Origin of the sequence: Oceanobacillus sp. FSL W7-1309, from assembly GCF_038002145.1 — a bacterium.
Taxonomy (GTDB): Bacteria; Bacillota; Bacilli; order Bacillales; family Amphibacillaceae; genus Oceanobacillus; species Oceanobacillus profundus.
Genome location: NZ_JBBOBX010000001.1, coordinates 749,230 through 806,900 on the forward strand (window position 1 = coordinate 749,230; position 57,671 = coordinate 806,900).

Annotated in this window: 43 protein-coding genes (1 of these 43 running past the window's edge); 9 read left to right on the top strand and 34 right to left on the bottom strand. The window is 35.9% G+C overall.

The features are described from left to right. From NST46_RS03420 to galU, 21 genes are all read right to left on the bottom strand, one after another. Positions 1 to 922 carry the 5' portion of a nucleotide sugar dehydrogenase gene (locus NST46_RS03420; RefSeq protein ID WP_341136780.1) on the bottom strand. It extends 356 nt beyond the left edge of the window, so only the first 922 of its 1,278 coding nucleotides appear in the window; it begins with the start codon at positions 920 to 922; the stop codon falls past the left edge of the window. A 28-nt stretch (positions 923 to 950) separates the two neighbouring features. Continuing rightward, entirely contained in the window at positions 951 to 3,656 is a 2,706-nt protein-coding gene (locus tag NST46_RS03425) for a glycosyltransferase (RefSeq protein WP_341136781.1), read from the bottom strand. After that, entirely contained in the window at positions 3,637 to 5,022 is a 1,386-nt protein-coding gene (locus tag NST46_RS03430) for a methyltransferase domain-containing protein (protein ID WP_341136782.1), read from the bottom strand. The genes NST46_RS03425 and NST46_RS03430 overlap by 20 nt, the downstream gene beginning before the upstream one ends. A gap of 23 nt (positions 5,023 to 5,045) precedes the next feature. After that, complete coding sequence (locus tag NST46_RS03435; protein ID WP_341136783.1) at positions 5,046 to 6,329, bottom strand: glycosyltransferase; 1,284 nt, start codon at positions 6,327 to 6,329, stop codon at positions 5,046 to 5,048. A 14-nt stretch (positions 6,330 to 6,343) separates the two neighbouring features. Beyond that, on the bottom strand, positions 6,344 to 7,546 hold the full coding sequence (locus NST46_RS03440; RefSeq protein ID WP_341136784.1) for a glycosyltransferase family 4 protein: 1,203 nt from the start codon (positions 7,544 to 7,546) through the stop codon (positions 6,344 to 6,346). 238 nt (positions 7,547 to 7,784) lie between these two features. Then, positions 7,785 to 10,763, bottom strand: a complete 2,979-nt coding sequence (locus NST46_RS03445) for an N-acetylmuramoyl-L-alanine amidase (protein ID WP_341136785.1) — start codon at positions 10,761 to 10,763, stop codon at positions 7,785 to 7,787. Between the two features lie 233 nt (positions 10,764 to 10,996). Then, a complete protein-coding gene (locus NST46_RS03450; protein WP_095307908.1) occupies positions 10,997 to 12,043 on the bottom strand; it encodes a YheC/YheD family protein in 1,047 nt (348 codons plus the stop codon). Positions 12,044 to 12,523: 480 nt separating this feature from the next. Then, a complete protein-coding gene (locus tag NST46_RS03455; protein WP_341136786.1) occupies positions 12,524 to 13,990 on the bottom strand; it encodes an acylphosphatase in 1,467 nt (488 codons plus the stop codon). A gap of 275 nt (positions 13,991 to 14,265) precedes the next feature. Further along, positions 14,266 to 15,687 carry an ATP-binding protein gene (locus NST46_RS03460; RefSeq protein WP_095307904.1) on the bottom strand — a complete coding sequence of 474 codons (1,422 nt, stop codon included), beginning with the start codon at positions 15,685 to 15,687 and terminating at the stop codon, positions 14,266 to 14,268. Between the two features lie 67 nt (positions 15,688 to 15,754). Next, the gene (locus NST46_RS03465; protein ID WP_341136787.1) at positions 15,755 to 17,413 is read right to left on the bottom strand and encodes an acylphosphatase; all 1,659 of its coding nucleotides are present in this window, start codon (positions 17,411 to 17,413) and stop codon (positions 15,755 to 15,757) included. A 64-nt stretch (positions 17,414 to 17,477) separates the two neighbouring features. Beyond that, on the bottom strand, positions 17,478 to 19,124 hold the full coding sequence (locus NST46_RS03470) for an acylphosphatase (RefSeq protein ID WP_095307900.1): 1,647 nt from the start codon (positions 19,122 to 19,124) through the stop codon (positions 17,478 to 17,480). A gap of 27 nt (positions 19,125 to 19,151) precedes the next feature. Beyond that, the gene (locus NST46_RS03475) at positions 19,152 to 20,774 is read right to left on the bottom strand and encodes an acylphosphatase (protein ID WP_095307898.1); all 1,623 of its coding nucleotides are present in this window, start codon (positions 20,772 to 20,774) and stop codon (positions 19,152 to 19,154) included. A gap of 26 nt (positions 20,775 to 20,800) precedes the next feature. Beyond that, positions 20,801 to 22,219: an ATP-grasp fold amidoligase family protein gene (locus NST46_RS03480; protein WP_303451199.1), complete on the bottom strand. Its 1,419-nt coding sequence runs from the start codon at positions 22,217 to 22,219 to the stop codon at positions 20,801 to 20,803. 19 nt (positions 22,220 to 22,238) lie between these two features. Continuing rightward, on the bottom strand, positions 22,239 to 24,398 hold the full coding sequence (locus NST46_RS03485) for a glycosyltransferase family 2 protein (RefSeq protein WP_341136788.1): 2,160 nt from the start codon (positions 24,396 to 24,398) through the stop codon (positions 22,239 to 22,241). Further along, positions 24,382 to 26,337, bottom strand: a complete 1,956-nt coding sequence (locus NST46_RS03490; protein WP_341136789.1) for a glycosyltransferase family 2 protein — start codon at positions 26,335 to 26,337, stop codon at positions 24,382 to 24,384. Before NST46_RS03490 ends, NST46_RS03485 begins: the two co-directional genes overlap by 17 nt. Positions 26,338 to 26,374: 37 nt before the next feature. Continuing rightward, positions 26,375 to 27,976: an ABC transporter ATP-binding protein gene (locus NST46_RS03495; protein WP_095307892.1), complete on the bottom strand. Its 1,602-nt coding sequence runs from the start codon at positions 27,974 to 27,976 to the stop codon at positions 26,375 to 26,377. Between the two features lie 33 nt (positions 27,977 to 28,009). Continuing rightward, on the bottom strand, positions 28,010 to 28,810 hold the full coding sequence (locus NST46_RS03500) for an ABC transporter permease (protein ID WP_341136790.1): 801 nt from the start codon (positions 28,808 to 28,810) through the stop codon (positions 28,010 to 28,012). Positions 28,811 to 28,914: 104 nt separating this feature from the next. Next, positions 28,915 to 29,688, bottom strand: coding sequence for a glycosyltransferase family 2 protein (locus NST46_RS03505; RefSeq protein WP_095307888.1), 774 nt, complete (start codon positions 29,686 to 29,688; stop codon positions 28,915 to 28,917). Further along, positions 29,689 to 30,849 (bottom strand): glycosyltransferase, encoded by a 1,161-nt coding sequence (locus tag NST46_RS03510; protein ID WP_341136791.1) that lies wholly within the window; start codon positions 30,847 to 30,849, stop codon positions 29,689 to 29,691. Between the two features lie 24 nt (positions 30,850 to 30,873). Next, complete coding sequence (locus tag NST46_RS03515) at positions 30,874 to 31,998, bottom strand: glycosyltransferase (protein WP_251661620.1); 1,125 nt, start codon at positions 31,996 to 31,998, stop codon at positions 30,874 to 30,876. Between the two features lie 343 nt (positions 31,999 to 32,341). Continuing rightward, positions 32,342 to 33,226, bottom strand: a complete 885-nt coding sequence (gene galU / locus NST46_RS03520) for a UTP--glucose-1-phosphate uridylyltransferase GalU (RefSeq protein ID WP_251661622.1) — start codon at positions 33,224 to 33,226, stop codon at positions 32,342 to 32,344. 327 nt (positions 33,227 to 33,553) lie between these two features. On the opposite strand from galU, the gene NST46_RS03525 reads away from it, so the two are divergent. Beyond that, a complete protein-coding gene (locus NST46_RS03525; RefSeq protein ID WP_303451220.1) occupies positions 33,554 to 34,867 on the top strand; it encodes a nucleotide sugar dehydrogenase in 1,314 nt (437 codons plus the stop codon). A 70-nt stretch (positions 34,868 to 34,937) separates the two neighbouring features. Here the strand turns inward: NST46_RS03525 and NST46_RS03530 are convergent, their stop codons facing one another. Beyond that, entirely contained in the window at positions 34,938 to 36,395 is a 1,458-nt protein-coding gene (locus NST46_RS03530) for an APC family permease (protein WP_118888520.1), read from the bottom strand. Positions 36,396 to 36,924: 529 nt separating this feature from the next. Here NST46_RS03530 and NST46_RS03535 point away from each other — a divergent pair. Then, a complete protein-coding gene (locus NST46_RS03535) occupies positions 36,925 to 42,543 on the top strand; it encodes a S8 family serine peptidase (RefSeq protein WP_341136792.1) in 5,619 nt (1,872 codons plus the stop codon). A 45-nt stretch (positions 42,544 to 42,588) separates the two neighbouring features. Here NST46_RS03535 and NST46_RS03540 read toward each other — a convergent pair whose 3' ends face one another. Then, positions 42,589 to 43,665: a glycosyltransferase family 4 protein gene (locus NST46_RS03540; RefSeq protein WP_095307871.1), complete on the bottom strand. Its 1,077-nt coding sequence runs from the start codon at positions 43,663 to 43,665 to the stop codon at positions 42,589 to 42,591. Between the two features lie 258 nt (positions 43,666 to 43,923). Between NST46_RS03540 and NST46_RS03545 the strand changes: the two genes are divergently transcribed. From NST46_RS03545 to zwf, 4 genes are all read left to right on the top strand, one after another. Further along, positions 43,924 to 44,325 carry a hypothetical protein gene (locus tag NST46_RS03545; protein WP_095307870.1) on the top strand — a complete coding sequence of 134 codons (402 nt, stop codon included), beginning with the start codon at positions 43,924 to 43,926 and terminating at the stop codon, positions 44,323 to 44,325. Between the two features lie 91 nt (positions 44,326 to 44,416). Next, positions 44,417 to 45,160 carry a threonine/serine exporter family protein gene (locus NST46_RS03550; RefSeq protein WP_095307928.1) on the top strand — a complete coding sequence of 248 codons (744 nt, stop codon included), beginning with the start codon at positions 44,417 to 44,419 and terminating at the stop codon, positions 45,158 to 45,160. 29 nt (positions 45,161 to 45,189) lie between these two features. Further along, on the top strand, positions 45,190 to 45,630 hold the full coding sequence (locus NST46_RS03555; protein ID WP_095307869.1) for a threonine/serine exporter family protein: 441 nt from the start codon (positions 45,190 to 45,192) through the stop codon (positions 45,628 to 45,630). Between the two features lie 112 nt (positions 45,631 to 45,742). After that, a complete protein-coding gene (gene zwf, locus NST46_RS03560; RefSeq protein ID WP_118888518.1) occupies positions 45,743 to 47,218 on the top strand; it encodes a glucose-6-phosphate dehydrogenase in 1,476 nt (491 codons plus the stop codon). A 137-nt stretch (positions 47,219 to 47,355) separates the two neighbouring features. On the opposite strand, the gene NST46_RS03565 is transcribed toward zwf, so the two are convergent. Beyond that, the gene (locus NST46_RS03565) at positions 47,356 to 47,658 is read right to left on the bottom strand and encodes a hypothetical protein (protein ID WP_095307867.1); all 303 of its coding nucleotides are present in this window, start codon (positions 47,656 to 47,658) and stop codon (positions 47,356 to 47,358) included. Positions 47,659 to 47,881: 223 nt separating this feature from the next. Beyond that, entirely contained in the window at positions 47,882 to 48,358 is a 477-nt protein-coding gene (locus NST46_RS03570; RefSeq protein WP_095307866.1) for a competence protein ComK, read from the bottom strand. A 203-nt stretch (positions 48,359 to 48,561) separates the two neighbouring features. Here NST46_RS03570 and NST46_RS03575 point away from each other — a divergent pair, with 203 nt between their 5' ends. Beyond that, entirely contained in the window at positions 48,562 to 48,693 is a 132-nt protein-coding gene (locus NST46_RS03575; protein WP_262366375.1) for a hypothetical protein, read from the top strand. A 92-nt stretch (positions 48,694 to 48,785) separates the two neighbouring features. Further along, positions 48,786 to 48,968: a YjfB family protein gene (locus tag NST46_RS03580; RefSeq protein WP_095307865.1), complete on the top strand. Its 183-nt coding sequence runs from the start codon at positions 48,786 to 48,788 to the stop codon at positions 48,966 to 48,968. 259 nt (positions 48,969 to 49,227) lie between these two features. Here NST46_RS03580 and NST46_RS03585 read toward each other — a convergent pair whose 3' ends face one another. Together NST46_RS03585 and fabZ are read right to left on the bottom strand one after the other, a co-directional pair. Further along, complete coding sequence (locus NST46_RS03585) at positions 49,228 to 49,470, bottom strand: hypothetical protein (protein WP_095307864.1); 243 nt, start codon at positions 49,468 to 49,470, stop codon at positions 49,228 to 49,230. 173 nt (positions 49,471 to 49,643) lie between these two features. Continuing rightward, positions 49,644 to 50,066: a 3-hydroxyacyl-ACP dehydratase FabZ gene (fabZ, locus tag NST46_RS03590; RefSeq protein ID WP_095307863.1), complete on the bottom strand. Its 423-nt coding sequence runs from the start codon at positions 50,064 to 50,066 to the stop codon at positions 49,644 to 49,646. A 137-nt stretch (positions 50,067 to 50,203) separates the two neighbouring features. Here fabZ and NST46_RS03595 point away from each other — a divergent pair, with 137 nt between their 5' ends. After that, positions 50,204 to 50,350, top strand: a complete 147-nt coding sequence (locus NST46_RS03595; protein WP_118888516.1) for a lmo0937 family membrane protein — start codon at positions 50,204 to 50,206, stop codon at positions 50,348 to 50,350. A gap of 69 nt (positions 50,351 to 50,419) precedes the next feature. Here NST46_RS03595 and NST46_RS03600 read toward each other — a convergent pair whose 3' ends face one another. From NST46_RS03600 to NST46_RS03630, 7 genes are all read right to left on the bottom strand, one after another. Next, a complete protein-coding gene (locus NST46_RS03600) occupies positions 50,420 to 50,773 on the bottom strand; it encodes a DNA-directed RNA polymerase subunit beta (protein WP_118888515.1) in 354 nt (117 codons plus the stop codon). 240 nt (positions 50,774 to 51,013) lie between these two features. Then, entirely contained in the window at positions 51,014 to 51,847 is an 834-nt protein-coding gene (locus tag NST46_RS03605; RefSeq protein WP_341136793.1) for a flagellar hook-basal body protein, read from the bottom strand. Positions 51,848 to 51,866: 19 nt separating this feature from the next. Beyond that, positions 51,867 to 52,676 carry a flagellar hook-basal body protein gene (locus NST46_RS03610; RefSeq protein WP_118888514.1) on the bottom strand — a complete coding sequence of 270 codons (810 nt, stop codon included), beginning with the start codon at positions 52,674 to 52,676 and terminating at the stop codon, positions 51,867 to 51,869. 162 nt (positions 52,677 to 52,838) lie between these two features. Next, positions 52,839 to 53,840: a rod shape-determining protein gene (locus NST46_RS03615; RefSeq protein WP_095307859.1), complete on the bottom strand. Its 1,002-nt coding sequence runs from the start codon at positions 53,838 to 53,840 to the stop codon at positions 52,839 to 52,841. Positions 53,841 to 54,165: 325 nt separating this feature from the next. Beyond that, positions 54,166 to 54,447, bottom strand: a complete 282-nt coding sequence (spoIIID, locus tag NST46_RS03620) for a sporulation transcriptional regulator SpoIIID (protein WP_095307858.1) — start codon at positions 54,445 to 54,447, stop codon at positions 54,166 to 54,168. 492 nt (positions 54,448 to 54,939) lie between these two features. Then, positions 54,940 to 55,956: an AimR family lysis-lysogeny pheromone receptor gene (locus tag NST46_RS03625; RefSeq protein WP_095307857.1), complete on the bottom strand. Its 1,017-nt coding sequence runs from the start codon at positions 55,954 to 55,956 to the stop codon at positions 54,940 to 54,942. 214 nt (positions 55,957 to 56,170) lie between these two features. After that, positions 56,171 to 57,079 carry a peptidoglycan DD-metalloendopeptidase family protein gene (locus NST46_RS03630; RefSeq protein WP_341136794.1) on the bottom strand — a complete coding sequence of 303 codons (909 nt, stop codon included), beginning with the start codon at positions 57,077 to 57,079 and terminating at the stop codon, positions 56,171 to 56,173. Positions 57,080 to 57,671: the final 592 nt, after the last annotated feature.

Sequence of the window (57,671 nt, forward strand, 5' to 3'; positions counted from 1 at the left end):
TAATAGTCTTACCATTTACCTGTTCCATAAGTGTATTAATGTTTTCAAGCACATAACGTGGCATGGAAACATTAATAGATCTGGAGAGATTAATGAGTTTTGCTGTTTCTGGTGCTTTAGAAACAATAAAATATGGATCAACTGCTAGGCAATGCCCACCTACACCTGGTCCCGGAGTATGAAGGTTTACTCTAGGATGCTTGTTTGCCATTTCAATTACATCTAATGCATTAATGTCTAATTCGTTACTTACTTTAGTTAATTCATTTGCTAAAGCAATATTAACGTCTCTATACGTATTTTCCATTAGTTTAGACATTTCGGCAGTCTTTGCGTTTGTTTTAATTAATTCTCCTTGAACAAAGGTGCCATAAACTTTAACACCTGCTTCTGTACATGCTGATGTAACTCCACCAATTATGCGATTATTATAGATCAATTCGTGCATAATTTGACCTGGTAGAACACGTTCTGGACAATGTACAAGATAAATATCTTGTCCAATAGTAAATCCTGCTCCTTCTAAGACAGGCTGTACAATATCTTCTGTCGTTCTAGGAGATATTGTAGACTCCACAATAACGACATTTCCCTTTTCAAGATAAGGTATAACAGAGTTAACAGCATTTAACACATAAGTAGGATCCATTGATTTATATTCATCATTATGATTTGGTGTTGGAACAGAAATAATAAAAGCATCCGCTTTTTCAGGAGTTAATGATGCTCTAAATGTTCCTTTTTTAATAACTTCTTCCAATGCTACCTGTAATCCTGGCTCTTCAATATGAATTTTTCCTGAATTAAGGGAATCGATTACTTCTGGCTTTACATCAACTCCAACAACTTCTACATCATGTTTAGCAAACATAATTGAAGTTGGCAATCCTATATACCCTAATCCCATCGTAGTAATTTTCATTATAATTTCCTCCTAAGATTGGTAGTAACTATTTAAATGCTTCTACCATTTTATTATAGTTTTTGTTGTTATATAGATTTTCAAACAAAACTAGATCATCATCTTGTACTTTAATATAATCTTTATATAGTTCATAAATTTTATATAGTATATCGATTGAAGCTTCAAAATCACTTTCTTCAATCTTGCTCATACGTTTTAAATACCAATTTTTATAGTAAGTAAAGAATTTCCCATTCATATATCCATCTAGTAAACCATGATTCTTTAAAAATTGGATTCTTTCTTTTTCTAATAATAGATATCTATCAAAAAACTTCTTCGTAATGACATTTGTAACCGATCCAGATACAGCAGCATAATATACATGAATATCTAAATCAATTGCTTTCACTTGTTTCGAATTCATCAGCAGTTCCTGGAAGAATAATGTATCTTGTCCTATAGCTCCCTCAACCATTCTGAGATTATTTTTGGTTACTAACTCCTTTTTCATAACAAGTGCCTGGATACTCATTGCTTTAAAAGATGTATCTAGCATATATTGCTTAACATTCTTTTTCTGTATGACATCACCTTTATTAAACTGCATTGCTGTCTTATAATAATTAAAGTTTAATACCTTGTCTGAAACCTTAAGCATATTACCAACTACGAAATCATATTTACCAGTGGACATTTCGTCTAATAGATGATGATAGCCGTTGTTTATAGCTTCATTATCCGGATCCAGATATGTTATATAAGGAGAAGTGGCTATTTCAATCCCTTTATTTCTTGGCCTTGAAGCACTACCGCTTCCACCATCATTATAGAAGAAAGATTTAATATTTGGATATCGATCAGATAAGTTATTTATTACTGATGGAGTATAGTTATCCGTAGATCCATCATCAACAATGACGAGTTCCATTTGGTCAAATATATTACTGCGTTTTAAACTGTTGAAACATTTATTTAGCAAATGATCTCCATTATTATAGGTTGGAATAATAACAGACAGCTTATAATCTCGAAGTTCTTCTACTTTTTCTCTACGAGTATTATTGAATTCAAAATGATCGATGCTATATCCATTTGTATTTCTCATGGAACTTTCATTACCTAGGAGTTCCTCAACAGTAAATGCATCACTCCAGAAAACAGTTCTTGTTTTATCGTCAATTACATTAACGTAATCATGCTCTATACCTGTTATCAGTTTGTCTCCATCAAAATAAGCATTCTTTGTTATATAATCACTATCTGTATATTTAAAGCCATTGATCATATCTTCTAGATAAAATTCTCTATACTCTTTATTCTCATCAAAGAATGTTACCATGTCATATTTTTCTTTCAACGCTTCATTAAAATCTTCTATCAATATCAGCTCTTTATGTGGATATGTTTGCTTATTAAACATACGCTGAACAATTTCAGATTTATTGTTAACTAATACAGCAATTGATTTAAATCCCTTTTCATATGAAGTATTTGTCATTTCTAAAATGTCAATTATTCGATTATGAGTTGTTTCATGAGACATTACTCTACGTATACCATAAACTTGATGCTGGTATCTTTCCTCTTCTGTAAACCCATTTAAAATATCCTTTACTTCACTTCGATTGTTTATTAAGAATACATTCGGGAATTTGTTATTTACTCCCAGACTATAATTGGAGAGTAAAATATTCCCCAGTGCCTGGAGTTCATAGATTCGATTAGCAAACATGGTATTACTGTACTTAACGGAATTTAAGTTAATTGCCCAATCATACAGTTTGTGTAATTTTTGTAAAGTATTATGATCCACTGCTGGTGATACATACTTCACATATTTTTTAGGGAAGAAATGTCTTTCCAATTTTAATTCATAGTTACGGTCAATTATTTTTAAATCATCATTGTTATCTATAACACCATCAAATATTCTTTGTGTATCATCTATTCGATGAGGATATTTAACATACCATGAACCGGAGAACAAGATTTCTTTTTTCTTTTCAAATTTCTTGAATCCTATTGGGTTATGATACATAGGGTTTATTCCAAAGTTTAAAACAGAAACATTTTCATTTTTACAATCACGTTTATAATTATCAATCACTTCTTCGGCCGTAGTGAAAACATACTCACATTTTTTAGCAAGTTCTATAAAAATATCGTAGTTTACAGGATCTTCTTTTGAATAGAAGACCGTTTTTATTCCGTTTTTTTGATAATGAGAAATGATGTCAAACATATCTTTTCTATGTTTTCTAATATTCGGATTACCAAGACCTTTCCATTCCATGTTTAACCCTTTCCAGGTGGTAACCAATAGAAAGATATCCAGCTTATCCGTGTACTCCTTATAATTATCCCTTGTAATATAGTGGAAGTTTGCTACTCCATCAAATGAATTATAAAGAAACTCATCAGCTACAATACCAATGTTTACATCGAGTTTCTTATAAAATCTACTTCCATTACTGTCCGGAATCTGATCGATCAACGGCTTTATTTTAGAAATATAATTTACATCTGCATGCTTATCCCTGTAGGCTAAGTATTCACGTTTTTTCTCAATGTCGCCTTTTTGTACTTCTTCACCTTTTACAGATCTACTAATAAGTTCAGTTGGCAAACCTTTCTTTAATTCGCTCTGTTTCTTATTGATATATTTAATATCTGCATCGATACTTTCTCCTAGCTTAGCCTTTAATTGATTTAGGGTTTTAAGTCGTTGATTAATTGCTTTTTGATCCACTCGTTTTACCTCCAAACCGCTTTTTACGCCATTTCCAATAGCCGATTGTCAAGCTGCCTAATTTAGAAGTTTTTAGCGCCTCATACCGTTTTAATAGTTGTGAGTGAGTTTTAAGTAGCCGCTCTTCTTTGCTGTAGGCCTCCAATAGTAATTCATCCGATTTTACTTTCTTTTTCTTTTCGTTTAATACCTCTTGCTGTAGTCTGATTAATTGTTTTTGAACTTGTTTTTTATTTTGTTTTTGTAGTTTCTCCATATCAGCTTGTTGCTTTTTATCTTTTTGTCTGAGCTCAGTAAGTTTTTTTTCTAGAAACATAATTCTTTTATTTTTCGTTGATAGCTCTTCAGATGAATCTCGGTAGTAATTATTAAACTCATTAGTTAGATCAATTATTTTTTGGTCCAAACCTACTTTTTCTTTTTGCAAAAGTTCATTCTGCTTTTCTAATTTTTCCAGTTTATCACTTAGATCTCTTATCGAGATTTCCTGTTCTTTTAATTCAACACTTCTATTATTATTTTCAGTTTCCGTTTTACTGAGCGAAAGCTTTAAGTTTTTATTTACTTCTTCAATATGTGAATTGGTGTTATCCAGCTTCTCAATAGTTGTTTTTACTTCTACTAGCTCAGCTGTTGTATTTTTTAATTTCATTTCAATATCATTATTGGATTTCTTTAATTTTTCATGTTGGTTTTTTAAAGTTGATATTTGATTAACTAGATCTCTTTCAATATCATAAAAACCTTGTTCCAGTCTGTTTAGTAGGAGCGTATCAAAAGTAGTGTTACTTATACTTTCGTTGTCTTTAACCAAAACAACTCCTATCCATTTACCAAACATTTCCACTGACTTGATAATCAATTGATCATCTTGCAAGTCCAATAATCCTTTTAAGTAATATGTCTTTTTATGATCAAAATAATCATTAATCCCAAATGGAACAGTTACTATTATCCGCCCATCATCTGTTAACAACTTAGCAGCTTTCTTTATAAAACGTTCCGGATCAGTAATATGCTCTAGGACTTCACCAAAAATAATACTATCAAACTTTTGACCTTCAAAATCATAGTCAATAAAATTAGCAGTTTTGAAATCAACATAATTCTTAGTTACTTCAGCCTCATTACCTAGCATCTCATTCGCATAATCAATTGATTCCTGCAATAAATCCATTCCTAGCACTTGCTTACTTTCTCTTCCTAATAGAATTGAAGTAATCCCTTGTGAACACCCAACATCAAGAATTTTTTCACCTTTTGCCTGTTCACAAACCCAATGAATTCTTTTTCTTACTTTATCACCAAATTTTAAACCCATTTGATCATAATAAGCTTCTGTTACCCGGTCTAATGGTTTTTTCACTACAAACACCTCTTATTAACAATTTAAATAGCTTCATATACAGCTAAAAAATTTCTCTTTTCTTCGTCCCAGTTATATTTATCTTTCGCTATATAGCAATTAGAAACCATTTGCTCTCTAATATCCGGATTTTCCAGCAAGTAGTTAACACCATCTGCTATTGATTTCGGATCATGTGAGTCTACACAAACACCCACTTCTTCACCTTCTACTACTTTCTTAATCTCAGGGAAACTACAAGCAACGACGGGCACACCGCTCATGATATATTCGAATAACTTATTGGAGGAAGCTGAATAATGATTATAATTTATATTATTTAAGACCTGAAAGCCTAAATATCCATTTCTTGTATAAGCTGGAAGCTCTTCTACTGGAACCTTCGAAAGAAATTTAACCTTCTTATGCAAGTTCATTTCATCAACCATTTTCTCTAAGTCAGGCTTAATTCGTCCGTCCCCGATTAGCACCAATGTCCCTGATTTAAATAATGGCACAGCCTGAATCAGCTTATCCAATCCTCTTCCCGCTTGTATTCCACCTTGATATAATAGAATTTTTTCATCAGAAGTGATATTAAGCATTTCTCTAAGAAGCACTTTACTTTCAGGTTTGCTCTTTTGTTTAAAAGGGTAATTATAGACAACATTGGGGTAAAAACCGTAAAGATCTTCATTGTATTTTGCTCTAGTATGATTTTCTACAATCATGGAGTCTATTTTATTAATAAAGAATTGCTCAGACTTGTTATAATACTGGCTATCATAACCAGTACGACTTGTCTGAACTTCATGCGAATCATAGATTAACTTCTTTTTCTTAAACCTAAGCTTCGAGCAAATATATCCTTGTGGCAATGTATTTAAATCATTAGAATGATAGATGTCATATTCTTTTTGCCGTCCTCTGGCAATCATTCGAAAAATTATACTTCCTCGAACCCATACGGTTTTCAATCTTGTTTTAAGTAAAATAAGTGCAAATACTGTAATAATACCTACTAAAATTGGACTTAGAAACATTAGGGTAATCCAAAGAATAAAAATAAGTAATCCAATTAATTTATTTTGTAAACTAACTCTATAAACCTTTTGCATAAATTGTAATAAAGGAGGATATCTTCTTACTCGATATACAGTAAAATTATCATTCCGTTCTTCATACGTAGGCAAGCCTTTCTCATTCGGATCATGAATGCAAATCAAATCAACGTTATATCCACTTTCAGATAATGCTGTACATTCCCGTAATACTCTTGCATCGTTCGTAAAATGATTCCATACAAACATACAAACATTTTTTTTCATTTTTATGTCCAACCTTATATGTTATTATTCATTACTTTAACTAGCGACTCGATATTTGATTCCCACAGAAACCTTTCTTTTACGTAGGTGAGCGCATTATTACCAATTTCATCACGCAACTCCGGGTTTTGATAGAATATATCTATATATTTTAAAAGTTCCGATGCATTATTTTCTTCAGAAACAAAACCAGCATTTTCTTCCATGATCACTTTTTTAGCAAAGCCCGACACAGAAGCTACAATCGGGATACCACAACTCATATAATCTATAATTTTACCGGGGAGAACTGTTTTGAACACATCTTTTTCGGCTAGCGTTACAACGCCAACATGATGTTCAGCTATAATTTGAAGGCATTCTTTGCGACTCAATGGTTTTAAGAATGTTACATTTTGTAAGTTTTCTTTATGAATATAATCTTGCAGACCTTGTCTTCGAATCCCGTACCCAATAATCGTAAATTCTATGTTTTTCTTATTTAATTCTTTGGCTAGCTGCATTAAAATTTCATCGTCCTGTGCTAATCCAATATTTCCAGCATATATCACTTTAAAAGGACCAACACTTTCATTGTTCATAGAAAGTTCATGTATCCTTGCTCCATTAGGAATATACGTTATCTTGTCTTCAAATTGATCTGACTGTTTTTTAATATAATCTATGAAACCCTCACTGTTAACAACAATGGAATCCGCCTTTTTATATAATAGATTTTCTATTTCTTTAAAAACTTTCAATATAATCGGCTTATCAAATACACCTACACCTTTTAAAGATTCCGGCCATAGGTCACGAATTTCTAATATTAACCGTGATTTGTATTTTATTTTGGCAATTAATCCGACAATCGCTATAAAAATTGCAGGTGATGTTGTATATACTATATCATATTTTTTCCTGCTTTTTACGACAGAAAAAAACATTTTTATAGCCATTTCTAAATAATACATAAGACGTTTTAGAATACTTCTAGAATACTTTTTATTTTTCATTTTTACTCGTTCTATATGTAGGGCATCATTGTTCAATCCATCATGATCCCAAAACTGACTATCATCGTATATTTTTTTTGTGGGATACGTTGGATCGGTTGTTAATACATCTACATCAAAACCTTTATCCTGTAACAGTAAATAAATATTTTTCATCCTATTTCCTGCACTACCAATTTCAGGATAGAAATTTTGTGTAATGATTAAAACCCTTTTTGACATGACTATCTCTCATTTCTCTATAATTCTTATGATAGGTCTTATTACCCTTGCGTATAACAACAAAAAGTCCAAATATCACTTTGGACAACAATAGATAAAATACAACAAACTCTGACAAATACTTCTAACCTTTATAAACTATAACATATCGATTGGAAACTTTCACTATGAATTTAGGAACTACTTTTCAATAAAAAGAAGATAAGTCACCCTTTATATAGTAACCTATCTCCAATAATTATTTCCTTTTCAGTCCAAAAGAACTAGCGATCGCATCTGCAGTCATTTCACCAAGTTTGTTTCGGAAACTTTTCGTTTTTAACAACGCATTCTCTGCAAAATTATCAATAAACAAATACTCTATCAAAATAGAAGGCATATTTGTTTCACGTAAGACATGAAAATTAGCGGATTTCTGTCCTCGATCATTTGAACTAATTCTGCTAGCTAGATAATTGTGTATATCCTGTTGTCTGTCTTTTGTTTCATTGGATACATTGCCATTATAGATAAAGCTTTCAAATCCATTAGCAGATCCATTAAATGCATTGTTATGAATACTTACGAAATAATCCGCTCCCCAATCATTTGCCATCTTAGCTCGATCAGCGAGTTCAATAAATTTATCTGTTGTCCGCGACAGGTTTACTTCTACACCTAAATATTTACTTGTTAATACATCTGCTACTTTCAAAGCAATGTCTAACACTACATTTTTTTCTTGCAAACCATAACCTGAAGCACCTGGGTCGTGACCTCCATGTCCTGGGTCAAGGAAAATTTTGACGACATTTTGATTTTGTATAGCTTTATTCAGTTCCTTTAATGTCACAGAATCAGCTATTCCATTTACTTTTAATCCATGGTCTTTCTGGAATTTCTTTACCTGCTGTTCAGTAAAAGAACCGTACAGTGTAGTTACTGAAATCTTACCGTAACCTAGTTGATTCAGTTTTTCTTTTAACTGTATCGTTTCTTTATGGCGTTTTCCTAATTGAAATGGACTATTGTAAACTTCATCGAGTTTTTTAATTGTATTTTCACTTAAGCTTCCATTCACCGATAAACCATAGTATTTCTGAAATTGCTTCACTCGATTTTCTGTGAAATCTCCATAATAAGCTGTCTCTGAAATCCCACTAAAACCAACGTGATTAAGTTTTTTCTTTAAGCTCGGAATGTCATCATGTCTGTCGCCCTGTATAAACTCATAATTTTTCACATCTGTTTTTCTTATATAGCCGACACGATCTAAATAGACTATTCGCCACCAAGTGCCATAATCTGTTGCTATATGATAGACTCCATTTTTATCGATTGTTCCCATTTTAACAAGACTTCCCGATGTGTTGTCATATACAATTGTGTTTTTTAACGGGATAATTCTTTTAGACGAGTTTAAGTATCTTGTATTCTCATTCTCTATCTCGTTTCCAGTTGCGTATCCAGTATCCGACTTCTTCACATAGCCATAAAAATCACTGAATTGAACACGCCACCAATTGCCATAATCACTGACAATCTCAAAAACTTCATTTTTTTGCAGGGAACCTACTTTTTTTAGTGGGCCAGTCTGACGATTATCATAAATTGGCAAATCATTTTTATGTACACGGAAGTATTTATCACCTTTTTGGAATTCAGCTTGTACTTCTGCTTTACGTACATAACCAACTCGGTCATTCAGTATAATTCTCCACCAGTTGCCATAATCTGCTGCAATGGGAAAGACCGTATTTTCATCTAATTTACCGAATGGAACTAACTTACCTGATGCGTTATCATAAACCGTCACATTTTGCAATGTTTGAAAATCTCGTGATGATTGTTTATAGCTTGTATTCTTGTTTTTAATACTACTACCATTATCTGGAGTCGTGTCAAACTTCTTAACATAACCATAAATATCACCAAATTGGATTCGATGCCAGTTACCATAATCATTTACAATTTCATATGCTTGCCCTTCCGTAACTTCTCCAACTTTTTTCAACGGACCTGAACCACGGTTGTCATAAATTGCAGTATCTCTGTCCGCTTTAAAGTAGTTGTTGAAACTCGCATGTTGAAGCTCGCCTTCACTTTTACGAACATAACCGACACGATCTAAGAAAATCAGTCTCCACCAGTTACCATAATCTGTCGCTATCGTGAATAATTGATTTTTGTTTATTTCCCCAAATGCTACTAGGCTACCTGAGGTGTTGTCATAGACGGTTACATTTTTATTGGCTTTATACTTATGAGCAGAATTTTTGTGACTTTTATTTTCATTGTTAATTTCTGATTTGCTGCCAGGTATTGTATCTGACTTTCTCACATAACCATAAATATCACCAAATTGCACGCGCCACCAGTTACCATAGTCACTGACGATTGAATAGACCTGATCTTTCTTCAGTTTTCCAACAGGTTTTAATGGACCATCCCCGCGGTTATCGTAAACCGTTAAGTTGTCAGTCGTAACTTTAAAGTAATCGGCTTTTGCACCGCTCCATGGGTCAGAAGCCTTTGCTAAGGAAGTGGTTGATAATGTGCTAACTGACTGCTGTTTTGCCATTTGAGATACAGGCTTTTCGATTTCTTCTATCTCATCATCTACCTCTATTGTTTCGTTATCTAGATTTGTTGCTTCTTCCTCAAATTCTTCTGTAACTTTTAAGTTATTTTTTTCTTCTTCACCAGGATCGTCTATACCTATAAACTGATTATCCTCTTTTTGTCCCTCAGCAACTTTCTCTGCAGCAGTATTATCTACCTCTACGTCGGTAGGTTCCTGTTCGACTCCAACCTCTTCTTCTGTTGAACCATTTTCTTGGTCTATTGCTTCTTTATTTTCACCTGTTGCTGGCTCTCTTTCAGAGTAAGATTCTGTTGCCTCTTGTCGGTTGACTGATTGATCTTCTGTTTGATTATCAAGTTTAGATTCTTTTTCAATAGATCTCGATACAGTTTCTTTTTCAACCTGTTCACTTTCATTTACTATCTCGTCTAATGATTCTTCAGATACAATTGAACTCGGAGTGCTTGTAACAAGTTCATCTTTATCATTTTTTGGATCCATCGGCTCCTCATATGTATCAGATTCTTTAGGTTGATTAGCTGTTTTGTCTATTGTTTCTGCATTTATCGAATAAGGCATAATAATCTGGGCAACTATGAGCAGTGTCATAAAGAATATTAAAGGTGATAGAATTGTTTGCTTACTTATCATCATGTGCAACCTCCTTTCTTATTACTTCTCCTTATATCGGCTCCCTCTAGTATTATTTTAATGAATTTATAAAACTATTATAGTGCTAAGGAGGAAAGAAAGGGAAAATCATTTGCCAAAAACGATTAATAGATCTCCCCAAAAAAAGAAAGCATGAACAGTCTACATAATTAAACATAGACTATTAATGCTTTCTTCCACCGTACTACTAACTACTGATTCATGAATTTTTCCGTTTATTTGTCATACAACTTTTCTTTAGTTGGTGTTTCTCCCAATTCGTTTAAAATATAGTTATAATAATTACTTCTTAGGTATGCAACCTCTGAAATTAAAGCAGCTGTGGCTGGACCATCATTTACTTCAAATAAGTAAAGTTCGCCATCTTTGTCTATACCTATATCCATACCTAAAGTCATAATATGCGTACCTCTTAGTTCTTCGATTTTATATGGTAATGTTACTGCAAGATTATTTAATTTTTTATTAATTTTAGCCCAGTTTTCTTCTCCAAAATTCGCTTTCAGAAATGGCTTTGGATCACTTATTCCTCCGCCCTGGTTAACATTTGATATAACTTTTTGTCCTATCCCAATTCTAATATAATTTCTTGCACTATGCCATTTACCATCTCCGCCTTTTTCTACATGAATCCTACAGTCAAATGGGTCTCCAGATAATGTTCTAGATTGAACATACTTTTGAAGAATATAATTTTTCCCTTTTATTTCATCCTCAAAAAAAGTTGCAATCTGATTTTTATTCATTTCCCGTTCTATTGTTTTAAAACCAACAGTATAATGATCACCACTTTTGTTTAAAATATATACTCCTCTTCCCTGTATTCCTCTTAATGGTTTAAGAACAATAGAGGAATATTCATTTAAGTAATGAATGATATCTTCAAATTTTCTTACTTTGTGAGTAGGAATTATTAAATGTGAAAATTCCTGTTCTTTTTTCAAAATGTTTTGTAATTTAATTTTACTTAAAACATTTGAACGGTCATCTGATAGGAATGTTCTATTCTTTAGATAATCCATTATTTCCCGATTTCCTTTTTTAAAGTTGTAAGGAACTACATCAATGAAAGGAGGAATATCTACTATTTTTTCTTGCCAACTATTATTGATATATACTTGTCCTCTTACTTTGTTCTCTTCCATCATTATATCTTTTGGCCGCAGATAAATTATTTCAATATCATATGCTTTACATATTAATGATGTAATTTTTGCTAATTTTGTTGGTTTATTAAAAGCTGTCATGAAGCCGACTCTCATACTATTTCTCCTTTTTGAATTAAATGTATAAAATAATAATTAATCTATTTTTGTCTAATTTATACAAGTGATCTGATAACTATTTTCTGAGGTATATCCACATTTTCTTGTAGGTCATTTTCAAAAACACTTTGTACTTATCATTTTTTGAGAAATAATAATCAAAAATATAGAAGGCAAGGCTTTAAAAGTATCGACAGCGATTTGTTTTAATTTGGCTGATAATTCGTCGGTAGCTTCTATAGGGCCCCTACCAGAAGAATAGCTACTCTTTTCTCTTAAAAATACTGTATAAATCATAACCAGTCAATTATTAGTTTTAGGGCTTAGTATGGATTCTTTTATCTTTCTTTATTCTTTTATTTTAATCAATTCTGTAGCTTTTAAAGTTAAATGATATTCTGGAAGAACTTCATTTAATTCCTGAGTAGTATTGATGTTTTCTTTATCATTTACCTGTAAAAAGTTTAATTAAAAAATTCACTCTAGAACTAGCTCAAACCCCAATTTTAACGGTTGATCAGTATGAAGCTCGAATCCCTCTTCCTCTAGGTTATCTACTCTAGACTTTTTAGACCCTTTTCTGCATAGCTCAGCAAATTGTTGCATAATTTCTTTTTGTTCTTGAGTACCAAAAATAACAACTTCTATTCTATCTCCTTCAAGCTTTTTTGCGTATCCTGATAAGTTATTTTTCAAAGCATGTCTTTTGATCCAACTCATATAACCCACTCTATGAACTTTACCTGAAGCAATATATTTCTTGCTATGAATTTCACCAATTGGAGGCTTTGTTACTTTTATTTCATCTGCTGCCCAAGTTTTTAAAGGTTGCAGAAGGCTATTAAAATCAAAATAGAAATTAGATTTTTCTTTTCCATTTGTTTCAGGGAAATAATAGTCAATAATTGCCCCTGGTACATCTTTTGCTTCTCCCTCTAAAGGAAAACAATGAAAGGCTATTTCTGCTGTTGCGTTTATTTCTAAAACTATCGCCTTTTTATTTGAATCTGGATTAACAATAACATCTACACCAGCATGTGGGATAGAAGGCATAGCCTTTAGCGCATCAACTGCTATTTGTTTCACTTCTTTTGTCAATTCGTATGTTTTTTCAATCGGATCTCCACCTGCTGATAGGTTACTCTTTCCTCTTAAAATTAACAGTTCTCCTTTTTTTGGAACACTTTTCTCGTTATAACCATAGTTTTTTAAATAATTCTTAATTTCGTAATCAATTTTAATAGCCTTTGGTGCCAAATACGGATTCTTTTTTCTTTCTCTATTTTTTAGTTTAATGAGCTTTTCTACCGTGTTATTGCCATCACCTGTAATGTTTGCAGGAATTCTATGAGTAGCAACTACGGCTTTATCTCCGACCACATAAACACGATACTCTTTTCCAAAATAATGCTTTTCAACGAGATAAGTTTTATACTGCTTGTAAGTTGTTTGTGTTTCTTTAACAGCATTTAATAATTCATCCCTATTTTGGAGGTTAATATAAACCCCTCTACCCATACTGCCATTTAACGGTTTAATAATTACAGGATAACCGATTTTCTCAGCATAATTGACTATCCCTTCGCTTTCAGTGATGTCAAACAGCTCTCCTTCAGGTATAGGAACATCACCTTCTTTTAATAGCTGTTTTGTTTTTTCTTTATCCGTACATATATTAACCGTCTTATTTGCAACTAAGTCACCTCTAGATCTGAAAAAGTAATGTGTCTGTTTATCAGAACTTAATGAAAAAAACTTGCCGTCAGTGCTGCTATTTAGCCTATGTAATTTACATTTTTCCGTCTCATCTTTATACCATTTAAGTGTCAATCCTCTTCTAAAGCCTTCTAAGGCAATTAAATAGGCATCTAATTTAAATCCACGGATATCAGCTACCACTTCTTCATTTAAATGGGGAAAAAGCTTTACTTTATTATTTTCCATGTTTTTTCTCCTTTAGATTAAGTGTTATTTCTTATTTAGATTATAGTAAAACATAATTCTTTCAAGAGACTTACTCACAATAACAAGAAACGGAATTTTCCTATTTCCCATAACTAGACTAACTAATTTTAAATTAATGCTATAATTGTTTTTAATTAATCGAAAACATATTCACTTAAAACCTGATTAAAGCTCTTACCATGCAAGTGGCTAGTTTGATTTTGAAAAGAGGTTGTTGTAATAACAACCTCTTCTATTATCTGGAAATAACGTGGCTATTTAATATAAAATCCCATTTTTATTGGCTGACTCAATCCCTGTTCTGTGATACTCTCTACGATTGCTTCATTTGGACTGTTATTTTCCAACCATTTTTTAAAGTTATTCACCACTTCTTCCTTTCCTACAATTACTATGGAGATCTTTTTATTATCTATTATTTCTGTGTAACCATTCAATTGTACAGATAATGCTTTTTTTCTAATCATATTTTGAAGATCAATATTTTCTATATTTCCTGAAACAATTAACTTGATAGAGATAGGAGAATATTGAGGAACCTTTTTAACTGTTATTTCTTTTGTTGCTCCACTTCTTAATAATTTGGATGAACTTTCGTAATCAAAGTAAAAAGGGAAACTTTTAGTACTATTTTTTGTCTCTGGGAAATAATAGTCTATAATCGATTTAGGTATGTCTCTAGCTTCACCTTCTTCAGGAAATAGATGCAACCCAATTAGTGGTTTAGAATTCACTTCGATTACAGCTGCCTCACTCGTCTCTCTATTTACTAACATGTCTACCGCGCATTGTACTAATCCTGGTATTGATTTTGCTGCATTAATTGCCGTATCTATTATCTCTGGTGAGAGGTCATCTGTAATATCGATTGGCTCTCCGCCAGAAGATATATTACTGGTTTTTTTTAAAAATACACGTTTTCCTTTTGATGGAATACTATCTAACGTGAATCCTTCTGATTTAATATAACTAACCAACTCATCATCGATTGCGATAGAACGTCTGTAATGATTTGGGTTATTATTTCTTATTTTGTTTTTATAATCAATTAATTGTCTAATAGTGTTCTTCCCATCACCGACGACATTGGCTGGCACTCTGCTAACTGCTCCAATTACTTTGTCTTCAATAACATATATTCGACAATCTTCTCCCTGTACAAATTCTTCAATTATTACATCTTTGAAATTCAATTTTTCTCGCACGTGAACAAGTGCCTCTTCCAATTCCCGCTTATCTTTTATATTTACAATGACACCTTTTCCTTGTAATCCTTTTGTGGGTTTTAATACCAGTGGATAGCCAATCGAATCAGCGAATTGGATTATTTCGTCATTTTCCGATCCAGCTACAAATCCTTTGCCGGTAGGGGTTGGGACTTTTGCTTTAGTAAGATAATCTCTTGTCTTATTTTTATCATTACAAATATTGATTGCTTCTTTAGAAACTTTATCTCCTCTTGAAGCATTGAAGTGATGCGTTCTTCCTTTATAGCTTAATGAATAACCGATTCTTACCTTTTCTTCTTTTTTATAATATAAGTGACGAAGTTTTAGAATAAGCCCTCTTCTCCAACCTTCCAAAGCAATCGTATACATGCTTAAACCGCCACCCATCGCTAGTTCGGGTATTGAATTTTCAAGATGGGGAAGCCAGTTTTTATTGTAATTTTCCATAATGGTATTACCTTTCTATATATATATTTGTCTTGTAAGGTATTAGTTTTGTGGGTCCATCAAAAATTTATAATTTTCCCTTAGTTTTTTTCTTTAACAAAGAACTCATTTTTCTAACAGGCTTGGTATATTTCCAAGAACTACTGTTCAAAATATCTTGATTCATTTTTTGAATCTTGTCTTTTTGTTTAGACATCTCTATTAACTTTTCTTGTATATCCTCTTTTTCTTTAGCTAAACTTGCTATTTCTTTTTCTAATTTCACTAATTCATCTCGTTTTAAACTTGTTTCTTGATTAGCTAGAACATCATTCTGCTGTGTTATTTCAAATCCTACTTCAATCGGTTTGTCCCAATCTGTTTCGATAATATCTCTTACATCTGCATCTCGAGGTCCATTCAATTCAATATGTTTTTTAAATTTATAAAAATTGTCGATATCACCCGCAACTACAATAAATACACTTCCATCTGTCTTATTTTCAACAAAGCCGTTTAAATCGAAAAATAGTGCGTTTTTTCTAATCCAATTTCGATAACCAACATTTTGTACATTACCATAAACCTTAAAAGCTTTAACTTTGAAAGTATCTAATGATATATTTGGTAATTGAACCTCTGATAACATTCCACTTAAAAGTAAACTAGATATCTTTTTGTAATCAAAAAATATTTGATTTGTTAACTTATTTTCTGAACGAGATTCTGGAAAGTAATAATCAATGATAGCCTTTGGTATATCTCTAGCCTTTCCTTTTACTGGATATAAATGACTAGCAATCCCTGGTTTTGTATTGATTTCAATCACTGCTCCTGAATTACTACTCTCGTCAACAATTATATCTACTCCACATTGGCATAGATTTGGAACCGCCTTAGTTGCATCTATTGCTATTTGCCTTATCTTTTCCGGCAAATAATCTGTTACATCAACCGGCTCCCCCCCAGAGGAAACATTACTATTTCTTCTTAAAAATAAGTGTTCGTTTTCTTTTAATATACTTTTAAGTGTATATCCCTCTTTGGTAATATTTCTTTTGACTTCAACATCAATCTTAATTGGGCGACCTCTCAAACTTGGTATTTGTTTTCTTTCTTTATTTTTATTCCTTATTAGATCTCTAATGGTATTAGTTCCATCACCAATTACATGTGCAGGAACTCTATTAATGGCACCTACAACTTCCCCGCCTACCACGTACACCCTATACTCCTCACCAGCAATAAATTTCTCTACAATGACATTTTGATAGTCTACATTTTCACGAAGTTGATTTAGCGCAGTTCTTAATTCATTTTCGGTAGTTATATTGGATATTACTCCTTTGCCCATCTTTCCATTAGTTGGCTTTACTACTACTGGGAAACCGATTGATTGGGCATAACTTATAATTTCTTTATTAGTAGTTGAGTTTGTAAACTCCTTACCAGGCGGTGTTGGGACATTTGCTTGTAATAATTGCTTCTTAGTTAATATTTTGCTTCCACTTATTCTCATTGCTTCAGGGGTTACACCCTCACCCGCTGTATAAGAAAAATAAATTTCCTTTTCATTATTAGAAAGGGTATAACGAACGATAATTTTATTTCTAAGCTTGGAAGTATAGAATTTTAAGGTAAGACCTCTTCTCCATCCCTCTAAAGCTATGGCATAGATACTTAATCTGTCTCCACTAACAGTTGCCGGGACACAATCTTTTAGATGAGGTAGCCATTCCTTATTCATCTGACACACTGCCTTCAGTCCTTTCACTATTAATTGTCAACCTTAGTTATTCCAGATAATTTCCTTACTTCTTTACTTTAAATTTCTCACTTAAATTCCTCACTGGTTCTGTATATTTCCATGAGCTACTATTTAAGATATGTTGATTGTCCTTCTCAATACGATGCTTTTGTTTTTTCATGCGTTGCAAATCTTTATCCATCTTCCTTAAAGCATATTGGACAGATTTGATATTTGATGCATCATATTGCTCCGATATTTCAAAACCAACCGTTACTGGGTCCTCATAGTTATCTTCATTAATTTTTAATACGTTAGAACCTTGAGGATACTGTTCAATTATTTTTTTAAATCCGCTAACTGTTTCCCTATCCGTTCCAGCAACAACAATCTCAATTTCATCAAATACTTTACTCTTCACATATCCATGTAAATTATGGTTGAGCGCTTGCTGTTTTAACCATTTATGAAAATTATAACGTTGCACATCCCCATAAACCGTATATTTTCTTGAATAAAGCCTACCTATTGGTGCGGGTGCTACCTCCACTTCAAGTGCAACTCTATTTTCTAAGGGCTCCAAAATGGTTATTAAATCAAAATAAATCCTCGACTTCTCTGTACTTGTTCCTCTAGTTTCTGGAAAATAGTAATCGATAATAGCTCCTGGGATATCTCTTGATTTCCCTTCAATCGGAAACAACGCACCGCCAATTTGTGCTGTTGGATTCAATTCAATTACAACTGCGGATGCGGCAACATCGTCACCTTCATTCACAATTATATCAACGCCAGCATGTGGAAAATCAGGAATAGCTTTTAACGCGTCGATTGCAATCTGCTTATACTCCTCTGCCAATGTATCGGTAACATCAACAGGATCTCCTCCAGAAGATACATTCGTTTTTTCCCTTAAATAGATTAATTTACCTTTTTCCGGAATACTTTCAAGTGTATAGCCAGCATCCATAATAAAGTCTAGAATCTCACTATCCATATGAATTAAACAACTATTTAGTCGTGCATTCTGCTTTCTCACCTTATTTTTCAGGTCAATCAACTCTTCAATCGTATGTTCTCCATCGCCAGTAATGTTTGCTGGAACCCGATTGTAAGCTGCAACTATCTTATCTTCAACAACATAAACACGATATTCTTTACCTACTACATATTGTTCGACAATTACTTCATCATAATCTAATTCATGACGAACATAATGAATTGCTTTAATTAACTGCTCTTCATTTCGAATATTGGTTACCACACCATTACCTAAACTTGCGTTTGTTGGTTTTAATACAAGTGGGTAGCCTAATTCATTACTGTAAGCTATGATTTCTTCGTTTGTTGCATCTGGGGCGAATCCTTTTCCTTTTGGAACAGGTACACCTGCTTTTTCAAGGTAAATCTTTGTATCATCTTTTTCCGACCCTATTTCAACTGCTTCATTAGAAACGAGATCTCCCCTGGTTCTAAAAAAGTAATGTGTTCTTGTATCCGAGCTTAATGAAAACAATCTACCTGGAGGGTTTACTCCAAAAATAATCATATCTTTGAAATGCTCGGAGTCCTTTGTATACCATTTGAGCTTCAACCCCCTTCGCCAGCCTTCCAGGGCAACTGCAAAAGCATCTAATCGAGTTTTTCGAGCATTTCTCACAATATCATTTGTAAGCTGTGGCAAACTAATTCCCAGTTGCTTCTCTTTCATTTCCATTTCCTCCTATGTAGCATCCTGTTAGTTTTTGAATTTTTTTGTGATTGATCCTACTAATCGAATTGGCATCGTTGCTTTCCAGGATAAACTACTATAGTACTTTCTGCGTTTCAATTCTGCTTTTTTTAGTTCACGTTGTGTAATTTCAAGCTGTTGCTTATACATCTTTAAATCTTCAATCTGCGTTTTTAAATCTGTTTTTATTTCAAAGCCGACTTTAATCGGTTCATTATATTCTTCTACCTGCACTTCAAAAACCTGCCCGCGTTCTTCATCTTCCCAAAGCGCATTTTTAAAATCGTCTACCATCTCAGGATCTGTACCACCTACAACAATTTCAATATCGCCCTCTTCAAGCGTCATGATATGACCGTGAAGATAACGTTCAAAAGCTTCTTTACGCAGTCCTCGATGATAGCCAATATCAAGCACATCTCCACTCACAATATATTTTTTTGTATATAGCTTTTCTTGGGGACATGGAGTTACCGTAGTAACAAATGCATCTCTTGATTGCAACGGATCAAGCACATCATGGAAATCAAAAAATGTATTTACTTCAGCAGTATTTATTCCTTTAGTTTCTGGAAAATAATAATCAATGATTGCTTTTGGAATGTCTCTTGATTTACCTTGAATTGGATAGAGCAAACCACCTAGTTGCGCAGTTGGATTTAGCTCAATAATATAGACATTTGAATTATCCTGATGTACAATCAAGTCAACCGCGCCATGTTCAAGACCCTGAACAGCATGCAATGCCTTGACTGCCGCCTCTTTTACATATTCAGGCATCTCATCCAATGCATCGATTGGATCGCCACCTAACGAAATATTCGTTTTATCACTAAGCACAACATGTAATCCTTTTTCCGGAATTGTATCGAGTGTGTATCCTTTTCGCCCGATAAAATCTTCCACTTCTTCATTCACAAGAATTGGACAACTTACTAAACGAGGGTTAAGGCCTCTTTCCTCATTTTTAATTTCAATTAATGCTTTAATAGAATTTATTCCATCAGCCGTAATATTTGGTGGGATCCGGTTCATCGCTCCAACAACCTCATCACCAACAACATACATGCGGTACTCTTTACCTGGTATGTATTGTTCCACAATTACGTCTTGGTAACCAAGATTTCCACGTACATATTCCAATGAATGCTCAAATTCACCACTGCTATTAATATTAGAGATAACACCTCTGCCGAAGCTGCCATCAGTAGGTTTTATTACAACTGGAAAACCTAAATGGGATACGTAATCTACTATTTCCTCATTTGAAGCTTCTTCTGTAAACTGCTTGCCTTCTGGCACAGATACCCCATTTTTGAGTAAGGCTTGCTTCGTCTTTTCTTTATCTCGTCCAATATCTACAGCTTCATTGGTTACTTTGTCACCTCGTGTGCGAAAGAAGTAATGTGTTCTATCTTTCGAACTTAAAGAAAATAATTGCCCAGGTTTATCTACAAACCATGTTTTCATCTCTTTAAATTTTTCAGAGTCTTTTACATGCCATCTAAGTGTTAGACCTCTTCTCCATCCTTCGAGCGCAACAACATATGCATCTAATAAGTTCCCATGTGCATCTGAAACAATTTCATTGGAAAGGTGTGACAACCATTCTGCACGATTCTCTTCCATCTGATTTCCTCCTACATTCCACCATTTCAATCTTGTAAATAAACATTCGTTTTTAAATTCGTATAATGAATAAATTCCTTGCCATTTATCAAATCATTGGTTAATCGACCTTGTGCCTCTATAAAATAATCTCCTAGCCATTTATCTGTCGGAATATCAAACTCATCGTAATTGCCTGGTTTTGGTGTGAATTCTCCAAACACCAATCCCTCATCAGACCTTAGAAAATCGATTCTTATAAAAGGAGAAGGTATTTCAGCACTAATCGCTGTGGCCATCTCAATTTCAGCATTTGTTACGCCTTGGCCTTTAAATAAGCTTTCATCATATTTTCCAGTTCCAATTCGTTCACCTGATGCTGTCCACCAGCAATGCTTTATTTCCGGGTAGCGCACAATTTCTAAGATGAGCGCTACTTTTCCATAAAAACAATAAAACTTAATATCGCGGGCAGGTATTTTTTTATCTTTGTCTTCAAGTATTAGTTCCTCGAAGAACCATTCATTATTGCTAACTCGACCGGATTCTATGTCTCTCTCCATATTTTTCCTTAAAACTTGCCAATTAGCAATTGTCTTTGATTGTTTGATATCTATTATATCATTATTATTATAAACGAGATATACACCGCGAGCACCTGCTCCATCATTAGGTTTGATTGCTATCCCATTCTTTTCAGGGATTTCTTCTAATGTGTACGTGCGCTCCGAAATCTCTGGTGTTCTTATATTTAATCGATTCATAAATCGGTATGCAACCTTTTTATCATCCAGCAGCATTTCTGGTAATGTTCCCAGCAGCTGATGCTCCCGCATGCGCATATTTAGACTGGCACGGTAAGAGGAAGCCGGTTTTAATGAAATCTCTTCCTCTGAAAGCCCTGACCTGATCATGAACTCTGGAATATCTTCTACTTTTAGCCCGGACAGGAGCTTTGGATAAACAAGCTGTTTATATGCCTTCTTCTCATGCATAAATAAACGAGCGGCTGCCTTTAATAGATGATTGTAATTTTCATCATACGATTGCTTTCGCTCCATGACATCTTCCATGAACGCTATTAATGTGCCTTCGTTCTTCTTTTCCTTTGCCATTCTCCATAAATGATTATAATCTAGCTTCTCAGATTCTAATTTAAGCGTGTTTATTATTTCCTTTGCAGCATATAATTCATGACGAATAGATTCAACCTCGTTTTCTAAATCCATTATTTGTGGATCTTGGCTTGCATGCAATACGTTACGAATCGAAGCTGTTTGTTTCCATGTCTTGCTTTTTTTTATTTGCTGTATCTGTTTTTCACTATTTTTAATATCAGCTTCTGCCTTTTTAATCGCTGCTTCTGTTTTAATCAATCGTTTGATTAATTCCTCATTTTTATGTTGCTTTTCTATCGAAACAGCGTTTTTTTCCATATCAAGCTGATTATCATTACCTTCGTTCATCCAATCATCCACCTTTGCCTTATTCCAGTTTAAATGGATTCTCATCCACCAACCAATTTTCTATAAAGGATGCAAATGACATTTGATTCCATGATTTTTCACTCATCCAGTTTTCAGTGGATAATGGAATCGATTTTAATTCTTTACGATGGTTTTCCAACAAGTTATCGCGGACTTCCTCACTAATTGGGTACCACTTTGCTTTTGTGTGCGTATATTCTTCGATATGCCTGGAGCACCTTCGAAGATTGTAACTTTTATCCCCCCTATTTCCAGGAGGCTGGTTAATAATAATTCGAACAACCTTTGCATCTAGATTCGGTACATATCGTTGCTTCTCCTCAAAGATAGCGGGATCGTTCACAATTAAAATGTCACAAGAAATCCGTTCTCCGTATACGAGCATTTGGACTGAATCGCCATCAAGCAGTTCTCTGATAGAATGATTTATTTCTTTTGGCATTTTCAAATCATATTTCCCCATTTGAATCAGCCCTGTTCGCATCCCCATTTCTTGTAATGCCTTTATTTGTAGAACGATATATTGATCTGGCTTTGATCGTAAGTCCGAGATGAAGACGATATCGAAATGTCGCTTTCCGAGTTGTTTTTCTTCCCTCTCTGGCCACATCGGCTCTGGCACGGGATACCGTCTTATTTCGGGTTGGATAGGCATGTAGAATGTGTCTGTTTGATTATGGTAAAACCGATAACTTTCAGCATACTCTTTGCGTGCCCCCATTAAAAATCCATTATACCCAAAAGCAGAGCTTGCAGTTAGTGAACCAGATGATTGCATTGGAAATGATAATGGTCCTGTTTTTAAATCCACTACAGCTTCTTTACCGAAGACAGCAATTAAACGATTTTTAAATTCACTGTCTGCCGCGAATCGGACTCTATCCCAGTAACCAACCTTTTCAAGCACAGGTTCCCTCCTAAACATAATCGATGACATGTTTGAGAAAATATATCTCCCTGGCATACCTCTTCGATAGGGCTTAAGTTCTTCTGTCAGTCGTGCATGCTCAGAGGTGTTTGCAATGATATCTTTCTGTTCCATTAAGTGATTCATTTGTCTTTCAATCTTTTCTGGATGCGACCAATCATCTGCATCATTAATCGTTACAAATTCGCCTGTTGCCTGTTGTAAAGCAATGTTGCGAGCTATATAGGGCCCGCTATTCTTTGGTGTAGTGAGCTGTTTTACTCTTTCGTCCATTGTGGCATATTCCGCAATCACTTTTGCTGTATCATCTGTACTGCAATCATCTACAACCAATATTTCAAGGTTGTCCCACGTTTGGGCCAGCATGGATTCAACCGCTACACGAATTCCCGATTCAGAATTATAAGCAGGAATGATAATCGACACTTTCGGCCCATCTGCTGCATGCTTCCTTTGAATCGGGTTGGTTCTTAATCTATAATAAGCACCCGTGCCAGCATCAGGTGACAATGTAATCTCCTGCAATTGATATAGATCCAAGCACTTATTGATCCACTCAACTCTACCTTCAATCGTTCTTTCTAAATTCGCTGCGGCTACATACAAATCTGCATGTTTATCTGAAACGAGCAGATTTGTAATAAGTCTCATTCCCTTTTCTTGTTCACCTAGGAGTTCATAGCTTTCTGCCTTTAGTATCGCCGCTTTTCTGAGAGTCTCTTGGTTATTCTCTTTATCCATTGAAATAGCAATATATTTAAGAGCCATGCTTGCACTATCTTTCGTAAGCTTATTCGCATACCATAAGGCTAGCTCCCAAGCGATTGCTTTTTTCAAATAATTATTATCGGTAGTTACGAGCAATTGTTGTAAATCGGCTAAAGCTTTTTCAATAAACCCTAAATCGTATAGATGCTTTTTGTATTTTTTCAGTTGATTTTCGGCATGTTTTCTTTTATATGCTTTGCTGTAGACCTGCTTGATATTCCTTCTGCCTAATGCATAGGCTGGAATCGATCTAATAAGGGATTTCCCTTCACGTTTATACTTTGCCAGTTTTTTTATCAGGTGCTGTGCCTGCATAAATTCGCGCTTATATTCCATTAAACTCTGCTGCTTTGCTTTCTTTTTGGCTAATTTTTTTTCTAAGTCTGCTTCTAATTCAGCCAATTGATCAGCTAATGCAGTATTCTGTTCTTCGGGCTTATTCATTTCAGTTTGTTTTTTCATCATATACCCAGCTCTTCTCCCATACATGTTCACTGAAGTTGATTTCACCTGACGCTTCTGTATGATGTTCTATCAAGGCATTCTTGATTTCAAGTGTTTCGGGATACCAGGTTCCCGATTGGTCAAAGTATTGCTTTAAGTGTTTTAAACAATTAGAAATATGATAGCCTTCATGGCTTGGTAATTCGTTCACAATAACATCTAATGACTTTGCAAAAACAGTGGGTACGTACCTTTGATATGCTTCTAAAACAATCGGATTCAAAATAATTAGCTTATCTGTTTGTATCTGTTCACCATATACAAGCATTTCCAATCTATCTTCATCAAGCATATTGCGAATGGAATCATTTATTGTTTTAGATGGAGCAACATTGTATTGATTGATTTGCACGAGACCAATTCGTCCGTCATTTCTCGCATAAATTTCCTTAATGTAGCTGATTTGCTCTTCATTAATTATTCGGAAATCCGTCGCAATTACAAGATGAAAGAAGCGTTTGCCGTCCGTTTTTTCCTCTCGTTTCGGCCACATTGGCTCTGGAACTGGAAAAACTCTAGTTGTCATTGGAAAAGGATAACGCAGTGTCTCTGCTGTATGATGGTAATACTCCAAAGCTTCTACATATTCTTTTCTTACACCCATGAAAAAGCCGTTATATCCAAATGCAGAGCTCCCTGTAAGCGATGTAACGGACTGTCTTGGTAATGATAGTGGACCTGTTTTCAAATCAACATAGCTATTTTTTCCAAATACTTTAATCAGTCTTCGCTTAAATTCACCATCTGCCGCGAATCGTACACTGTCCCAGTAGCCAACTTTTTCAAGAACTTGCTTGCGTCTGAACATAATAGAAGACATATTTGGGAAAATATACTTGCCTGGTGTACCTCGACGATATAATTTCAGCTCTTCTTCCGTTAACCTTGAATGCTCAGATGTATTTGCAATGATATGCTCATGGTCAAGCAAATGTTTTACCTGTATCTCTATTTTTTCCGCATGTGACCAATCATCTGCATCATTAATGGTGACAAAATCTCCAGTTGCATGGTCTAACGCAATATTTCGAGCAACATATGGCCCACTGTTTACCGGGGTTGAAAGAGCTTTTACGCGTGAATCCTTTTCTGCATATTCAGCGATAACTTTCGCTGTATTGTCTGGACTGCAGTCGTCAACAGCTAGAAGCTCAATATTTTGCCATGTTTGCGAAAGTATCGATTCAATAGCAACCCGTATACCTTCCTCAGCCTTAAATGCTGGCAGAATAACAGACACCTTTGGCCCATCCTCAATTTTCCGATCCAAAGCTATGGTTTGCAGGTCATCATATACTGGTGAGCGATCTGTTTTTGTAAATCCAATCGGTTGTAACTTATATAACTCCATTACTTTGTTGACCCATTCCATCCGTTTATCAAGAGCGTCTTCTAAATTAGCAGCTGCAAGATAAAGGTCTGCATGTCTCTGAGTCGAAAGCATGCCGTTAATAACTTCTTTGCCTTTTTCTATTTCATTGCACATTTCATGACATTCAGCTTGGACAATAGCAATTCGCCGTAATTGGTCCGCATCATTCTCGCCATTTTTAGCTGCTGCAATATATTCTAGTGCTTTTCCAGCACCTTCTTTTGTATATTGATTTGCGTGCCACAATGTTAGCTCCCAAGCGGCTAGGCGTTTTAGCTGTGGATCTTTTATGTTGGTATAATAATCTTCTAATGCGCCAAGCGCTTTTTCTGTAAACCCTAGATTGTACAGATGATACTTAATTTGTTTGAGCTTTTGTCTCTCGGCCTGTTTTCTTCCAGTTATTATTCGTTTTATTTGCTTCTTCTGTTCCTCTGTAAAAATGTCCGTCAGAGCCTTTCGCTGCTTTTCATTTAAAACGGTATATACAACCCAGTCAACAGGGGCTAAGACTACCTTTTTCATTACACGAATCACTTCTTGTCACCACCAAACGATACCATTATTCTTTATTTTCTACAGGCTTCTTTGAAGAATCCTGTTTATTTACTGGTTTTCTTATTTGTTTTACAACTTTTTTATTTGCGTTTCCAGTTTTACTTATTCCAAGTGATTCCCGATATGCAGCGACAGCCTCTTCCGCTGTTCCGTCAAAACGAACCTGTCCACGCTCCATCCAGATCCCTCTAGTGCATACTTTTTCCACAAAGTTCATACTGTGCGAAACGATAATAACCGCTTTTGCATGAGACATCATGTCTTGGATTCGTTCACTTGCCTTTTGCTGAAATGCCATGTCACCAGTTGAGAGTGCTTCATCAATAATAAATATATCAGGCTTCAATATAGCAGCTATGCTAAAACCAAGCCTTGATTTCATACCAGATGAATATTGTTTGACTGGTTTATCAATGGATTTTTGCAGACCAGAAAATTCTACAATTTCATCGTATTTCGCTTGTACTCTTTTTTTGGGTATCCCGAGAAGCATCGCATTCAGGAATATATTATCTCTTCCAGATAATTGCGCATTAAATCCTGTTCCATATCCTAAAAGGGAAGAAGTTTCCCCTTCTAGTTGAATATCACCTTGGTCTGGCTTCAGAATATTTGTCAGCACTTTGCAAAGTGTGCTTTTTCCAGCGCCATTATGACCGATAATCCCAACTACTTCGCCTTCTTTTATTTCAAAATTAACATCCTTTAACGCCCAGAATGTGCCTGTATTAAGTTCATAGGAAATACCCACATTTGTAGCCCGAACAATTGTTTTATCTTTAACCGAGCTCTCCGTTTTGTTTAACTCCAGGCTTCGTTTGCGTTTAGGTGGCATAGGAACCGTTGCTTTATAATGTGCAATAATCTCTTTCGGATCGCCAATTTCTTTTACCACGCCCTGATTAATCCACATTAATCGATCACAATTTCGCTGTGCGTATCTGAGACTATGGGTAACAATAATTACCATCTTCGCTTGTTTAACAAGCTCCTTCATTTTTAGAGCCGCTTTTTTACTAAAGCGTGCATCCCCTGTATTCAACGCCTCGTCAAGGATAAGCACCTCTGGCTCCAAATGAGCAGCTACACTGAATCCGAGTCTTGCTTTCATACCACTGGAATAATATTTCATTGGCTGGTCAATAAAATCACCGATATCTGAGAATTCATGGATATCATCAATATAATGATTAATCAATGATTTACTGACTCCGAGCATCATGCCATTTAAAAAAACGTTCTCTCTTCCTGTCAGTTCTTTATTGAAGCCCATTCCAAACGAGAACAATGCAGTCACCTTACCGTCAACTTGCATTGTCCCTTTATCCTGCTGCAAAATTCCGGCAATGATTTTACTTAATGTCGTCTTACCAGCTCCATTCGAACCGATGATACCAAGGATTTCCCCTTGGTGACCTGTAAAATCGATATCCTTCAATGGCCAGACTTTTTCTTTCTTCTTTTTCTCTTTTTTAGCGAACATGCCAAAAACACGTGATTTTATATCATCCTGATAGCCACGGTCATTAAAGGAAACACCTATATCTTTAGCAACGATAACATTTTCTGGCGATTCGTGCGTATTATGTTTCATTTGATCCTGCATGTTTACCCCTCATTTATTATAAATATGGCAGTATTATAATGCCTTAATAATTTTATGTTCGTTTTTACTGTAATAATAGATCATAAATGTTCCTATAATAATTGCGATCAAGAAAAGAATTGCGAGTCCAATTAGGTTTGGCGTTTGATGGAACATCAAAATATCCCGATATGCTGTAACAATAATTGCTACAGGATTGTATTCGATCAACGGTACGAGCAAGTCAGGAACTTTTCCACTGCTTATTAAACGTCCACCTTCCCAGATAATGGGGGAAGCGTAAAAGAAAATACGTGTAATATATGTCATCAGATTCTCGATATCCCGAACAAAAATCGTAATAAACCCGAGAACAAGCCCCAACGCCATATGTACCGTTAATTGGATAACAATAAGCAGTGGCAGGTAAAAGACATGCCAGGTTGGTACGACGCCATAAATAGCCAAGAATAACGCTATTATAATTAAACCAAATGCAAAGTTAAATAATTGAGTTAATGTAAACGATAATGGAAATAACGCTTTTGGCAGAGATACCTGATTAATGATTGAGCTGTATCTCAAAATTGATTTTGATGATGAATTGATGCTTGTACTTATCCAACGCCAAGCGACTAATCCGATCACTAAGAAGAGTGGATAAGAAAAATCATCATGGGTTCGTCCTAGTACAATTACGACCAAGAAGTAGTAAACCAATACATTCAGTAATGGATCCAGCAACCACCAAAAATATCCTAAGTAGCTATTCCGGTGCTCTGCTTTTAAACCTGACTTGACTAAGTAAAATAATAAATCTTTTCTTTTCAGCATTTCTTGCATATAATTTTTCATTATTCATGACACCGCCTAATATTTAAAACCTAAAAGCTTCGGTTCATTTCTTTATTAACTTTTTCTTACCTTTATTATAATTTTATTTATCAATTATAATAAACTCACCGCTTCGTTCTCCATCTGATAAGATCCATAATGGACCTCACTACATAATGCGCAAAGTACCATATACTTTTCGGCAGGCTTTGCTTTTCAATTTTCCTGAAAACATACCAGTTTCGTTTTGCAGCTTTCCACTTATTACTTGAGATTGAATTGCCGACAAGGCGGTATTCGGCTAATATTTCGGGAAGTCCATAAGCAAGGAAACCCTTTTTCGTAATGGTTAACCAATAAACATAATCCTGCCTTGTTCGGATATTGACCATTGTCAAATGACCAACTTTATCTCTGTCAAGCATAACAGTTAAACAGCCAATAACACATCGTTTCATTAAGTCATCATAATTAACGGATTCTGGTGTACTGCTGACCGCATTTGTCTTCGTTCCATCCTCCAGGATTCGAACATACGTTGTGAAAGAAAAAGCGATATCTTTCTCTTGCATAAAATGAAGCTGTTTTTCTAATTTTTCTGGTAACCAACGATCATCACTATCAAGAAAAGCAATATAGCGTCCTTTAGCATTCTCCATTGCTGTATTACGTGCTACAGCTGAACCGCTATTCTCTTCCAGAACAATTAACTTGATTCGATTATCACGCTTTCTATATTCTTCCACAATCGTCGTTGTATTATCAGTGGAACGATCATCCACAATCACCATTTCCCAATTAGCGTACGTCTGATCCAAAACAGAATCAATCGTATCTCCGATAAACCGCTCTGCATTATAAGCAGGGGTAATTACCGATATAAGTGGATCTTGTTTCATCTAATCACCGATTCCTTCTTCCCGCATACTTTTCTCTTCTAAATCAAGTAATTCATGGTACCAGGAGATTAATTTTTGCTCTTCTGTATACCAGTTCAATTCCTCTGCAACAGCTTTTTTCCCATTTTCCCCCATACGTTTTGCATCTTCAGGGTTATTTTTAAGATAAGAAATTGCCTTTTTTATCGCTTCATCATCATATGGGTCAACAGCTATTCCACACTGATAGGTTTCCATAAATTTTTCCCAGACAGGAAAGTTTGAACAGATTATCGGCAGTCCTGCATTCATATACTCAAAGAACTTGGTTAGTTCTTTTTTCATATAATGCTCTGTTGGAGGAAAAAGAGCTATCCCTGCAAGCCAATTTGTCTGAAGGTAGCGATCCTCAATAACTTCTTTTTCGATAAACTGATCGATTCCTTCAATTTTTAAGTTTGCTTTCTTATCTCCGGCTGCTTCGTACATTTTTTTTGCCAGGTCACTTGGACATTTACCTACGAAATGCATCTCAATCTCTTCATCAATTACCGGTATGCGAGCGTGAAACATTGCCCCTCGTACAATGGACACATTTCCAGTATACAGGACTTTATTCTCTGCGGGGGTTTCACGTTTGCTATTTAAAAACTTTTCATTAACTGTCGGGTAATTTAGCACACACGTCCCCGTCGGATAAATATCTTTATAGTATTTTTCCGCAAGACATAATTCAAAGTTACGAGCAAAAAAGCGTTCCATTAATCTATAAACTGTCGCAAACATTTTTCTGATCGGCATTGACATATAATCTTTTTGCAGAATGCTTGTAATGTAATCTTCATGAATATCATAAATGACGACATTGTTTTTATTTTTTAATAGCCATGCTATTGGCAAAAGCTCTGGATCATGAAAATGATAGACATCTGCGTTTAATTTTTTTGCTTCCTTATATGCTGCGAATGCCCCAACTGTCATTCTTTTTAATCTGCTTTTATATTTTTTTAATGGTATATGTTTTATCGGCTTATCTGTATTTGAATCCTGGTCGCCTGATTGAGCGATTAACGTCACATCAAAGCCGGCTTTTTGCAATGATTTACATTCTTTATGATAGATCCTTGGATCATATGGGTGGTGTACAGTTGTTAACTGAACAACACGTTTTGGAGTATGCATACTCCTTCAACTCCTGTTCAACTTTTAATACGTTTTATTTAGTGTTTTCATAAATACGTCTTCATATTGTTTAACAATCGTCTGTGCGCGGAATGTATTCACACGCTCCAGTCCTTTTTGGATAGCCTGCTCACGCCTATCAACTGTCCAGGTTAATGTTTCATAAATTTTTTCTGCCAGTTGTTCTGCATTCCCAATTTCACACATTAGCCCGTATTCCCCATCATTTAATACTTCTTCAGCTCCAGGATATGCCTTCGTTGAAACGACAGGTGTCCCTGTTGCTAGTGCCTCTGAAAGAACATGCCCAAAGCCTTCTCGCTTGGAGGATAGTACGAAAACATCAGCATGTGCGAAATAAACATATGGATTCTGTTGAAAACCAAGGAAGAACACTTTATCAGCAACATCCATTCTATCAGCAAGTCGCTTTAGTTCATCCTCCAGTTCACCTTCACCAAGAATAACAAGCTTCACATCCAAGCGTCGACTTACATCGGCAACCGCTTTAATCAATGTCTGTTGATCCTTATCCTGAACCAGCCTTCCTGCAGTGATGATTACTTTTTCACTCCCAGTAAAAATGGTTTCATGTTCCTGTGGAAGTATTCCCTCTTTCATATTAATTCGAATACGTTCGATATCAACTGGGTTGTAAATAACATTTATTTTTTCCCGTTTTACCTTATAACGTTTTACAATATTCTCTTTTACACCGTGTGAGAGTGCGATCACGCGACTGGAAAGCTTGTATAAAAGCCCGTATAATCTTAATTTAAAATCAGCAGCAGGACTACCTCCCAAGAAAGCTGCTTCCCGCACGATATTTTTCGCACCAGAAAAAGAAAGAAGGTTTCCTAAAATGGCTATCGTGTTATAATTCGGTATCGTACTGAATACGATAGCTGCTTTTTCTTCCCGAATTACTTTTGCTAACGGAAGAATCGCTGATCTTAATCGTTTCGTCTTCAATTTAATAAATTTCACATCTTGATCTAAATATTTTTCATAGCTTCCATCGTATTGTAACGTAACAAGTATTGGAATGAATTTCGATCTATCGATATTATTTATAATGTTCAATAATGTTCGAGCAGCTCCACCGCCACCCATTTGGTAAATAAAAAATAAAACACGTTTCTTTTCCACGAGATCGTCATCCTTTTTTAAGTAAAGAAAGTATAAGATTTGGCTGGTAACATTTCTTGTACTGGAACAGCCACGTCCAACTCGTACGTCGCTAATCGGGCGCTTCCGCTTTTGCTCTCTTTCATTAATAGACCGAAAATACACTGAACGAATTATACCATAGCGGCAACAATAAATAAATTGTCGAAATCATTACAATTAAGGTGTCTTATGTACAATTTAATGTTACATTGTCCTTTTCTTGTAAAGGTATTTTAATATAATGTAAATTGATGTTTTAAAGTTTATTACAAAAAAAGGATCTGGTATGATAAACGCAGATCCTTTTTGTGGCTGTTATCTATTAATGATCTAAACTTTTCAGTTTTTGCTCCATATATGCCTTAATTTCATTATGTAAATCTGGTCGATTTAAGGCAAAATCAATGGTCGCCTGTACAAATCCTAATTTTCCACCAATATCATAACGTTCACCAGTAAAGTTATATGCAAGTACTTGTTCCTTTTCGTTTAACTTATTTAAGGCGTCAGTTAACTGAATTTCGTTATTTTTCCCTGGCTCTTGTTTTGCAAGAATATCAAAAATTTCAGGTGAAAGTATATATCTTCCCATAATTGCCAAATTAGATGGAGCTTCATCTTGGCTTGGCTTTTCAATTAATGATTCAATCGCTCGGACGGAAGAACTATTATCATCTGTCGTTAAAGGCTTAACAATGCCGTATTTTGATACATCCTCCATTGGTACATCGTGTACACCGATTACGGAAGATTGATTTTTATCAAACACATCGATAAGCTGCTTTAAACATGGTATTTCTGATTCCACAATGTCATCTCCAAGCAAAACAGCAAATGGTTCATTTCCTACAAAGCTGTGTGCACATCCAATCGCATGACCTAAGCCTCTTGGTTCTTTTTGTCGGATATAATGGATATTGGCTAAATTCGAAATAGACTTGACCATTTCAAGCATTTCGAAGTCCCCTTTATGTGCTAACTTTTCTTCAAGCTCATAAGACTTATCAAAATGATCCTCTATTGCACGCTTTCCTCTACCAGAAATAATAATAATGTCTTCTATTCCAGATGCAACTGCTTCTTCTACAATATATTGAATCGTCGGTTTATCCACAATTGGAAGCATTTCCTTTGGTTGGGCTTTTGTTGCCGGAAGAAAACGAGTTCCCAATCCCGCCGCCGGAATTATAGCCTTGGTTACTTTCATCTTATGCGCTCCTTCTATTAGATTAAATAGCCGTATATTAAGGTTCATATTAGTTTTTCATTTGCTATTGTTAGTTTATCATATCGCCACTTACTATCCAATTTTTCAATAAAAAAATGCAATAAATAGTCAAAATCTGTATAATAGTAATTGCTATACAAGTTCAATATATAGATGTATAGTAATTTTGATAAGCATATTGAAAGATAGTAGTGCAATGGATGAATTGAGAATAAAAACATTCCCCAGTTTATTAACCAGAAATCACTACTTATTTTAAAGCTTCATATGAATTAAACCAAACAGATAAAGGAAGGCAACGATACCATGGAATTGTTTAAGAAATTACAAGCAAAAGAAGAGAAAATTGCAGTTATTGGTTTAGGATACGTTGGTCTACCACTGGCAATAGAACTAGCTAAGAAATTTGATGTTGTTGGCTTTGATGTAAATAAGGCTAAATTGGATAAATATTTAAGCGGAATTGATGTAACAGACGAAGTTGGCGACGAGGCACTCAAAGAAACGAGCCTAAAATTCACGAGTGAAGAGGAAGAATTACAATCTTGTAAATTTCATATTGTCGCTGTACCAACTCCAATCAATACCGACAAGACCCCTAATTTAAATCCGGTGATTGGTGCAAGTGAAACCGTTGGAAGGAATTTAACCAAAGGTTCCATCGTCGTTTATGAGTCAACGGTATACCCTGGAACAACAGAAGAAGTTTGTATTCCAATCCTTGAAGAAGTTTCTGGTCTGGAATTTGGAACTGATTTTAAAGTTGGTTATTCTCCAGAACGAATTAATCCTGGTGATAGAGTAAATACATTAACAAAAATCACGAAAATTGTTTCTGGTTCGGATGAGTCTGCACTTCGTGAAATAGCTAACCTTTACGGATCTATTATTGAAGCCGGTGTCTTTGAAGCAGAATCCATTAAAGTTGCTGAGGCAGCTAAAGTAATTGAGAATTCGCAGCGAGATATCAATATTGCATTTATGAACGAGCTTTCAATGGTGTTCAATAAAATGGATATTAATACAAAAGCTGTCTTAGAAGCTGCAGGAACAAAGTGGAATTTCCTTAAATTCACACCTGGATTAGTTGGTGGACATTGCATTGGTGTCGATCCATATTATTTCACCTATAAAGCCGAACAACTAGGATATCATTCGCAAATCATTCTTTCTGGCAGAAAAATTAATGATGACATGGGTAAATACATTGCAAGCAATATCATTAAGAAAATGATAAAAGCAAAGCAAGAAATCGACGGTGCACGCGTAGCTATTTTTGGACTTACCTTTAAAGAGAATGTACCAGATGTACGCAATACAAAGATCATTGATATTATTACGGAATTAGAGGAATACGGTGTGGAGACACTCGTTTATGATCCTGTTGCTGAGAACGAAGAGGTTTATAATGAATTTAACATTCGCTTAGTAGAGCAAGAGGAATTAACAGAGTTGGATTGTGTAGTATTTGCTGTTCCTCACAAGGAATTCCAGGAATCTTATAGTTTAGATAACGTGGAAGAGCTTTACAAAAATGATTCAAAAGTGTTAATTGATATTAAAAGCATCTTTGACAGAAAAGAATCAGAAGCAAGAGGATATCATTACTGGAGTTTATAATTTGATATTAAGAAAATCGGGAACCTTTGCAATGAACAAGGTTCCCGATTTTTTAATTTCGATTGTATTATTATCTATTTTTCACATTAACTTCTTCCTGACCTAAGATTAAGTAATTTAATTCCTTTTCAGGTACTTTATTAAATTGCTTTCGTTTCATCAAATAAAATATAATCCCAAGAAAAATCCATGCTGCCAGGGCGATCCTTGATTCAATACCTAAATATGCAGGTGAACCCGGAACCAGTAAAAGCCCCAGAAACACAAGACTCGTAAGCGATCCAATAAAGGAAACAACTTTTTTGAATGGTGAAACTGTGTTTAATTGTTCATTGAAATTAGCATCTTTTTTCCATTTAAATAATTTAAATGCAGTGAAACAAGTGTAAAAATAAGCTATCGTTACCCCTACTGATGACATATCGACCACCCAAAGCAATGCCTCTCTGCCAAACCATGGTGCAAACATCGCTAAAATCACAACAAATATAATACCAATATACGGTGTTTTATATTTAGGATGCAATTTCGAAAAGGTTTCTGGTAATATCTTCGCTCGTGACATAGCAAATAATAAGCGACTCGAAGAAAGAATAAAACCAATTAACCCTGTGAATATTCCCATCGTTAATGCTACGACTAAAATAGCCAAACCACCTATTCCTAATAGACTTTGAACAGCTGTCCCGGTTCCCCAAATGTAATTGCCGGCAACTAAACCTTGCCACGGCTCTGCCATGGATGTCGCAATTATCATCAAGCTATATAGTAAGAAAGCAAAGAATATCGCATAAATAATTAAACTAAATGCTTTTTTAGAGGAAAAATTAAATTCCTCTGCTGTTTGTGGTACTGTGTCAAATCCAACATATGCCCATGGTGCAATTGCTACAATTGAAATAACAGCTGCGAATGCAGTTGTTTCTGCTGGGAAAAATGGTTGCATATTAGCTATTCCAGTACCTGGCTGTATCCCAACTAATAGTGTTAAAACAACAATACTTATAACCATCACACAACAAAAGATAAACTGGATTCTGCCAGACATCCCTGTTCCTTTTATATTGAAATAGCCAAATACGATAAGCGCAATCGTTGCAATTATAATTTCTGTCCCATACACACTCCAGCCTGCAACATCGTAAAGATATATATTTTCAATAAGCTTCGGCAACGTAAACTTAATCATTAATGCAAATGCTGATGCATTGAGTGCCACAATACAAAGGTACCCAAACGTTAAAAACCAGCCACATATAAATGCATGTGTACGTCCCAGACTAACATATGTATATGCAAACGCTCCTCCTGAAACAGGAAAGCTTTTGATTAAGAAACCGTAGCTGACAGCTATCAGCATCATTAATAAACCACCAATACCGAAACCGATGATTACTCCAAGTGGACCAGCTGTAGACATCCACGTTGCAGGCTGAACGAATGCCCCCCAGCCGATTGCTGATCCTAAAGCAATGGCCCATACCCAGTGTGGTTTTAATGATTTCTCTAATGTGGTTCTTTCATTCATACTTTTTCTCCTTTATTCGATTTGAATTTTTATTATGGGTTTTATTTTACCATTATTTATTATTACTCCCTAATCAAAAGCGGGAAAAATCCAATTAAGTAAAAAAACGCAATACTTTCTCATCAGATTTCATGGAGGTGTTATATTTATTTTGAGGTTAAAATTTTAATTTAGTTTGTCTAATTTTAAGGGCGCTAAACAAGCTCCTTCCACCATTCTATATCACTATACATAGTTCTCTGTCTATCCCAATTTTCGATTAGCTCCGTGTAATTGCAGTTCAATAATTTAGAGAAAAAGACCTAACCCTCACCTGTCGTACAATGTCGATTAATAGTCTTAATTAACTAATTATTATTTATATTGCTATTATATTGGAAAATTTTGTTCCTATTGTAATAGAGCTGTGCTACTATAAAATTGTAATATTGTCAAAAAATTAAATATTTTATAGATGGGATTGATTCATATGAGGAATTAGTCGGTTATATAGAAAATATGATTAAAACGGGAATGGGAGGAAGTATGGTTGAAACAGAGATATGTTAAGAAATTATTTAGTAGTTTATTAATCTTTACACTTATTCTTTCATTATTTAATCCATTACTTGTATCAGCTGAAACAAATAGCAATGCGACAAAACAACTAAACGTTGATGATAGAATATCGCAGCTAAAAAAGGCTGTTTCAAAGCAACAAGCAATCTTAAATCAGGAACCTGTTTTACACCAAGCTTTACAAAATTTATCTAGTGATAAAGAAACAGCTGTTATTGTTCAATTATCTGAAGCTCCTGTTGCACTAGAACAAGGAAAGAAAACAGTAGAAGGAAAAACGCTTAGCGGAGCACAGGCCATAACTGTAAAAAATAAAGTTATTAATGAACAAGCTAGATTTGAAAAACTATTAAAAGCAGACAACATTGACTATGAGAAAGGATTTACGTATACCCAAGCTTTTAATGGGATGTCACTGAAATTGAAAGCAGATGATATTGATAAACTATTAACAATAGATGGCGTTGTCAGTGTTGATCCTGATGAAGAGGTTCACGCTCTTGAACTTGCCGGGGATAATAACATAGGTCCGATGATGGTTGATACTGTTCCCCACCTTGAAGTTCCTGAACTTTGGGATTTAGGTCATGAAGGACAAGGTGTGAAAGTTGCCGTTCTGGATACTGGTATTGATTATAATCACCCTGACTTTCAAGAAATTTATAAAGGTGGCCATAACTTCATCGAACACACGGAAGATTATGCTCGTCCACGTGACGATGATGATCCATATGAGACTACTCCTGAAGACCGTCCAGATCACATGCCAGAATTCAGTGCAAATGGCAGTTCCTTTTATACATCACACGGGACACATGTTGCGGGTATCATTGCAGGAACAGGAAACAATGAATATGGCATAAAAGGAATCGCGCCAAAAATTGACCTGTATGCATATCGTGTACTAGGTGCATATGGAAGTGGGTTTACGTCTGGTATCATTGCTGCAATTGATAAATCCGTCGAAGAAGACATGGATATTATCAATCTATCATTAGGTGGTGGCAGCAATAGTCAAACTGCTCCAGATGCAATTGCTATTAACAATGCCACATTAGCTGGGGTTACAGCAATTGTCGCAACAGGAAATAGTGGTCCAGGTCGTGGTTCAGTTGGAAATCCTGCATCTGCTGCGCTCGCAATTTCTGTAGGAAACTCCACATTACCAGAAGAAACGATTCAAGCAAACGTAGTTACCAGTGCTGGTGATTATGAGCAACAATATGATGCAGCATTAATGGGTTGGAATTTTGCTGAGGATCCTGCAGATGCATTATCGGGTACATATGATGTAGTACCTGTTCCAGGAGTTGGTGCAGCATCTGACTATGAAGGAATTGACGTGGAAGGAAAAGTTGCGTTGGTTGCGCGTGGGGAGATTCCATTTGTAGATAAGATAGATGTAGCCAAAAGTCTTGGAGCTATCGGTATCCTGATTCATAACAATATCGATGGTGAAGGACCTGCTAATGTATTGCTGGGAAGTTCATTTGGTTATATTCCAGCATTCGATATTTCAACTGCAGATGGCCAAGCGTTAAGAGAAGCAATCGCAGCATCAGCGGACAATATTGGCAAGGTTACGTTTAGTGATTACCAGGTTAACTCTACTGAAGGAGACCAAATAAATTCATCCAGTTCACGTGGACCATCCACGCCAGTGTTTGATATCAAGCCAGATGTTTCCGCACCAGGAACAAATATTATGGCTACAGTCCCTGCTTACGGAAAGGATTATCCAGATGCAGCGTACACACAAGCATATGACCGGAAAACGGGAACGAGTATGGCTGCACCTCAGATTGCAGGGATAGCAGCATTACTTTTATCAAAAAATCCCGATTGGACACCATATGATATTAAAGTTGCGTTATCAAATACAGCGAAGCAATTAGATACAGAGCAATACGATGTCTTTGCACAAGGGCCTGGCCGTGTACAACCTTTAGCCGCTGCAAATGCAGAAGCATTAGCATATGCATTAGACACTACTGCCTTCGATGAACAATCGCTTGATTACGAAAAAGGAACCATCACATTTGGAAGAGTAGCACCAGATCAAGAAAAAGAGTTAACGATAACAAAACAGATTGAAGTACGTGACTTAATTGGCAAATCCAGTGATTATGATGTAAGTGTTGACGTAACGAAAGCAGCAACTGGTGAATTAGCTGATGCGAGCGTTACCGTAAACAAACCATCTTTTACTTTAAATGGAACGGAAACACTTGATGTTACGTTATCAGTCCCAGCAGGCGAAGAATCTCCTGGAAATGAGCTGCTTGGATATATCCATATTACGAATGGGACAACAAATTTAGGATTACCTTTCGCTGTTGAATTTTCGACAGAAGTTCCAAGCGGATTATCATACTTCGAACTCATCGATTACGCAATTTCACCAAATGGTGATGGTCAGCATGATGAAACCGTCTTAGAATTCGGATTATCAGCTGATGAAGAGCTCATGTCCATCGAGCTATGGGATGCAGCCGATCCAAATGGCGGCATTTACGGAGATGGTTATATCGGTTATTTGGCCATGCAAGCATTGCCAGCTGGTGAATGGCAGCTTCCAATAAGTGAAACGTATTATGATTGGGAGACTGAGCAAGAAACGACCATCCCGGATGGCGTATACACCGTTGATTTCAATTCATGGGATATAGCAAATCAAAATATCACACTCCTTGCAGACGATGGACCACTTTTTGTGAAGACAGCTGCTCCTGAGATTGATTTCGATTCTGTAGATGAAGCAATTGATGGAAATGAATTTGTTGTAACAGGATCAATTGATGATAAATTTATTGATTTCAAGAGGACTGTTGAGAGAATTTTTGGATTACCTTATGATGTAAATGAAAAATTATCTGCTGAGTATGAGCTAACTGATGAGGATGGTCACGTTTTAGAAAGCAATGATGTAATACTTGAACAAGATGGCACATTTAAAGTCCAGTTAACGAGCCTAACAAGTGGTAAAAACACACTAGCATTAACGGTTACTGACATTGTTGCAAATAGTACTCAGCAACAACTCGAACTGGATGTTACAGAAGAAGCAAAGGAAATCATGATTTCCTTAACACCTTCTACTAATGAGCCAACAGAAGAACCGGTTACGATTTCTGTAGATACCGATAGTGAAGCAGAATTGGTTGCGATGAAATGGCTGCAAGGTGATAAGACTGCGGAAGATTTTGCTGAATCAGGAAATACGATCGATTTAAATACAAAGGCTTTTGACGTTGAGGAGAATGGAACTTACACGGTTTACGTTAAAAATAGTGAGGGTGTTGAAGCTCTTGAATCCATTACGATAGAGAATATTACAGAGCCGATTGAAGAAGTAATTACAATTACCCTTTCTCCTTCTACTGCAGAACCGACAGAAGGACCGATTTCTATTGCTGTGGCTACGGATAGTGAAGCAGATCTCGTTACAATGAAGTGGCTGCAAGGTGACAAAGTCGTGGAAGATTTCGCTGAAGCTGGCAATCCTATCGATTTAAATACAAAAGCTTTTGATGTTCATGAAAATGATATCTATACCGTTTATGTAAAAAATAGTAATGGAGTTGAAGCTGTTCAAACGATTACAGTAGAAAATATTACAGATCCGGTTGAGGAATTTTCAATCACCCTCTCCCCTTCTACTACAGAACCGACAGAAGGACCGATCTCTATTGCTGTGGAGACTGACAGTGAAACAGAACTGGATGCAATAAAATGGTTACAAGGTGACAAAGCCGTGGAAGATTTTGCTGATGCTGGGAATCCCATCGATTTGAATACAAAGGCTTTTGATGTTCATGAAAACGGTATTTACACCGTTTATGTACAGAATCGTAACGGGGCTGAAGCTGTTCAAACCATTGTTGTTGGGAATATTATTGTACAAGGTGAGCTTAGCATTACGTTAATCCCTTCTACAACGGAACCAACGGAAGGACCAATGTCCATTTCCGTTATGACAAACAGTGAAACAGACCTTACTGCATTAAAATGGCTTCTAGGCGAACTTACAGAAGAAAACTTTGCGGATGCTGGAAACGCAATTGACCTGAACACGAAGACTTTCGATATTGCAGAAAATGGGACGTACACAGTATATGCAAAAAATAGTGATGAATTAGAAACCGTACAAACCATTGTAATCGAAAATATAATACAGCCTGGTGATGAAGTCATTACGATTTCATTAACGCCTTCAACAACTGCGTTAACAGAAGGGCCAGTTACGATTTCGATTGATACAGACAGTGCAGCAGATTTAGCAGTATTGAAATGGCTTGAGGGTGAACGTTCTATTGAAGATTTCACAAAATCAGGAAATGCGATTGATTTAACCAAAAAAGCATTTGATATTACGAAAAACGGGACATACACCGTTTATGTGAAAAATAGTAACGGAGCCGAAGCTGTTCAAACGATTACGGTGAAAAATATTACAGAACCTGTTGATGAGGAATTTACAATTACGCTTTCACCTTCTACTACAGAACCAACGGAAGGTCCTGTTACAATTTCAGTTGCAACAGATAGCGAGTCAGATATAACGGCATTAAAATGGCATGCCGGTGAAAAGACAACGGAGGATTTTGCCAAGAACGGCCATGCAATTGACCTTAATACGAAAGCTTTTGAAGTTAGTGAAAATGGAACATACACCGTTTATGCAAAGAACCGTAATGATGTTGAAGCTGTCAAGGCCATCCAGGTGGATAATATTACAGATCCTGAACCTAAAGAAGAGACTGTTGTTGCAGCTCCTCAAATCGCGGATGGAATAGCTACTATTTCTAATGAAGCTATCGATCAATTAGCGGATGGTGGTACACTTGTTATTGACCTAGGCAAAACGGAATCCGTACGCATCGAAATAACAAAAGAACAAATTGCTGTTTTGAAAGCAAAAGAAGCAACATTGATTATTCAGAACCATCATATTGAAATGCAGATTCCATTGGTAAATTTACCGGATGAGAAAGATATTTCATTTAATCTTGAAAAACAGGATGATGTTGAAAAAGCAGTTAGTCCTGTATATGACCTAACAATCGAAGCAAACGAAGATGCAATCAATACATTTAAGGAACCAATAGCGCTTCTATTCAAGATTAATCCAGACAAAGTTAATAACGTCGATAAATTAAATGTATACTACTTGAATGAGGACACAAGGCAATGGGAAATAATTCCTGGTTCTGTATACCAAGACGGCAAGGTATCCGTTGGTGTAGATCACTTTAGTCAATTTGCTGTTTTTGAAGATACAGACGATGATAAAGGCAAAGACCCTGTAGATCCGAATCCAGTGGATAAAGATGACGATAAGGAAGAACCAAAAGATAAAGACCCAATTGACGACAATCGTTCAGATGTCGGTAAAAACACCGGAAACAAGTCTAACGGAGGAACGACTAAGAATATCGGTTATGCAAAGGGCGACTCAGGTGATGGTAAACAACTTCCAAGTACTGCTACAACGACTTACAATTATCTTGCAATTGGAGCGGTATTAATTATCATTGGCTTTGTAGCAATCTATGTGCAGCACAGAAGAAAAAGAAAATCAATGCTTTGACTAGAAACACCACATATAAAGAGGCTCCCTAATTAGGAAGCCTCTTTATTGTGACCGTTCTATTTTCCGTAAAATTTTCCTTAAAATGCTAACGATCGGACGTTTCCCACCCATAACAATTCCTGCAAGCTCGGCAAAAATATAGAGCAGTAAAATAACGAAGAGCGATATAATAAGGGATAAGGTTGGACTGGCATTGGAAAACAAGATTCCCATTACCCCAAATAACGCACTGAAAATATAAATAATGATGACTGCCTTCCGGTGACTGTATCCGGCTTGAATAAGCTGGTAATGAAGGTGTTTGTTATCCGCAGCCATAATACTTTCTTTGTTATAAGCTCGCCGCACAATCGCTACCAATGTATCAAAAATTGGCACTGCCAATATGATAACTGGAATTATAAAACTGAAAAACGTAACATTTTTAAACAATCCAAGCATTGAAAGAACCGCAATCATATATCCAAGAAAATTCGAACCGGTGTCACCCATATAAATTTTCGCTGGATAAAAATTATGATATAGAAATCCTAAGTTGGCCCCTATTAATGCGATACTTAAAAATGCAACGATTATCTGTGTATCAATTAATGCCATTACAAATATACTTGTCATGGCAATTGTTGTAACACCTGTAGCTAAACCATCCAAGCCATCAATCAGATTTATCGCATTTGCAATACCTACAACCCATAGTATTGTAATAAGCACACTTAAAAATCCGAACTCGACAACTCCAAATATCGGGATTGTAATTCGTTCAATAATTAGCCCGGAAGACACTAAAAGGAATGCCGCAGCCAATTGCCCTGTCAATTTTAAAATGGGCTTAATCGTGAACCGGTCATCGAGCGCACCTGTAATAAGAATAATAATGGAACCAATTAGAATTTCAGGTAAGTGCTGGTGATATGGCTGTAAATAAAGTGTCCCCAAAAGAGCACCAATAAATATCGCCAAACCACCTAGTCTAGGCGTTTCATTGATGTGTATTTTACGGCTGTTCGGTTTATCCATCGCACCGATTTTAATTGCAAACATTTTTACTGGATATGTAAGTAATAAAGCTGCAGTGAATGCGATAAGAAATGCAATTAATAAATCAATATAATTAAACATAGAATTCTCCTACTGTTCTTTGTTGCCAGTTCTTGATGTAGTACGTGAATTTTTCCCCTTTAAATACCTTTAATTGCTTTAAATTATATCGAAAGTTGGTAGCAATTAGCAAATTATAATGAGATTTGCAAGCAGATTTCTCGTTAATCCGACAATTGGTGCACTTCTCGGTGACATACATTGCAATTTGTGCTACTATTATTGGGTATTTCAAAATACTCTGATTAAAAGGTTACAATTAAAGGTGGTGTTCTAATTTTGAGTCCGTATTTGTTTACTGCTGCTGCGATTATTGCTGTCATCGGTATCTTAATTGTCTTCAAAATTAACCTGGATAAGATTAAAGCAGATCCAGAGCAAGTAGCTAAGGCGCAGACAAATTTTTTCATTGGAGCTGCTATCAGCGAGAGTGTTCCTCTTATTATGATTATTTATGCCATCATTCATGCAGTACCATTATCTATTGAAGACCTTTATGTTCCAGCATTCATTATTATTATCTTGATGGCATTTGCGATGTTCTTTATTTTCCTGCAGCGAAAAGTAGATGTTGAAGAAGATCGAAGACAAGCAGTGAACCAGTTTTCTATAATTGCTATCGCACTTATCAATGCGGTTCCAATCATTGCTTTAGTTCTGATGTTTATAAATGTTGCTTAAGCTCCTAACACGAGGAGCTTTTTCTCTTTCATTCCCACAGGCAAAACTTTATAATATAAACAAATCGATTGCTTTTGAGGCAGGTGGTTTTATGTTTGAACAAATTACCATTGAAAAAGTGTGCATATTAGCAGGAAAAATCATGTTAGTCAGTGGAGCCGAAACATATCGTGTCGAGGATACTATGGACCGTATTTCCACTGCCTTTGGTGTTAAAAATCCACAGAGCTATGCAACACCAACTGGTATTAGCTTTTCATTAGATATAGCAGGAACTTCTAATTTCCTTCGTGTGACGAATCGGTCTACTGATTTACATAAAATTGCAGAGGTAAATAATATTTCACGAAAGATTACAGCAGGAGAATTAGATATTAAGGAAGCATATGAACAGCTGGAAAAAATTGATCAGGCAAAATTAACATTCCCTGCCTGGGCACAAATCCTTGCTGCAGCACTTGTGAGTGGATGCTTCGCCATTATGTTCGGCGGTACTTGGAATGATTTTATTCCTAGCTGTATAGCTGGAGCATTTGGCTTTGCAGGAATGCTTGGGTTTGAGCGAGTAATAGAAATTCGCTTCCTTGCTGAATTTTTCGGTGCTTTTTTAATTGGCTTATCTGCCCTATTATTTCTATACTGCGGATTCGGGAATGCTCTAGATAAGACCATTATCGGTGCCGTCATGCCGCTTGTGCCAGGTTTACATATAACGAATGCAATCCGTGACTTGATGGCTGGCCATCTTGTTTCTGGCCTTTCTAAAGGTGTGGAGGCTTTACTGACAGCATTTGCTATCGGCGCAGGTGTTGCACTTATTATTGCATTTGTTTAAAACAGAGTATTCATTTTGGAGGTTGAAACATGATTATTATGCAGCAGCTTATTACAAGCTTTATAGCCTCTGCCGGTTTTGGGATATTGTTTAATGCTCCACGGAATGCGCTCGTCCAATGCGGGCTAGTCGGTATGTTTGGCTGGATTCTTTATTATGTTTTGGTTGAGGCAGGAATGGATGCCGTACCAGCTACGACTTTTGCCGCAATGCTTGTTGCTGTTTTAAGCCATACATGTGCTAAGATTTTTAAAAAGCCGATTATTATCTTTACCGTATCTGGGGTTATCCCGCTCGTCCCCGGTGGTATCGCCTATAATGCGATGCGCAACTTTGTGGAAAATGATTATTATACAGGTGTTCAGCTTTCTGCTCAGGTCATGCTGCTTTCGGGAGGAATAGCAATTGGTCTGATGTTTTCAGGCGTTATCAATCAGTTAGTAAATAAATCTCGGATGCTATTCAAATAATAGCAGTGTATGGCATTTAAGAAGTTCTCGATTTAAGTATCCATTATTTGATTAATATTTTATTTCCTATAAAATAGATGTATATATATAGTAAAAGCGAGGGAACGAAAACATGAGTAATGAATTGCAGCCAAAATCGGTTATCGTAATATTTGGAGCAACAGGTGATCTAGCGAAACGAAAATTGTTCCCTTCGATATATCGCCTTTATCAGAGTGGTAAAATTAGTGAAAATTTCGCTGTTGTTGGATTGGCCCGCCGGCCTTGGACAGATGAAGTTTTACGCGAAAATGTATCGAATTCCATTAAAGAGGCAGTTTCTCCAAAGGAAGATCTTGAGGAATTTGTATCCCACTTCTATTATCAATCATTCGATGTGACTGATGATTCTTCCTACAGTGGATTAAATGCATTAATAAAGGAATTAGAAGGTGCATATGAAACAGAGGAGAACCGTATCTTTTATCTAGCAATGGCACCAGAGTTCTTTGGAACAATTGCTAATAAATTACAAGAATACGGATTAAAGGATTCTGCTGGTTGGTCACGACTTGTGATTGAAAAACCATTTGGAATAGATATAAAATCTGCCAGAAAGTTAAATAAGCAGTTACGCGCAGCTTTCGATGAAGATCAGATTTATCGGATTGACCACTATTTAGGTAAAGAAATGGTTCAAAATATTGAAGTTATCCGTTTTGCTAATGGAATTTTTGAACATTTATGGAACAACCGCTTTATTTCAAACGTCCAAGTTACCTCAAGTGAGACATTAGGCGTAGAAGAAAGAGCACGCTACTATGACACTTCTGGAGCTACTAGAGATATGGTCCAGAATCATATGCTGCAAATGGTTGCTTTACTAGCAATGGAGCCTCCAATTAAGCTAACAACGGATGAAATTCGGTCTGAAAAAATAAAAGTACTTCGTGCACTTCGTCCAATCAATCCAAAAGAAATAGACAATTTCTTTGTACGTGGACAATATGGCGTTGGAAAAATCGGTGGGGAGACAGTTCCAGCATATGTTGATGAGGCTGATGAGCTGGAAAATTCCAATACAGAGACTTTTGTAGCTGGAAAGCTGCTCATTGATAACTACCGTTGGGCTGGTGTACCATTCTATATTCGTACTGGTAAACGTTTAGCGGAAAAGTCAACGAAAATTGTAATTGAATTCAACGACATCCCAATGAATTTATATTATAAAAAGGACAAAGATAGACACCCTAACCTGCTGATTATTAATATTCAGCCTAACGAAGGGATTACGCTTTGTTTAAATGCGAAGAAATCAGGATCCGGTTCCCTTGCAGAGCCAATTCAACTTGCCTATAATCATAATCCAGTTCCAGGAATTAACACACCAGAAGCTTACGAAAAGCTGCTTTATGATTGCATGATTGGTGATGCGACAAACTTTACACATTGGGATGAGGTTGCACTATCTTGGAAGTTCGTTGACACGATTATTAATGAATGGTCAAACAAGACTGCTGATTTCCCTAACTACCGCTCAGGTTCCATGGGGCCTGAAGCAGCAGATGAGTTACTTGCAAAAGACGGCTTTCATTGGTGGTCTATTTAACTAAGTATAAAAAATACTGCTATCGCAATAGCAGTATTTTTTATATTTCAATTTAATTGCTCTATCAAGCTCTCTATTAACTCTATATCCCCAAACTATCGCTCATACTCAAAAGCCCTGAAGATTCTTTTCTGAAATTAAACGTATTGTCTACCCTCCGGTCTTGATGCCGAAAGAATAAGGACTAAAGCTGTAATGATATGCATAATCATTCCAACAATCGGAATCCAGCCGAAGATTGATGTGATAATTCCAAATACGCTACCAAATCCAGATCCATTATCCTTTTTCGCAAGGATTAAGGTAATAATATGGAGAATCAGCATGACAAATAGTGGTGTCCATGCATTTGAAAGAATGTACAAGCCTCCAAGTATAGGAATTCCTAATAGTGCTTCAAATATTCCAGTAATCCATTTAAAAATACGTGATATCGACATATGGATTACCACCTCCTTATCATACAATCAGTTTATAATATAAAAAGCTCTTACTATATTTCCCGTTTTTATAAAATTGACACATCATCGCTGTGCATCAGAATCTAATCGTGTACCGATTATAAATAACTTCATTTTTATATACGTTTTAACACAGCAAACGTTTCACTTTTTATCGCTTCTAGCTTTACTCATTCTATAAGCAGCCATGGTACATTTCTCGTTAATACATGTCACTTCCAAAACCAAACAAAATTCGCCTATTGTAATGTACGATAACTTGACTCGTTCGTTTATACTGTGCATCAATTGAATTTTCTGAGGCATTTACATAAATTCCTGTATCATCAAAAAATCCAATATAGGTCCTATCAGCCCGTTGTTCATAAAATTTAACCTGATGGAAAGCTATCCAGACACAATCTTTATTTTTAGTCGATGATGTTGGAAACATAAATACGCCTCGTGTTGGAGAAATGGGGACTGGTAATTTGGAGGTTGTGGACAGGATTTTCCTTACTGCTTGTTTTCTCCCTTTTAAATCGGCACCATAAAGAAGACAACTATTGTCAATGATCTGCTCTGGACTTTTAATGGAAAACTTATCTTCGTTGCCTTCTAATACTTTCGATCGGTAATATGAAGATGCAGTACGCATAATTGCTTTTGTGTCAGAAGATATAATATATAGCCTTTCCATCCTTCCACCGCCTATTTTTAACTTATTTACCATAATATAACTATATAGTATGGACTAAGGCTATTTTACTAGAAATATCAAAAGATTTCACTAAAAACGAAACGCTTTCACCATAATTAAAATTACTTGCGTCCTCTGTTTTTGTTTTTAATCTTAATTGAAAGGGTATTGTTAAGTATAAAGTGAAAGAAGGAGGCAAATAAATGACCAACAACAAAAAGAAACAAAAAATACAACTTGATGATCGTGAAACAGAAAAAGGCTCGCAATTGCAATCGAATGATATGAAAGAAGCGCAAGGGAATGAAAAGAAAGAAGATAATAAAGAAAAATAAAAAATTCGCCAATGCTGAACAACTGTACAACATGTATGATATACTCGCTGTAGCGAACACTTTATTTTATACGTTAAAGCGAGGGATTTTAAATGGATATCGCAGCTATGTCTATGGCAATGAATAATCATCAAGTTCGTACAGATGCAAGCTTAGCAATTATGGATAACATTAAGAATGTTGCTGAACAGCAAGGTTTACAGCTTATGGAAATGTTACAGGATTCCACTCCTCCACATCCAACATTAGGAAACCAGATTGATGTAAAGCTTTAAAGTGAACGACCAGGATTTAAATTTATTACACGCTGTTTCTCAGAAGCATAGAGTCGAACAATTTGCTCAATAAGCCAAAACTGGTCATCAGCTTCAATTGAAATAAACTAAAAAAGCAGAACTCCTTTGTGGTTAGTTCTGCTTTTTAATTGCTTAAGTAACGAGGTTGTTTTGTAATTCAGCTACCCAATTATCACAAAATTCATAAAAGGGGTAAGCAAAATTGGGTTTTCTCAGAACCTAGCTCAAGATTCTTTCTTTATCTATCCTCATCACGTAAATTGTCATTCGGTGCTTCATTCTGATTACCATCTTCCATCATGCCATCCTGTTGATCAGTGTTTTCTTCTTGTGCAGGATCCATTTCATTCATATCTCCCTCTTCATTCAGTGGAGCTTCTTCATTAACAGGATCCTGATCGTCATTCCCCATGCCACATGCTGTGACTAAGGATAACGCTAAAACAGGTGCACCTAATCTGATAAGCAATTTGCTTTTCATCATTAATTCCTCCTTTGAGATGTTCACTATCGCCATTAGCTTAACCATTTTTAAAGAAGACATACGAATTAATGATGAAATTATTGATAAAAATCCCATTTTCATGGTGCAGACGAATCAGTTATGGTTTTACTGTTATATTTTTTTTCAAACAAATGAAAAGGGTGCTCACTTTATTTAATTGCAAAGGTAATTTCTGCTTCACAAGCCAGCTCGCCATCCACGGTGGCGATGCCTTTTCCTTTACCAACTGGGCCTTTCATTCGTAGAATTTCTACGTCCAGTTTTAACTGATCACCTGGTTTTACTTGGCGTTTAAATCGGCATTTATCAACTCCTGCAAGGAAGCCAATCTTGCCTTTGTTTCCTTCAATGTTTAATACTGCAATTGCACCAACCTGTGCTAGCGCCTCGACAATTAAAACCCCTGGCATGACCGGGTAATCCGGGAAATGACCTTGAAAAAATGGCTCATTAATACTCACATTTTTAAGACCAACAACGCGTTTCCCTTCTTCCATTTCAGTTACTTTATCAACCAATAAAAACGGATATCGATGGGGGATAATTTCTTTAATTTGTTCTATGTTCAACATGCTATCTTGCTCCTTTATCACTTATAGGCTTTATATTATTTCATTATAACAGTTGATATGTTTGAAACAAAGCGATAAAAGGTACTTAGAATATATAAGAATTCTTAAATAATCACTTTCAGAAAGGAGAATAAGCTGTGCTTTGGACTATTATTGGCTTGCTTATCATCTTTTGGTTACTTGGATTTTCATTTGAAATAGCAGGCGGACTTGTTCATATACTGCTCGTTATAGCGTTGATTCTTTTAATTTTTAGACTTGTGACAGGCAGGAAAATCACCTAACATGAAACAAAGGCTACCGCAAACCTTTATGCGATAGCCTTTGTTCTTACATATATAGGTACTAGTTAATTATTCTGCCTTTGTAACGATATCAATGATATGCTGCCACGTTTCTTTTTTTAGTGCATCCGTGGGAACACCATCACCAATAATTCCATAGCCAATCATCAATCCAGCAACTAATGCAGCAGCAGCAAGAATTAAAACAATGATAATCCGTAGCCAAATTGGAAAAATACGACGACGCGGTCTTCTATTCTCCAATCTTTCTGCCTTTTGTTTTAGCTTTTGCTGTTTTCTAGACTGTTTATCTGAAGCTGAACTAGCCTTAGGAGACTCTTTCGGTGCTTTCGTCTTCTTGGTTGCATGGTTTTCTTCTTTCAGAGCTCTTCTAGACGTTTTTTCAGATTGATTTGTTGACATAGTTTGTTGCTCCTTATTCCCCTACATAACTAAACGCTTTTTCTTATTTAAAGTGTAACATAATCAGGTATGATCACCTAATAAAGTGAAACTTCAATCAGTGGGAGGTTCCTTTCTTTCTCCACTGATTGTTAGTTGAACAGAATCAGAAATTTATGAGCTGTTCCCCACATTCAAATCTTATTTTTCTCATTTGGGTATTACAGCCCTTTAATGCGTGGTAAAAGGGTTAATCTTATTTTAGGATCTTAGCTGATTAACGAGTCCCATCATCTGGTCACCCATTGAAATAGTTCTAGCATTAAATTGGTAGGAACGCTGTGTCGTCATCAAATCGGTAATTTGCTTCGATAAATCCACATTTGACTGCTCCAGTGCGCCACCTTGTATCATATCTTCATTTGCACCTGTTTCCACGATTATTTCATCCATCTCAAATCCGAGATTATCAAGATCAGGAAGACGAAACATGTTCTCGCCTACTGCTTCGAGTACACTTGGTCGAACCGCTTCTACAACTGCTAACTGTGCTTCAACGGCATTTTGCCCGCCTCTTGTTACTACAATTTGACCGTTCTCCCGAATTGCAATGGAATCAAATCCTTCTGCAAGAACAATAGGACCATCTTGACCAATTACTGGATGACCGTCACCGGTCGTTAACATGACTGCCTGATTGTTGTTTACCGGGCTGAGAAAGAAAGAACCATCTCGGGTATAATAAGTCTCATTCTGACCATTCTGATCCATTTGGATTTCAAACAAGTAGTTTTCTCGTTTTAATGCAGCATCAAGAGCTCTTCCTGTTTCTAAAATGGAACCCAGCGCTAAATTGTTACTCACTGTACCAATTCTAGCTCCAGAACCAATCCGTATACCATCTGGAGTTAGACGACCTTCAGCATTGGCTGCTGCAGATAAATTATTGATTTGATTAAAAAGCAGTGAAGAAAATTCAGCTTGGCGACTTTTGTAACCTGTTGTTTGACTATTTGCCATATTATTACCGATAATATCTAGTTTTTGCTGCAGCTGGTTCATCGTTACAGCTGCTTGATTCATTATTTGAGACATGTTAATACCTCCTTAACCCCTACCCAATTCGACCGATTTCGGAAACTGCTTTTCCCATACTTTCATCATAAGCTCTTAGTACACGCTGATTCGTTTCGAACATCCGGTAAGCATTCATCATATCTGTCATGGTTTGCAGTGTATCTACATTTGATTGCTCAAGAAAACCTTGATGAATTGAAAAAGTTGCTCCTTCTGGAATCTGTTCTGCATCACCAGTGAAAAGATCATTTCCTTCCTTCGCCATTCCGTTGACATCTGCGGTGTATGAAATACCAAGCTGTACTGCTTGCTCAGGTGTTTGTAAGACGCCTTCTGATGAAACCTCAAATTCCATTCCATTCGTTTCAATTGGATTACCAGCATTGTCAAGTACGTAGTATCCTTGATTCGTTACAAGTAAACCCTCGCCATCAACGGTAAAATTTCCATTGCGCGTATAGCGAACTTCTCCAGCCTCGTTTTGCACCGTAAAAAACAAGGAACCCGTATCATCGGGCATCGTTCCATCTACAAGCGCGATGTCGGTAGCTATACCAGTCTCTCTAATATCACCTTGGACAAAATTGGGGATTGTTTCTTGTACATAAACACCAGTGTTAATTGAACCAATCGGTTTCTGAATAGGAAATTGCAATCCTCCCTGTGTCGTAGAAAGACGTTCCTGCGATCCCATTTCCTTTAGCAATAACTCAGGAAAGGCACGTAAGGTTGTCTGATCTGCTTTATAACCTGGTGTATTCGCATTTGCAATATTATTCGCTAAAGCTTCCTGTTGCCTTTGCTGTGATATCATTCCACTTGCTGCTGTATAAAAGCCTCGTAACATGTTTCATTCCTCCTCCACAGGGCACTGCTTTTCCATTTGAGTAAATTACAAGAGGGTGTTCAAAAAGTCCGTAAAAATGACATACCAAATTTCTAGTTCCATTTTGAACTCGCACGTGTAAGATATGTACTAAGAGATAATAATCCTTTTCTTTATATCAAATTAACCAATTTTGCTGCGTTCTATTTTATCGATATTCTCAAGCATGATTCCCGTTCCTTTGGCAACACAATCCATCGGGTCTTCAGCAATAAATACAGGGACCTTCAATTCTTCCGCTAAGAGCTGATCGATACCATGTAATAATGCTCCACCACCGGTTAGAATAACTCCACGATCAATAATATCTGCAGATAATTCAGGAGGAGTACGTTCAAGCACCGTTTTCGCTGCTTGTACAATAAGGGATACAGACTCACTTAGTGCCTCCTGGATTTCTGCTGAACCTACTGTAATCGTACGTGGTAATCCAGTCACCATATCACGGCCCCTGATTTCCATTTCTTCATCACGTGACCCTTTAAAGACGGTAGCAACATTAATCTTAATATCCTCTGCCGTACGCTCACCAATTAAAAGCTTATATTTCTTTTTAATGTACTGAAGAATATCAATATCAAACTTATCACCGGCCATTTTGATGGATTCCGATGTTACAATTCCACCCATGGAAAGAACAGCTACATCTGTCGTTCCACCACCAATGTCTACAACCATATTACCGCTCGGTTGAAAGATTTCCATTCCAGCGCCAATCGCTGCTACTTTCGGCTCTTCTTCCAAATAGACTTTTTTCCCGCCAGACTTCTCAGCCGCTTCCTTAATCGCCTTTTGCTCCACTTTTGTAATGTTCGTCGGGCAGCAAATAAGCATTCTTGGCTTCGAAAGCAATCCTTTCACATTAATTTTATTTATAAAATGCTTTAACATAGCTTCTGTTACATCAAAGTCAGCAATAACTCCATCTTTCAATGGACGAGTGGCTTCAATATTTCCTGGTGTACGTCCAACCATACGTCGTGCTTCTTCACCAACTTCTAATACTTTTCCAGTATTTCGGTCCATTGCTACAACAGATGGTTCATTTAATACAATTCCTTTTCCTTTTACATGAATCAAAACATTGGCAGTTCCAAGGTCGATTCCAATATCTCTAGAAAACATGAATCTAGATCCTCCTAGCGTTACTATCTTGCATGGTCATTTTGACACAATGCTACTAGTATAATATTTTACCACAAATTTCAACAATTAACTGCTCTTTGTGAAATTTTTTTGTGTATAAAAATAGGCAAGTTTGTAGAAGGATGCAGAAAAAGCTGTAAGTGCATGTCATGGTTGATTTTTCCACTGTTTAGAGAAGGGATAGGAGGTGTAAATAGAGAGCAAATAATAGAAGATCCCGGATGGATTATCCGGGCGTATACTAGTTAAAACAAATTTATTGATGTCGTGTTTTACAAAAGTGCATCAAATTTCCTACACTCATTCAACCAGCTGGTTTTTCCTCTGGCACTTTTTTCCCATCAATTTTATACTTTTGCCTTGTCGCTTCTCCCCCCCGTAAATGTCGAATTGCTTTATGATATTCTAGAATTTCCTTTACTTGATTTGCCAGCTCTGGATTTATCTCCGGCAATCGTTCTGTTAAATCTTTATGAACTGTGCTTTTGGAAACACCAAATTCCTTTGCAATCGTTCGGACTGTTTTTCTTGTCTCCACGACATGCCTTCCTATCCTGATCGTTCTCTCTTTGATGTAATCATGCACACCGTTCGCCTCCCTAAGTTGATTACTTCCGAGGTGTAGGTACTGAGACATGGCGTTACAACGAGATATCGATATTAATGAAAAGATAACACTAAGTAGAATATGGAGTATGTACCAACAATTTTATGAATAAACAACGGTTATCAGATAATATTCCATGAGGAGCGTGTAGTAAAAGGAAGATTTCTAAATCACACAAGCTCTCACCTCAGACAGTTCGTTTGCATGGTTTGTAACATCTTATTAGCGGAGTTCATGCTTTATGATTAAAATTATTAGGATAAATGAAAGGGACAAGATGTATTTTCGAAAAAATTTTGCTGTTATGCTCTGATGAGGCATATAGAATGGTATCCACTCGAATAAATTTGAGGTTATTCCCTATAAACTGCAATTACTTAGAAGCGTAGTGATAACTGCAACTGCTATGACTATGAACAAAAAAGATACCTCGCTCAAAAGAACAAAGTATCATGCCACTAGTATACTGCACTATAATTTTTTCATCGCATCTAACGGTAGCTTACTGAAAAAATAATCACTACGTTTTCCGATAAAATGATTGTAGGATTTCATCAATAATCCTTTATCCCGCTTTGCTTTTCCTAAATAATAAAGCTGAAACGGTGTTTTGCTTGGTATTTCACTTAAAATATCGATTGCTTTTTCATTGTTGCCTTTTGCTAATTCGATATGGGCTTGTTCTCCTTTATCTGCTGTACGAATGTTCTCTACCATCTTGTAATGTGCAGATAGAAACGGAATATTATAATTTTCGAGTATATTAATCATATAATATAAATTATTATCCTCGGAAATTTTTAGTGCTTGATCCAAATGATATATTCCACTTTCATACGCGTCATGCGTATAGGATAATCCTAAATACGTATGTACATGTGCGTGAAGTTGTGGACTATCAAGCATATTTAATGCACGATAGGCGTATTTCCTAGCCATGATTAATTCATTTCGCATAATATGGTACACTACATTGATTTTGTATAATCTTATTTTAAAAAAGACAACTAGCAGCCTTTCCTCAATTTCTGAAAAGTATTGTTGATGTGTAACCATTAAATTCCCGATTTTATCAAATTGATTGAGATGCTGGTATGCTTTTTCTTGAATCAATTCAATTAAAAATAATAACTCCGGCTCTTTGGTAGAATAGCGACCCCTAAAGTATGCCAATTGATCTAGCGTTTCTATCGGACTAATCTTAAAGCAACGCTGATCAACCATAATACGATAAATCCCACCCCATAGTCGATTTGACGGGTTGTCCGACTCTAGGTTTTTTTGGATTAATAATTCAAGCTCTTGTATAAATCCGTATATATACAAATATTCCATGCCTTTTTTTTGGATATTCTGTGATTTTGAATGCAAACAAATATTTTTCATCGATTCTTTTGCTGACGCTGCATCCTTTTCCAAGTTTAATATATTCATCATTTCTGTTATTGTAAGCTCCGAATACGGAGTCATAAACTTTGCAATAACCAACCTTATTCCTCCTTTTCCTAAAACAGGAAAACGTTTATTAGTTTTTTGCCCAAAAAAATTATTTCTAAAAACAATAATATTTTATCACAATTTATTGTATTGAAAATATAATATCGTTCGACAATTTACGCATAAATATACAGCTTTTAAATAATCGATTTTCATCTTTAAAGAAAAAAATACTCCAGAAACGTTTTTCCGGAGTATTTTCGTCTTATTCATTTTCAGTTTCTAATTGTTCATCTGTTCCTTCTTCAGAGTCATCAGCTTCATCACTTGGAGTATCTTCAGGATTCTCTTCTACTTCCCCATCCGTATCTGTTACTTGATCCGATTCATCTGCTTGCTCTTCTTCATTCACAGTAGAATCTTCTTCTTCTACTGTAGCATCTTCTTCATTTACTGCAGCGTCTTCTTTAGCTTCCTCTGTAATACTTTCAAGGCTGCTTACAGGCTGATTGAAAAAGCTTTCTGGATTCACTTCTTTTCCATCTTTTCTGATTTCAAAGTGGACGTGCGTTCCGTTATCTTTACCAAAAATATTTTTACCAGCAGTACCAAGTTTTTCACCTTGTTTTACTTCTGCACCAGCAGAAACACTAACCTCTTCTAAACTGGCATAATACGTTTTTACATCCTCGCCATGTAATAGAATAACAACGTTCCCTAAGAGTGGATCCTCTTTTACTTCCTCAACAGTACCAGATAAAGCTGCTACAACATCAAATGTTTCTGCATCAGCTGATGTGATATCAACTCCCGTACTTTGATAGAACCTGTTATTGTAGAGCACCAGAGCATTCTCTCGATCTTCTTGTTCTGCGCTGTAATCAAAAAATTTAGTTACGATTTCTGCTTGATCTGAGTTTTCTAATGGCATTTGAATCAGTTCCTGCTGCTCAATTACCGGCTCTGCACCCTCCTCATTTGGGATTGGGCTGTATTCCTCACCTAGGTTCTCGGTTTCTGTCGTATCTGTGATTTGATTATCTAAATTCTGATACCACACAACCACCGACAATAAAACAGCTGCAATCGTCAAGTATAAAGCTGGGAAAAACCACTTCTTGCGATAAATGCGACTCCATTTATTTTTTGGACCGCCTTTAAATTCTTCACTCATAATTTATCACCTCAGCAACCATTGTGAGCAGAAAAGTAAGAATATATACATCACTCCCAAAAAAATTTATAGATTTTATGGATTTTTTTTTAGAATTGAGGAAAGGTAAGAAATTACTCGGGTAAATGTGAGTTCGGTACAGAGGTTATGCGAGACCGGTGAAAGAGGGAGTATGATCATTCGGTAACTCATAAGAGGGATGAGTTACCCAAAAGTGTATATGCATGCTCATTCGGTAACTCATAAGAAGGATGAGTGACCCAAAAGTGTATATGCATGCTCATTCGGTAACTCATAGGAGGGATGAGTTACCCAATAATGTAAATGCATGCTCATTCGGTAACTCATCAGAGGGATGAGTTACCCAAAAGTGTAAATGCATGCTCATTCGGTAACTCATAAGAAGGATGAGCGACCCAAAAGTGTAAATGCATGCTCATTCGGTAACTCATAAGAGGGATGAGTTACCCAAAAGTGTAAATGCATGATCATTCGGTAACTCATAAGAAGGATGAGTTACCCAATAATGTAAATGCATGCTCATTCGGTAACTCATAGGAGGGATGAGTTACCCAATAATGTAAATGCATGC

Coding starts and splice junctions, on each gene's coding strand:
- NST46_RS03575 (WP_262366375.1), top strand. CDS start 48,562: ATGACCAACAACAAAAAGAAACAAAAAATACAACTTGATGATCGTGAA.
- NST46_RS03610 (WP_118888514.1), bottom strand. CDS start 52,676: ATGTTACGAGGCTTTTATACAGCAGCAAGTGGAATGATATCACAGCAA.
- NST46_RS03585 (WP_095307864.1), bottom strand. CDS start 49,470: ATGAAAAGCAAATTGCTTATCAGATTAGGTGCACCTGTTTTAGCGTTA.
- NST46_RS03470 (WP_095307900.1), bottom strand. CDS start 19,124: ATGAAAGAGAAGCAACTGGGAATTAGTTTGCCACAGCTTACAAATGAT.
- NST46_RS03550 (WP_095307928.1), top strand. CDS start 44,417: ATGTTTGAACAAATTACCATTGAAAAAGTGTGCATATTAGCAGGAAAA.
- NST46_RS03630 (WP_341136794.1), bottom strand. CDS start 57,079: ATGAGTGAAGAATTTAAAGGCGGTCCAAAAAATAAATGGAGTCGCATT.
- NST46_RS03500 (WP_341136790.1), bottom strand. CDS start 28,810: ATGAAAAATTATATGCAAGAAATGCTGAAAAGAAAAGATTTATTATTT.
- NST46_RS03605 (WP_341136793.1), bottom strand. CDS start 51,847: ATGTCTCAAATAATGAATCAAGCAGCTGTAACGATGAACCAGCTGCAG.
- NST46_RS03565 (WP_095307867.1), bottom strand. CDS start 47,658: ATGTCGATATCACGTATTTTTAAATGGATTACTGGAATATTTGAAGCA.
- NST46_RS03525 (WP_303451220.1), top strand. CDS start 33,554: ATGGAATTGTTTAAGAAATTACAAGCAAAAGAAGAGAAAATTGCAGTT.
- NST46_RS03465 (WP_341136787.1), bottom strand. CDS start 17,413: ATGAATAAGGAATGGCTACCTCATCTAAAAGATTGTGTCCCGGCAACT.
- galU (WP_251661622.1), bottom strand. CDS start 33,226: ATGAAAGTAACCAAGGCTATAATTCCGGCGGCGGGATTGGGAACTCGT.
- NST46_RS03450 (WP_095307908.1), bottom strand. CDS start 12,043: ATGAGAGTCGGCTTCATGACAGCTTTTAATAAACCAACAAAATTAGCA.
- zwf (WP_118888518.1), top strand. CDS start 45,743: ATGAGTAATGAATTGCAGCCAAAATCGGTTATCGTAATATTTGGAGCA.
- NST46_RS03530 (WP_118888520.1), bottom strand. CDS start 36,395: ATGAATGAAAGAACCACATTAGAGAAATCATTAAAACCACACTGGGTA.
- NST46_RS03495 (WP_095307892.1), bottom strand. CDS start 27,976: ATGCAGGATCAAATGAAACATAATACGCACGAATCGCCAGAAAATGTT.
- NST46_RS03440 (WP_341136784.1), bottom strand. CDS start 7,546: ATGTCAAAAAGGGTTTTAATCATTACACAAAATTTCTATCCTGAAATT.
- NST46_RS03455 (WP_341136786.1), bottom strand. CDS start 13,990: ATGGAAAATAATAAAGTAAAGCTTTTTCCCCATTTAAATGAAGAAGTG.
- NST46_RS03510 (WP_341136791.1), bottom strand. CDS start 30,849: ATGCATACTCCAAAACGTGTTGTTCAGTTAACAACTGTACACCACCCA.
- NST46_RS03580 (WP_095307865.1), top strand. CDS start 48,786: ATGGATATCGCAGCTATGTCTATGGCAATGAATAATCATCAAGTTCGT.
- fabZ (WP_095307863.1), bottom strand. CDS start 50,066: ATGTTGAACATAGAACAAATTAAAGAAATTATCCCCCATCGATATCCG.
- NST46_RS03600 (WP_118888515.1), bottom strand. CDS start 50,773: ATGTCAACAAATCAATCTGAAAAAACGTCTAGAAGAGCTCTGAAAGAA.
- NST46_RS03475 (WP_095307898.1), bottom strand. CDS start 20,774: ATGGAAGAGAATCGTGCAGAATGGTTGTCACACCTTTCCAATGAAATT.
- NST46_RS03460 (WP_095307904.1), bottom strand. CDS start 15,687: ATGGAAAATTACAATAAAAACTGGCTTCCCCATCTTGAAAATTCAATA.
- NST46_RS03540 (WP_095307871.1), bottom strand. CDS start 43,665: ATGTTTAATTATATTGATTTATTAATTGCATTTCTTATCGCATTCACT.
- NST46_RS03445 (WP_341136785.1), bottom strand. CDS start 10,763: ATGATGATAAGTAAGCAAACAATTCTATCACCTTTAATATTCTTTATG.
- NST46_RS03485 (WP_341136788.1), bottom strand. CDS start 24,398: ATGAAAAAACAAACTGAAATGAATAAGCCCGAAGAACAGAATACTGCA.
- NST46_RS03505 (WP_095307888.1), bottom strand. CDS start 29,688: ATGAAACAAGATCCACTTATATCGGTAATTACCCCTGCTTATAATGCA.
- NST46_RS03570 (WP_095307866.1), bottom strand. CDS start 48,358: ATGGAAAGGCTATATATTATATCTTCTGACACAAAAGCAATTATGCGT.
- NST46_RS03490 (WP_341136789.1), bottom strand. CDS start 26,337: ATGAAAAAGGTAGTCTTAGCCCCTGTTGACTGGGTTGTATATACCGTT.
- NST46_RS03555 (WP_095307869.1), top strand. CDS start 45,190: ATGATTATTATGCAGCAGCTTATTACAAGCTTTATAGCCTCTGCCGGT.
- NST46_RS03480 (WP_303451199.1), bottom strand. CDS start 22,219: ATGAACGAAGGTAATGATAATCAGCTTGATATGGAAAAAAACGCTGTT.
- NST46_RS03435 (WP_341136783.1), bottom strand. CDS start 6,329: ATGAAAAAAAATGTTTGTATGTTTGTATGGAATCATTTTACGAACGAT.
- NST46_RS03615 (WP_095307859.1), bottom strand. CDS start 53,840: ATGTTTTCTAGAGATATTGGAATCGACCTTGGAACTGCCAATGTTTTG.